Below are 57,671 nucleotides of genomic sequence, written 5' to 3' on the forward strand. Positions count from 1 at the left end.
AGCGAGTATGTGAATGATTTTTGATTTTTTCAGAATGGATTGCGTAACCAAAGTTCTCTGTAAATATTGTACGATCATGCTTCTGTACACAAATACTCCCGGAAAATTGCACTTCCTGTTGCTTTTTTGTTAGACTATTCCATTTCGTTTGTTTATCCAATTTTAATTCCTCCTGAATGTGTATTTCATGAATTCATTTAATGAGGCACATTCAATTAACTTCTTCAATTTTGATAAAGAATCATTTTACTCTCCTCCTTCTCTTTTGAGCATAGCATGTTTCAATTTGTTAATACGATGATATATATTAATTTTATATAAAAATAGACAAAAAGAGCAGGAATTCATAGAGCAGATAAGTAGATTCAAACGCTACTCACTCAATACATAATAGAAATGACATTCAGTACCAAGGAGGCAAGTTTGTTGAACAAAAGATAATAGCTTTGTCATGTTTACAAAAATGTATAAGGTTTATAGAGTTTTGTACTAGTAAAAAAACTTTATATTTCTTTTCGTTTTAAGTCTTGTTACTCTGATTATATCTTGCAAAATGATAACAGATGAAACTAACCCCGCTTCTAACCGTATATTAGTAAAATCAGTCAGAAGGAGAATAAAGATGGATATAGATTTACCAATACCAAAACAGAGATTATCTAAGAATAGTATAAAAGCGATGCTAATTAGTGAACTAATTGGGAATGCGATATGGTTGCCAATTCTTGCTATACTTTTTTACGTTGACGCTCGATTTGATTGGTGGGATTGGGTAGGATGGGTTCTATGGATTGTCCTTGGTCTTACTGTTTTATCTATGATTTATTCGTTAACGATTCAACCCTACCTATTATATAAAAACTTCCGTTATGAAGTAGATGAGGAATTCTTGCAGATTAAGCAAGGAGTGTTTATAGAAAAATATGAATTAGTACCAATGACAAAGATTCAATCTGTGGCAACGAATCAAGGACCAGTTCAGAGAAGGTATCAATTATACGGTCTTTCTGTCGAAACGATGAGTTCAACCCATACAATCCCTATGCTATCAAAGGAAATAGCGATGCAACTGAGAAATACGATTGCTTATTATGCAAAAATAAAGGAAGTAGATGAATAATGGATTACAGACGATATTCTCGCTTAACCATTGTTTTTCATATATGGGGTGTTTTGAAGTTTTTCTTTTTTGCTTTTCTTTACTTATTTATTTTTAATCGAGAGGCCGATTGGATTGGTTACGGTAGAATTATTGCCGCCATACTACTTATTCTTTCTATTATTTTTGTTATCTTTAAATGGCTGACTACAACTTATAAGATAGATGAGGTCGCTTTTTACTTACGTGAAGGCTTTTTCACAAAACATAAACGAACCATTCCTTTTAGTAAGGTTCAAAATGTAAATAGACATACGACTTTTCTACATAAGTTAATAGGAAAGACCTCCTTGAAGTTTGAGACAGGTATGTCTGGTGAAGGTGGGACAATAAAATTCGAGGTGCTTTCTAAAGAAGAAGCGGACCATTTGGAAGACTGGATAGAAAAAAGTACACGTAATATCAAAGTGTCCGAAGGTGAAGAGGAAAAGGTAGAAGAATATATAGAAGATAGAAAACTGCATTTTGCTGCCAGCAAGAAGGATATTATAAAAGCTTCAATGACGTCATTAAGCTTTTTGCTTTTAATTCCTGCTTTAGGCTCACTGTTTTTTATGATCAATGATTTTATTAATGTCGAGAAAGAAGCGGAAGGTGCCATTCACTTTATATTAAGTGCCTGGTGGTTAACGGCACTTGTTGTTATTTTTCTTATTGTGGCTTCAACCATATTTGGCATGATAAAAACATATATAAAATATGGTAATTATCGAATTTATTCAGATGTTGATAGGATTTATATCTCTAGAGGCGTACTAGATGAAGTCAGCTTTTCTATTTCAAAGGAAAAGGTCCAAGCTGTCGAAATAACGCAAACGTTAATGAAAAGAATTTTACGTATTGCAGAAGTGAAACTAACGAGTGCTGGTCAGACAGGAGGAGGAGGCGGGGATTCCTCAATGGAGACAAGCTCTTTGTTCCCTTTTTTACCGCAGAAGGATGCCTTTCGTCTAATATATGAAATATTACCAGACTATGAAGTAGAAGAAGAGATGCACAAGCTTCCGAAAAATGCTCTTTTTGCCAGGTTGTTGAAACCTAGTTGGCTCTGGATCATTGCAACGGCATTATTATATTATTTCCAACCAAATGTGTTAAATATGAATATTCCATGGTGGTTGTTTTCATTGCTTGTACTTATTTTAGTTGTTTTACTAAGGTTCCTAGATTACTATAATAGCCGCTATGTGTTGAATGAGCGTTTTATTCAATTAAAGACTGGGAGCTTAGCGACGACGTTATTTCTAACTAGACGTGATAAAGTGATTGAAATTGAAATGAATAGGGGACCCCTCGAGAAAATACTAGGCATTGCTAAGATTACGACTATCAATCGAGCGCAACCTGTGCGACACACTCACATGTATGGTGTACCCGAATCCTTCCGTTTAGCGTTTTATCAATGGTATAAGAAGAGAGGATCAGAAATTGAATTAAAACAATAGATAGGGTGAATGTAAAATGAAAGCCGTAGTGATAGAGTCGTATGGTTCCTCAGACGTATTACAAGTAATGGATATAGACATACCACGGCCTTCTGCTCATGAAGTGCTCATAAAAGTGGATAAAACAAGTGTGAACTACGCTGATATTAAAAATCGCCAAGGGTTGAAGAAGAAAATAGAAGGTCCCACGATTCTTGGCCTTGAAGCGGCAGGAACGATTGCTGAGGTAGGTTCTGAAGTCAAAAAATTTAAAGTGGGGCAAAGAGTAGTAGCTTTTCCTGAAAAAGGATCTTATGCGCAATATACTGTGGCAAACGAAGCACTTACATTTGCCATCCCAAACGAGATTGATTTTACTACTGCAGCAGCAAGCCCTATTGTTTCCTTTTTATCCTACCAATTATTGAAGGACATCGCACGGATGCAATTAGGAGAGACTGTACTCATTCATGCAGCAGCTGGTGGTGTAGGCTCTACAGCCATCCAAATGGCAAAGGTATTTGGTGCGAAAACTGTAATTGGCACTGTTAGTAGGGAAGAGAAGTTTTCCACTGTGTTGGCAGCAGGAGCTGATTTGGCCATCACGTATGAGGATTTTTCTTCAAAAGTAAATGAATACACCGATGGAGATGGGGTTAATCTTATCTTAGATTCTGTTTCTGGCTCTGTATTTGAGGAAAGCTTTGCATGTTTAGCTCTATATGGAAAGATTGTGCATTTTGGCAATACGAGTAATCAAACGGGTAGGATCCCAACAACTGCTCTCCATAGCAGTTGTCGTTCAGTCCTTGGCTTTAGTTTTGGTACGACAAGAAAGAAAAGGCCAGATACAATCAAGCCCGTTGCCGATGAAGTATTTAAGTTATTGGTAAACGGGGATGTCCAAGTGAAAGTAGGGACAGAATACTCCTTGTATGAAGTGAAAAAAGCACATGAGATGATAGAGAATAGAGAGAATACTGGGAAAATCGTTTTAACAGTATCCTAGAAGAGGAGTGTTTTAGTTGATGGATTTCAAAGAGGTAATGAATGAATTAGAAGCATTAGGAAAAGAGCGAACGAAAAAAATTTATCTCTCAAACGGTGCACATGAGCCACTTTTTGGTGTTGCAACTGGAGCGATGAAACCGTTTGTGAAAAAAATAAAGATTGATCAATCATTAGCTGAGGAGTTATATGCAACAGGAAATTATGATGCGATGTACTTTGCGGGCATTATTGCCGACCCAAAAGCAATGACAAAGGAAGATTTTAATCGTTGGATAGACGATGCGTATTTTTATATGCTATCAGACTATGTTGTAGCGGTTACTTTAGCTGAATCACCGATTGCCCAGGAAGTTGCCGATGAATGGATTGCCAGCGGGGATGAGCTGAGAATGTCTGCTGGTTGGAGTTGTTATTGTTGGTTATTAGGTAATCGGAAAGACGACGAATTTGACAAGAGCAAATTATCGGATAGGCTAGATCAGGTGAAGGAGAACATTTATGACGCACCTTTAAGAACAAAGGTATCAATGAATAACTTCTTATATACCGTTGCGATCTCCTATATTCCTCTAAGTGAAAAAGCAGCTGAAGTGGCAGAGGAAATCGGAGCCATCGAAATCAAAAGAGAGAGAAAGAAGAATGGCGTCCTTCATGCGTATGAAAATATTCAAAAAGACTTAGATAAAGGTCGTTTAGGTTTTAAGCGGAAATATGTGAGATGTTAGAAGTAAAATGAAGTTAGGATCAATTCTATTGATCCTGGCTTTTTTGTTAGTTTTCTAATCATTAACACGCTTACATATATCTTTGCGAATATATCAAGCCATAAATCAGAAGAGAAGTGTTCAAATTTAGGATTTACGGACACTCCATGCATTTTTATAATTTAACATAAATTTCTAATTTCATTAAAATATATGCAATCCCCGTATTGTCTACAATGAATGGACATCCCATATGACTAAGAAAAGATAATTATCACCTCTTTAAGTTCTTCCTGTAACATTGCAATAACCAACCTTTTTTTACTCTTAGTTTCCCTTACATTTCATAATATTCCCCTTCTGCAGAATTTCTTTTGTTCGTATTAAAATCTGTTTGAGAACATAACCTTAACGATTTTTATCATAGTTTTGCTTACACGTTTATAAACTGATGAAAAGGGCTTGCCTATAAAAATAAGCGTATAGGGGGAAACAATTTGAAGCGAAGTGTTTGGAGGAAGATTGTCCTGTTAGTCGTTGTTGCCATCGCTCTAGCTGGTTGTTCGGGAGGCGGTTCTGAGATTGGTGGAGCAGTCATTGAGAAAGGAAATGATCGAGTATTAACCGTTGCAGTTGGAACGGATATGGTGACATTTGATATTCATGACCATAATAATACGTCGACGGAAGCGATTCATGTGAATATGTTTAATTATTTGTTTAAAAAAGATAAGGATGGCAATATTCATCCAGAGCTTGCCACCGGCTATGAGAAAATCGATGACTTGACCTATCAGGTAAAACTACAGGAAGGTGTTACTTTTCATAACGGTGATCCTCTCACAGCGGAGGATGTGAAATTTACGTTAGAAAGAGTAGCAAAAGATGACACTTTGCAGGAGTACCCCAATTATAAGCAGATAAAAGAAATTCAAGTGATTGATGAGCTCTCTTTCAATATTGTGACACAATCACCAGAGCCTTCCTTATTCCACCGTTTATCCAGACTTGGTTCAGGTATCTTGCCTAAGAACTATATTGAAGAGAATGGTTGGGAGCATTTTCTATCTAATCCTGTTGGTACAGGACCATTTCAATTCAAAGAATGGAAACGTGATAATCGCATCGTTTTCACACCATATGAGAATTATTTCGCAGGAAAAGTAGAAGAATGGGATGAGCTTGTTTTCCGAGTTATTCCAGAAAACTCAACAAGAGTGTCAGAGCTTTTAACAGGTGGGGTTGATATGGCTGTTAATATTCCTCCGTCTGATTGGGAACGAGTGAATAGTAATGAGGGGACATCTATTGTACAAGAAAGGTCAAACCGAGTCGTAATGCTAATTTTGCGGGCGACAGAAGGGCTTCCAACTGCTGATGTCCGTGTACGTCAGGCTCTAGACTTTGCTATTAATAACAAAGCGATTACCGATAATGTCTTGCAAGGTGGAGGTATTCCAACAAGAACAAGAGTAGGTCCAGGTAATTTTGGGCATCATCCTGACCTTTATGATACTTACAATTATGATATTGAAAAAGCAAAAGCATTACTAGCTGAGGCAGGTTATCCAGATGGCTTTGAGATGACTTTGCATTCACCGAAAGGGCGCTATTTACAAGATGCAGAAGTGGCAGAAATGATAGCGGGTATGCTTGCGGAAATTAATGTGAAAGTAAATATCGAGTTCATGGAATGGAGTAATTTTGTAGAAATGCGTACGGCTAACGAGAATAAGGATGCTTATTTAATCGGTCTAGGTAATTCCATGTTTGACGGTGCTTACTCGGTCGATTGGTATCGTGCTGAACGTTTTGAAGGGCATACAGATTATAAGAATGATCGAATAGAAGAATTGCTCGCAACCTCTGCCGTCAATATGAATGAGGAAGAACGAGCCAAGCAAATACAAGAAATTGAAGCGATTGCCGCTGAAGAAGTGCCACATATTATGCTTCATGAGGAAAAAATCAATATCGGTGTAAATGATGCGATTGATTTTGTTCCTACCCCAGATGAAATGATTTATGCACCAACTATTAAAAGGAAAGCAAGTGAATAAATAAAGCTGATATTCGTGGGTGAATGGATGGTTCCATCCATTTCCCCATCTCTATTACTTTTCGCTATAGGGGGACAATAGTGGGCAAATATATTATGAGACGATTACTTCAAATTATACCGGTGCTGTTTATCATTTCTTTTATCGTGTTTTGCCTTGTTTATGTGGCAGGCGATCCTGTTGCATTAATGTTACCTGAAGATGCGAGTCAAGAGGATATATTACAACTTCGCGAATCACTAGGGCTAAATGAGCCTTTTTATATTCAATATTTCAACTATATGGTCGGACTTGCCCAACTTGATTTTGGTGAATCATTTCGTTATAACACGAGTGCCTTACCTATTGTGTTGGAGCGCTTACCGGCGACAATTGAATTAGCTGTAGCAGCTATGATTGTGGCCATAATGATAGCTATCCCTCTTGGTATTTGGTCGGCGACGAAGAAGAATTCTGCTATCGACGTCGTAGCGACAGGGGGAGCGGTAATCTGGAAGGCGATGCCGAATTTTTGGTTAGGGATTATGCTCATTTTGATTTTCTCCGTCATGTTAGGATGGTTCCCGGTTTCAGGGCGGGGTACATGGAGTCATCTGATCTTACCGGCAATTACGCTTGGCACAGGGATTGCTGCTGAGATGACCCGGTTTATTCGCTCAAGTATGTTAGAAATTATGAACCAAGACTATGTTCGTACGGCAAGAAGTAAAGGGTTAAAAGAGTTTTTTGTTATCCATAAACATGCTTTTCGTAATGCCCTTATTCCAGTTGTTACGATTACCGCGCTACAAACCTCAACCGTTGTTGGCGGCACATTAATAACCGAGAGCGTATTTTCATGGCCAGGGTTAGGACAACTACTCATTCAAGCAGTGAATACAAGGGATATGGCAATCGTACAGGCTAGTGTGTTTATTATTGCATTTATTGTTATTGCTATGAACCTACTAGCAGATATTCTTTATAAATTATTGGATCCCCGCATTACATTTCGCTAAGGAGGAGTGGTTGTTTTGGAATCAAAGGAAAACCAATTGTCAGATGTCTTAGTGAAAAGTAAGCAGGGTCACCTCAAGCGGTGGCTCAGGTTATTATTAAAAAGTAAGACGGGTACTATTGGCTTACTAATCGTATTACTCATTATTTTTATAGCGATATTTGCGAAGTTATTAGCACCCCACGATCCGAACCAGATTAATGCGGCAATGATGTTGAAACCCCCGGTTTGGGTAGAAGGTGGGGTTACTGACTATATTTTAGGAACAGACAATCTTGGTAGAGATATTTTAAGCAGAATAATTTATGGCTCACAAATTTCTTTAGTTGTTGGGGTTGCCTCTGTCATCTTGGCAGGTATTATTGGTATTTTTATCGGTCTAGTTTCAGGTTTTTATGGTGGTTTCCTAGATAATATTTTAATGAGAATAGTTGATTCCTTTTTAGCGATACCAACCATCCTCTTTGCGCTTGTCATCTTGACTGTTTTTGGCCCAAGTGCGTTTACGTTGATTGTTGTATTAGGTGTAACGAATTGGGTGCAGTACGCTCGTTTAATACGAGGAGAGGTACTGTCTTTAAAAGAAAGAGAGTTTGTCAGGGCTGCAAGGTCTATGGGAGTGAGGGATCATAAGATTATCCTAAAACATTTATTGCCAAATGTAATATCCCCGTTCATTGTCATTTCTACATTAAGCGTGGCAACCACGATTATATTAGAAGCTTCTTTAAGTTTTCTAGGTTTAGGAATTCAACCACCGACCATTTCTTGGGGGGGCATTTTAAGTGATGGTAGAGATTATGTAGCAACCAGTTGGTGGTTGGCGGCATTTCCTGGTTTAGCGATAACAATCACCGTCCTAGGGATGATTTTCTTAGGTGATTGGCTAAGAGATGTGTTAGACCCGAGAGAAAAGAAAGTGTAGGAGGAGGGAATTGCGTTGGACCGAGAGAGCTTGTTAGAAGTGCGTGACTTGAAGACTTATTTTTATACGGAAGATGGTGTGATTCCTTCTGTTGACGGTGTGTCATTTACGATAAAGAAAGGCGAGACTGTCGCTGTTGTAGGAGAGTCAGGCAGTGGTAAAAGTGTAACATCTTTATCTATTATGGGGTTGCTAGATGCTGCTGGAAAAATTGAAAGTGGCACCATCAAATTTGAAGGTAATGATGTAACAAAACTATCAAAAAAAGATCGAAGGAAATTGCGCGGAAATGAGATGGCGATGATATTTCAAGAACCACTCACCTCTCTTAATCCTTTATTTACAGTAGGTAATCAAATTTCTGAAGCAATTAAAATCCATCAAAAAGTAGATAAAAAAGAGGCGAAAAAGAGAAGTATCGAGATTTTAAAAAAAGTAGGCATAGCTCGTGCGGAGAAGATATATCATTCTTATCCTCATCTATTAAGTGGAGGCATGCGTCAACGTGTAATGATTGCGATTGCCTTATCATGTAACCCGAAACTATTAATTGCAGATGAACCGACAACCGCACTCGATGTAACTATCCAAGCGCAAATACTCCAATTAATGAAAGAGCTGATAAAAGACAAGCAAACTTCTATTCTATTTATTACACATGATTTAGGCGTGGTAGCTGAGATGGCTGATCAGGTGATTGTCATGTATGCTGGTCAAGTTGTTGAATATACGGATGTGTTTACACTGTTTAAAGAAGCTGCTCATCCTTATACGAAGAGTTTATTAGCTAGTACGCCTAAAATCCACGAACAAACAGAAAAACTGCAAGTCATCGAAGGAACTGTACCCAATCCGAATGCTATGCCAAGTGGATGTCGCTTTCATACACGTTGCCCATATGTAATGGAAAAATGTATGAACAATGAGCCCGTACTTACCAACATCCATAACCGTCATCAAGTGAAGTGCTGGTTATATGAAGAGGAGGGGTGACAAAGACATGACAGTTATTTTAAGTGTAAGGGGTTTAAAGAAATATTTTGATGTGACTGAAGGGTGGTGGAAGAAGGAGAAACAATACTTAAAAGCAGTTGACCACATATCCTTCGATGTGAACGATGGGGAAACATTAGGGATTGTTGGGGAGTCTGGTTGTGGGAAATCGACAACAGGTAATTTAATTATGCAGATGTTAGAAAAAACAGAAGGAGAAATAATATTTCAAGGAGTAGACCTTTCCACTCTATCCAAACAAGAGCTAAGAAAGAAACGGGCGGAAATGCAGATGATTTTCCAGGACCCTTTTTCCTCGTTAAACCCTCGGATGAAAATATTTGATATTATTGCAGAACCGTTATTGACCCATCTTAATTTAAGTAGTGAAAGATTGAAGGAAGAAGTTTTGTCGTTGATGGATCAGGTAGGTCTTGATCGTTCATATATTCACCGCTACCCCCATGAATTTAGTGGTGGTCAGAGACAAAGAATCGGCATTGCTCGGGCCATTGCATTAAAACCTAAGCTCATTATTTGTGATGAGCCTGTATCTGCATTAGACGTTTCCATTCAATCACAAATCCTTAATTTAATGTCTAAATTACAGAAAGAGTTACGATTAACCTTTATCTTTATTGCACATGGCCTACCAGCAGTTAAATATATTAGTGATAAAATTGCGGTCATGTATCTTGGGAAAATTGTTGAACTAACGACAAAAGAAAAACTCTTTTCAAAACCCCTTCATCCGTATACAGAGGGACTTTTATCAGCAGTTCCCCTTCCTGACCCGATGTTAAGGAATAAAAAAGAAGGTGTTATTTTGGAGGGTGATATTCCAAGCCCAACCAATATTCCTTCTGGCTGTCGTTTTCATCCACGATGTCCACATGCACAAGAAAAATGTAAGAAAGAGGAACCAACATTTATTGCCCATGAGGAAGAGCACTATGTTGCCTGCCATTTTCCATTAAAAGAGGGTGTTGGTGTGTTGGAAAAATAGATAAAGGAGATGTATAAAAGGTGGAGGGATATATACAACAGCGAAAAACAGAAATGCTGCAATTAATTGAAAAACTTGTCAATATTGATAGTGGTTCATATGTAAAGAAAGGGATAGATGAAATCGGGAGAATTCTACAGAAAAAATACGAAGAAATTGGATTTGTTGTAGAGGTGAAAACAGAAGCAAAATACGGCAACCACCTTGTTATTCGACATGAGCATAGTCTGCACCCCAAAATTATACTGGTAGCCCATATGGATACGGTTTTTCCTGAAGGTACGGTGAAGAAGCGCCCGTTTCAAATGAAAGGAAGCAGAGCTTATGGACCTGGTGTCGTTGATATGAAGTCGAGTTTAGTTGAGCTTTTATATGCTATGAAAGCATTAGTACACTGTGGGTCAAATGCCTGTGAGAACGTGCAAATTATCTTAAATGGTGATGAGGAAATTGGTTCACCGTCATCGCGTGAATTAATAGAGGAACAATCGATGGGAAAAGAATATGCACTTATTATGGAGCCGGCAAGAAAAGATGGTTCACTTGTGACAGCAAGAAGAGGCGGGGGAAGATATAAGCTCATTATTAAAGGCAAAGCCGCCCATTCAGGTATTGAGCCAGAAAAGGGAAGGAGTGCGATTGAAGAACTAGCTTATAAAATCATCCAGCTGCATAATTTAACAAATCATGAACAGGGCATTAGTGTTAACGTAGGCATCATTTCTGGTGGTTCTTCTGTTAATACCATTTCTGATAATGCCGTCGCTCATATTGATATTCGCATCACTGAGAAAGAACAAGCACAAGAATTAGAAAAGAAGATTAAAAGAATATGTGCCAATACAGAAGTGAGAGGAACGGAAATTCAATTAGAAGGGGCAATTAGCAGACCACCAATGGAATACAACGAGCAAACAGAAAAGCTATTACACATTATTCAAGAAGTAGGCGAAGAAATTGGTCTTCATGTCCATAATACTGCAACGGGTGGGGGTGGCGATGCCTCTTTCACTTCAGCAACGGGTGTGCCTACAGTTGATGGTCTAGGTCCAGTTGGTGGGAATGCTCATAGTAAAGAGGAGTATATTGAAATTGACACATTAACAGAAAGAACCATTCTTCTTGCAAAGACAATTGAGCGTTTGTCCCGATGATTTTTTTGGAAGCTACCACTCGTTTGGTAGCTTTCATTATGGAGTTGTGAGGTCATATCCTAAAGGTCATTCAGAAGTATAAGTTGTAAATTTTTTGTATCAATTATTACAGGAAAGTAATTTTCTTCTCTATATGTATACATTTTTACTCGAAGGGACCTTAAAATTTGTAGGTGATGGCCTTTCTATACTAAACTACTCTAAAGCGAACATCATAAAGTTATGTTGTTCCTTCAAATGAGGTGATTAGAATGGAATTTAATCAGCTAGCGAGCAGTGTAGTAATTGAAATGGTAGAGGGACGCCCCTCTTTAAGATCATATAGTGACCAGCTAGAACTGATTGGTGTTGGAAGAAGCGCTTTTGTTTTCAAAATTACGAAGCAAGCGATTGCTATAAAAGTATACTTCCCACAAATGGAAGATATCGCAAAGGTGGAAGCGGCAAATTATCAACGAATTCAAGGTAATCCCTATTATCCACATCTTTATGATTATGGTGATTCTTATATTGTCATCGACTATATAGAAGGCTTTACGCTCTTCCAATGCTTAGAGAAAGGTATTCATATAAAAACAGAACATATAGAGTCTGTCCAATTAGCCTTACGTTCAGCTACAGAAGCAGGCCTGAAGCCGTCAGATATACATTTGCGCAACATTATGATTGATCGAAACGGTAATATAAAACTGATTGATATTGCTCGTTTTAATTCGAAAAACATCGATAAACAATGGACAGACTTACAGAATGCGTACTACCGATATTACGCCAACAAATGGTTCCCGAAGAAAATCCCTACAGTCATCTTGAATTTCATAGCCGACATATATAAAAAGAGATTCCTTCCAATGTCTGTGAGAAAAGTAATCTTTCAGGATAAAAATGGGATACATGTATAATAGAATGATAAAATCAAACATGAACTACTCTTGTATAAAAAGGAGTGTTCATGTTTTTTTGTTGTTTTAGACAGTGAGATTGATTTTGGAGTCATAGGGCGCGACTAAAGTCTGTTAGAGTTTGAAAATTAAAAATAGGCGTACAAGGTACGATAACAATAGTAGTTTATCTATAGTTGTAGAAGGAGTATGTAAAAATGAAATGGTGGATGAAATTAGTAGGGTGGGTCGTTTTTGTCATTTATATACTGTTGTTAACGAAATTCATTCTTTTTAAATATCCATATAGTTACTCTAGTATTTTAAATAATTTCATAGGGAATAATCCTTACTTTTCGTGGTACAATCATAATTTTATTCCATTTAAAACCATCACAGAGTATCTTAAATTATCAAATGAAATTTCTTTATCTATTTTTGGGAATTTGATTGGTTTTCTCCCCTTTGGATTTCTAATGCCATTATTATTCCAACGCTTTTACCGTTTGAAGAAGGTAACTACAGCAACGTTTACTCTTAGTCTTTTTTATGAATTATGCCAACTCTTTTTCAGTATGGGGAATTTTGATGTAGATGATTTACTGTTAAATACTTTTGGTGGCATTATTGGCTATTGGATATTCATGCTTAGCTATTTCATATTCCAAAAACATAGGACGGTAAGGAATAAACATTTATTGTTTTTCAATAAATAATGAGGTAAGATAGGCATAATTAGAATTAGTGAGGTGTGTTTATGAGACAAGGGAAAGTGCTCTTTTTAAAAGTGGTGATTGTGATTCTTGGCTTGATTGTGTTAGGGATCTGCATCGGCTTGCCTTTTTTAGCAAAAGAAACAGCAGAGCTGAATCCAGCATATGCTTATTTAAAATATCCCGTATTATTTGGAATGTACCTAACTGCAATCCCGTTCTATTTTACTTTGTATCAAGGATCTAAGCTGTTAAGATATATTAGTGTTAATGAAAGTTTTTCTGAGCATTCCGTAGCTGCGCTAAGAGCTATTAAATATTCCTGTGCTAGTATTAGTGTAATCTATCTAATTGGTATGATATTTTTATTTACGCAAGATGCCCTTCATCCAGGAGTGGCTTTGATGGGATTTGCTATTATATTTGTAACAACGATTCTTTCGATTTTTTCCGCAGTCCTTCAAGAACTTTTATATAATGTATTAAAAATAAAGTCAGAAAATGATTTGACCATCTGAGGTGAGAATGTGGCCATTATCGTCAATATCGATGTAATGTTAGCAAAAAGAAAAATGAGTGTAACAGAATTATCAGAACGAGTAGGCATCACGATGGCGAATTTGTCCATTCTAAAAAATAGTAAAGCAAAAGCAGTCAGGTTCTCCACGTTAGAAGCAATTTGTAAAGCATTAGATTGCCAGCCTGGTGATATACTTGAATATCAAGAAGATAAACAGACCGATTCTGCTACATAACTCAACTATCACAAGCGACTTTTCTCAAGGAAAGTCGTTTTTTTAAAATAAGAAAATGTAAAGTTACCTTGACGTTAAGTTAGCTTTACTATAAAATGGCTATAATTAGGAGTGGTACATATGGAGAATCGTTTAATGCACTATAGAAAAGAGTTTGGTTATTCCCAAGATCGTTTAGCTTCCACTTTAGGCGTTTCAAGGCAAACAATTATTTCAATTGAAAAAGGAAAATATAACCCCTCCTTACCACTCGCCTTTGAAATTGCTCATTTATTTCAAGCAAAGATAGAAGATATTTTTATATATGAAAAGCCTTTGAAAGGAGAGGAGTAAAATGGAAGGTTCAAGAAGAATATTTATTGTTATTGGATCTTTTCATCTCATCATTTCGCTATTTTTACTGACTGTATCGATTTTAGCGACAGAACTGACCATGACTTTCTTGATGCCCCTTGCGATCGCAATTATGTGCTATTGTTTAGGTTATTTATATCCAGAATGGAAGCAAAAGGATGAACGAATGCGTTTAATCCGGACAAAGGGGTTATCAGCTTCTTTTATCGCTCTTTTGCTATACTATTTTGTTTTTAGCGGATTATTGCAATTCAGTGTCATCAGTATAACAGCCATACAATTGTTAAACTTGCTAGGTGCCCTAATGATTATCACCGTTTTTCTAAGCTTTGTTATTTTTGCAAAAATCTATTAATCAATGAAAGTGGTGAAACGATGAATGTCTTTTTCCCGTTTCTCGTCTTTATGATTGCCTTCCTCTCAATCGCATTTTTAATTAGAAAAGATAAAAACGAGCAAAAGAAATTAACGAAGAGGGGCTGGGTGAAATTCGGTTTATTATTAGCTGTCGTTTTTGTTCTTGTTGCTTCCTTTGTTCTTAAGTGACTCACAAACCTCATTTGCGAAGCGCTCAGTTTCTTTTCTCACCTTGAGAGACTCGCAAACCTCATTTGCGAAGCGGTCAGTTCCTTTTCTCTTACTGAGAGACTCGCAAACTTCATTTGCGAAGCGCTCATTCTCTTTTCTCATCTTAAGTGACTCACAAACTTCATTTGCGAAGCGGTCATTCTCTTTTCTCACCTTGAGAGACTCGCAAACCTCATTTGCGAAGCGCTCATTCTCTTTTCTCACCTTGAGAGACTCGCAAACCTCATTTGCGAAGCGCTCATTCTCTTTTCACCTACTGAGAGACTCACAAACTTCATTTGCGAAGCGCTCATTCTCTTTTCTCACCTTGAGAGACTCGCAAACCTCATTTGCGAAGCGGTCAGTTCCTTTTCTCAACTTGTTTCGAACTAAAGAAGTGTGACTGTCTTCTAAATGCTCAATGAAAACCTTAAATGGATGAAATAGATCAATTAGATAATTAGCATCGATAAAAGATTTTTAGAAATCGGAGCCACAATCATTTTCATAGTGTACTATTATATTATTATTCGATATCAACTGGAGGTAAGAATGAAAAAACAGCGATTGTATGGTATCCGCAGTTCAGTGAATACGAATTAAGTGTGGTACAATCTGTGTTAATGCAAGGAAATAAACAGATTATTACTGTGGGAGTGAGCGAGGAACCGGTTCGAGGTGAAGCTGGATTAGTCTGTGTTCTGGATATATCTATTGTTTTAGAGGAAGAGCGGTTACTACAATTGATTAAAACAAGCTTTTTAAACATGACTATAAAATTGGGAGCATTTCAAGTTCTCCTCATTTATTGGCATCGGCAGGTGGGCTGAAGCGGAAAAATTATATAGTCGGTTTACCGCTTGAATATCTAGAAAATTCTGATGTGTTTAATGAAACGAAATTTATCGCAAACGGATTAATACAGGATGGGTCGTTATTAACGCCAAAGGCTCAAGTTTCAACACATGCGGTTTACTTTTCGGTTCTATGTTAGGTCTAACCTTTAATGAAAGGTGGTATGGTAATGGAAGGTTTTCCTGAATTAGAAACAAGTCGTTTAAAATTATTAGAAGTAAAAGAAGTATATGCTTGGGAATATTATGCGGTTTTATCGAATGAAAAAGTGACGAGATATTATGGTATGGATACTTTTACGGATTATAACCAAGCAGTAAATATGATTAAACTCATGCAGGAGACTTTTCAGAAGCAGCGGGGAATCAGATGGGCAATCGTACTGAAAGATTCTGAGAAACTAATTGGTACAGTTGGCCTTAACTTATTGAATAGAGGTCAGTCTAGAGCAGAAATCGGTTATGAGCTCCATCCAGATTTTTGGAGAAAAGGGATAGCAAGTGAGACTCTAGAAAAGGTATTACAATACACATTTGAAACATTACAATTAAATCGTGTTGGTGCAATTACTTTTCCTCAAAATAAAGCTTCGATTGAATTGCTTAATCGTTTCAGATTTCAGCAAGAAGGCATACTGAGACAATATCTCTATCAGAATGGAGAGTCACATGATGCTTGTATTTTTTCCTTATTAAAAAATGAATGGATGACAAGATAATATGAAACTACAAATGTTGACCCACCAAGACATTGATGGCATCATTCGACTATCACAATCTGTTGGCTGGGATTATGATCAAGCTGAAGTAACGACTATTTTAAATTCAAGTAAGGTTTTTGGACATAAAAATGAGGCTAGTGAGGTAGTGTCGTCTGCAGCAATTATTCCATACGGGCAGAAGGCTGCTTCGATTGGTATGGTGATTGTTCATGAGGAGTACCGAGGAAAGGGGTTAGCAAGGGCCTTAATGAAGGAATGTATTGGCCAAGTAGATGAGCAAACAATCATTCAATTAATCGCAACTGCCAATGGGCGGCCGGTGTATGAAAAAATCGGTTTCCACATGGCAGGGGCAGTAAAGAAATTGATTGCGCCAATTCATTTTTTAAACAATCATAAGCTTATATCCTCGCCACAAGTGGTGCCATTTCAGCAAAAGGATTTTCAAGAAGTGATTGCCCTAGATGAGAAAGCCTTTGGTGCTAATCGAACACAGTTCCTCTCGGAGAGAATTAGACAAAGTAAAGATTGCCTAATCCTTAAAAGTAAGGAAGGAAAGATAACCGGGTACGGTCTTTCAATTTTTGGTCCAGTTTATACGATTCTTGGCCCAATCATTGCACCAGATACCCACTCAGCATTTCAAATCATCAGTCAGCTTAAGAAAAGAGAAGGAAATGGCGTAAGGATAGATATTTTATCACAACAAAACGAGCTGCAGGAATTGCTAGTAGCAGCCGGTTTTGAGTTGATTAATGAGCCACCAATGATGATGTTACATTCAAATAAGATACCAACAAGAACGGATCAACTATTTGCCATTGCCTCGCAGGCTTTTGGATAAATAATTTAGGTTATTCTTTCTTTTCCTTTTCCTTCAATAACGCAATCATTTCTTCATGCAATTCATTAGATTTAGCTAATTTACGTTCTATAGAAAATAAAGTAGCCATGACAAAGATAAATCCTATTACGGCAATGAACATATGGATTACTCCTTTTTTACACCTATTTTATAATGGGACAAGTTTAGATATATAGTGAAAAAGGTAGGATTTGTAAGGAGTTATTGCTTTTTAATCCCAGCAGCATAGAATGGCCCATTCAGGGTAATGGTGGATAATATATGAGCTATTTCTTCAGGTGTTTCATTCTTATCCCCAAGTAACCATTGTTGCAGGACACCAATATGTGCTGAAGCGATATAAGATATTAAGTATTCCCTTGGAACAAGTAGTTGATCTTCTTTAATCAGTGGCCCATTGGGGTCATCGAATAGCTTTTTGAACATAAATTTTTTTACCTTTGTTTGGAAAGAAAGATCACCTTTTGGTCCTAAAATGGCTTTCAGAAAGTCTTTATGGTGTTCAATGTATTGGAAAATACCTATGATTAGTGAAAACGAACCACCAGGGTATTGATTGACTTGTTCATATACTTTAGGGATGTTTTTCTGAGCAATCTCAGATAATCCAAGCATAATTTCTTCCTGACATTTATTCATCAAATCGTATTTATCCTCATAATGTGCATAAAAGGTTCCTCTATTGATTCCGGCTCTTGTTGTAATATCTTTCACTGTTACTGCTTCAAAACCCTTTTCTTCAATTAATTCCGCGATTGCTTTTCGAATAGCTTGTCTTGTGCGTGTTACCCGTAAATCTTGATTCTTGTTTGTCAAAAAAATCCCTCCATAAGCGACAGATTATAAGAATATGTTCCATAAAGAACAGATTCTCTCTTTTTGATTATTGAATGGCCAACCTCTTGATATTTATAATTATAACCAACAACGTGTTGTTTAATATTATATCTTAAAAAGGAAGGCGACCATATGAAAATTTTTAAAGATAAATTAACATTGGCTACACCCATTCTCGCATTTGTTATAATGTTTATCTTTTCACTGACGTTATTTCCAACAGTTAATCCCACACCTGAAAACTTACCTGTTGCGATAGTCAATGAGGATGAAGGGATGGAAGTAAATAATCAAGGATCTATCAATATAGGGGAGACGATGGTTGAAAACATCAGGGAAGCGGGTAGTAGTACAGATGATGATGAAGCTGCAGTGAAGTGGGTCGAGGTTAAGAACAAGGAAAAAGTAGTAGAAGATCTCGATAACCAAGAATATTATGCTGCTCTTGTCATACCAAAAGATTTCAGTGAAAAACAAGCTTCATTAAAAACAAATCATCCAGCAAATCCTGAAATCGATATCATCATTAATCAAGGGATGAATGCCGCTGCCTCCTCTATGGCTAATCAAATGCTTAATCAAATGGTTGATCAATTAAATCAGCAGTTACGTGCGCAAATTTTTGCGGAGTTAAAAACGGCAGATACAGCTGTTTCTGTTTCACAAGCAGAGGTGTTAGCTGAACCGATTGAAGTGAATCATCAGAACGTGAATGCGGTTGGAGAAAACAGCGCAAATGGTAATGCACCAGTCTCTTTATTCCAGCCACTTTGGATTGCAGTCATGGCAATTGCAGCAATATTGTTTATTGCTGTGAACAAAATGACCGTACATTCACGTAAAGAAAACATTACTATAAAAGTGGGCCAAATTGTAATTGGTCTGTTTGCTTCTTTAATCATTGGATTTGGTCTGCCATGGTTAGCGGAAGACCTAGTTGGAATGAACATTCCATCATTTATGGACACGGCGTTATTTTTATCAGCTACATCCTTCTGTTTCTTTTTAATGATCTTAGCTGTTTTATCTTTGTTAGGCATTAAGGGTATTGCTATTTTCGCGCTTCTATTATTCTTTGGCGCCCCATTATTATCTATGGCTCCTGAGATGATGTCTTCATTCCATCAAACTTGGATCTATTCTTGGTTACCAATGAGATTTCTAGTAGAAGGATTGAGGGAGTTATTCTATTTTGGGCAATCGTTCTCATGGGATTTGATTTCCGTCCAGTTTTGGATTGGTTTAGTCAGTATAATAGTGATTTTCTTAACAGCACTAAAGTTGAAGCCCATAAAATAGTGAGATGAGGGAGTACTTGTGAATAATCAAGTGTTAATTGTAGGCGCAGGTCCGACCGGGTTAGCTTTAGCATTAGGCCTTACTAAACAAAACATTCCATGTAAAATTATCGATAAGAATAAGGGCCCTGGTGAGGAATCGAGAGCAATGGTCGTTCAGGCAAGGATTCTTGAATTTAACTAATAAACCATCGATTGAAGTACTTCCAATACGACTTATACAAATCATGAGTTTTTGGAAGAGTTATCCTATCTTAAAATGAGTAACTTAATAGCTTAGGCGGAGGTCACTTACCCTATGTTCTTTCCAGAATATGAGGGAGGTGACCGAAATGGACCTTCTATTGGATTTACTAGTGATTCTTGCTAAAGAAATTATACTCAATATGTTGCTTTCTTTTTAGTAAGATTCCTACTAAAGTATCCAAAAAAAAACGCCGGTAAAAAGACTCGCCAGTCTCGGGTGGCTTTAGATGTAAGATTTAACTAGTTAACTTCGCGCCTAGGCGGGAAATTATTAGACAGGATGTTCTCGCATCCTGTCTTTCATATTATAGGTCCATAATAGCACAATTCTCTGTAAAATAAACTAATCAGTTATTCACATCATTGCTATCTACAACTGTTTACGAATAATTGTTCATCTATGTTATTAACAGTTCTTGTATATTAAACCTCTAACTGATAAAGTGAAAAGATAATCTCAATAAGGTGGAGGAAATACATGATAAATCGAGGTAGTCATATACCGCTGTATATCCAAGTAGCGAAAGATATAGAAAATAAGATAAAAACAGGTGAGTATAAGCCAGGTGATAAAATTAATACAGTTAATGAATTGGTGAAAATATATAAAGTGAGTCGTGTCACGATTGTACAAGCTTTGGATAATCTGGTTGAAAATAATATTATTATTTCAAGACAAGGGAAAGGGTCCTATGTAAAAATACATAAGCATACGGAGGACCTAAATAAATTAAGAAGTTTTCAAGAGATTAACGAACTTGAAAAAGAAGATGTAGCACAGCAAATCCTTTCATTTAAAATCATTGAAAGACCATTATACCTAGAATCAATTTTCATTCAAGATGCTAAACTATTAGAAATTAAAAGATTACATACAAAAGAAAATATACCATTAGCATATATTGAAATATACCTACCTGAAAGTATTGGACTTAAATTATCTATCGGAGAAGTTCAGAATAAGTCACTTTACAATGTATTAGCTACTCATTCCATTGAAATAATAAAAGCGATCCAAAAAATTGAGGCAAAGCCCGCAGAATCAAATATAGCAGAGGTATTACAAATAAAAAAAGAATCTCCTGTGTTAACCGTAGAGAGAACATCACATGATATCAAAAACCAAAATATTATGTTTAGTCGTTTTTATTATAGACATGATGCATATAGCTTCATCGCTCATATGAATAGATAAAAACTCTTCTTTTGAAGAGTTTTTTTGTTATGAAACCTCACATAATGATTGACAATTTAGAAATTATTAATTATATTTTCTATAACATCTAATAACACTTAATAATTATTAATAACAATTAGATGTATTGTATAAAACAGGAGGAAGCCAAATGTATGATCGTCTCGACCAAATAGTTAACATTGATTATAACAAAAGAAGTATTCACCACTTATATGATGCATCCAGGGCTCTAGTTAAAATACCTTTAACTGAGAAAGCTGCTGAAATAATTCAGGAGTTACCGGAAAATCGTTTTGTTTTTTTTTCAACTGGATCCGTTACTAGATCTTGGGTTACACCTACTATCGGTGAAACAGATGGACCACCTGGGACTGCAATACTTGCAAGAGTAATTAGGGAATATAGAGGAGCAATTCCTATAATCTTAACTGAAGAATCTCTAGTAAAAGCAACAATTCCTATTCTAAAGGCTGCGGGGCTTGCTGTTGTAACACCAGAACAAGCACTAGCTGCTCAACAATATCACGAAAAAGGATATACATCTGTAGCTTGCATCTTACCATTTCCAACAGAGGATCATGAAGCGGATGAAGTATCCTCACAATTAATTAACCAATTTAATCCTGCTGCTGTAATTTCTATAGAAAAAGCTGGGAAAGGTGAGAAAGGAACTTATCATAATATGAGAGGACATGACTATTCATCGGGTAGAGCACGTATTGATTATCTAATAAATAAGGCCATGGATAACAATATTCCAACTATTGCGATTGGCGATGGTGGAAATGAAATTGGAATGGGAAATGTTTTAGAAGCAGTCGAAGAATTCGTACCACATGGTAAAACAATCGCTTCTGTCACAAAGGTTGATTTATTACTAACAGCATCAGTATCAAACTGGGGATGTTATGCCGTATGTGCAGCCTTAGCATTAAAGAATAAAAATTTAAATTATCTACATAATGAAGCGGATGAGAGAAGAATGCTTGATGCAGCAATATTATCTGGACATGTTGATGGAGCGACAGGAAAAGCAGAAGCAACAGTTGATGGTTTTCCATTATCAACTAACATTGCAATAATTGAAATGTTAAATTCAGTTGTAAAGAAAGAGGTATAGGGGGATAACAATGACTAATAATGTTAAAGGTATTAGTTTAGATGTTTTTGGGAATGTAATTGATCAAGAAGTTGGCTACGCAAGGGGCAAAATACTACAAGACTCATTTTCAGAAAAAACAAAACAACAGCATGCTGTCCGTTGCATTAAAGAATATATCGAAACATATGGCGAAGATAAATTGTATATTTTTACAGGAAATATACGAGATAATCAATTAGAAACAGGTGATTTAGGAATTAGATCTGAAGAGTGGGTTGGCCCATCATTATTTCAACACGAGCTAAAAAAAGCAGTGTTAAACCATTTCGGGTTAGAAGGTAATCATCACGAGGAATATGATATAGCCATTTTTAATCGAACAAGTGCAGCAATTATAAGTTCTATTTTAGCATTCTCCAAGCCCGATACAACAGTAATATCTTTTGCGGCTGGAAAGAAAGCACACCCATCGGTAAGTAGAGGGGTAAAGTTGGCAAAAGCAAACCTTTTTGAAATTGATAATTCAGAAGAATTAAACCAAATAGATTTACCAAAAGGTACAGTTTGTGTAGTTACAGGAGTTACAAGTGAATTATTAATACTGGATAGAGAAGAAATTATAAATGGAATCAAAATTGCCAAAGAAAAAGGATTTATTGTTGTTGTTGACGATGCTTATGGAGCCAGAATAAGACCAATATTATTAGGACATCCACACGCACTAAACATGGGAGCAGATATTGTTATAAGCAACAATGACAAAGCTGCATTACACGGTCCAAGAGCTGGAGTTATGGGAGGAAAAAAAGACCTTGTGATAAAAGCCTCTGCTAAAGCCAGTGAATTTGGATTAGAAGCTAGGGCTCCTATTGCTTTAGCTGTATTAAGATCAATTAGCAATTTTAGAGAGCAAGACTTAATTGGCGAGAAGAATGTTGGGGACCTTCTGTTTGAAAAATTATCTCAAGAACTAGGCACAGACAAAGTTAGAAAGACTTTATTGGGGCCAGAGATTTCTGCTGAGAATGTGACAAAATATATCTTGGAAAGAAAAAATATTCAATCTATTAATCTTGTACCTGCTGAAATCAGCACTGCCATTGGATTTATTCTACTAGAGAAGTATGGAATTATAACTACCAATACATGTGGGATGCCAGGTGCGCGTGTATCACTACGATTGAAAACTAGTGAAGATACCGTAATTAGATTTGGAGGTATAGATCTACTAGTCCAAGCTGTATTAAATTCTATCAACACAGTGGCTGATTATGTTAAGGACGAACAGAAGATTAAGAGATTAATTCTAGGACAGTGAGGAGATATTATAATGAAAAACATTGGATTTATCGGGTTAGGTAACATGGGATTACCAATGGCTATTAATTTACTAAAGGGTGGAAACAATCTTTATGTATTTGATATGAATCAAGATGCAATTAAGAAAATCGAGGCATTGGGAGGTAATGGATGTAATAATCCATTAGATATCGGGACTAATAGTGATATTGTTTTTCTATCATTACCAAATGCGAAAATTATTGAATCCGTTGTTCTTGGAAACGATGGATTAATTAACAGACTAAGGCCTGGTAGCACAATTATTGATATGAGCAGTTCTGAACCATCAAGCACAAAAAAGCTATATAACGTCTTAAAAGAATCTGGCATAAATCTTTTAGATGCCCCTGTTAGTGGAGGACCTGAAGGAGCTGCACAAGGAGTCCTCAGCATTATGGTCGGTGGCGACGAACAGATAATGGAAAAAAATCTACCGCTATTAAATTTATTGGGTAAGAAAGTATTCTATGTTGGAGACGCTGGAACAGGGCATGCCATTAAATCAATAAATAATCTATTATATGGTGCTATTTTTGTTGCTTCATGCGAAGCAATGGCTTTAGGTGTAAAATCTGGCATTCAAGCTGAAAAATTACTTGATGTAATTAGTTCTAGTGCTGGGAGGAATTTTGCAATTGATGTCAAGTTTCCTAGTAATGTCATGTCTCGCAACTTTAATCCAGGTTTCTCAACAGATTTATTAAAAAAAGACATGGAAATTGCACTTACATTAGGTAGAGAAGAAGGCGTACCTCTTTCAATCGCTCAATTAGCGAGCCAATTTATTACAGTTGCTCAACAAAAGGGATATGGGCCACAAGATCACACAGCATTAATCCAGTTTTATGAAGAATTAATAAGTACTAAAGTCCAATCAAGTGAAGGAGTGCAGAATTAATGAAAAAATATCAGAATTATATAAATGGAGAATGGATAGATGCAAAATCTGGTAAGACATTTACAAGTATCAATCCAGCTAATAATGATGACATAATAGCTGAGTTTGCTTATTCAGATGAAAGTGATATAAATGAAGCTGTAGATGCAGCTTTTGAGAAAAGATTGATGTGGAAAAACACACCAGCGCCACTTAGAGCAGATGTGTTTTATAAGGTAACAGCTAAATTAGAAGAAAGAAAAGAAACATTTAAGGATGTAATTGTTCGTGAAACTGGAAAAACAAACGTTGAGGCTATGGGAGAAGTCATGCGAGCAATTAACGTTATCCGCTTTATGGCAGGGGAAGCAACGAGACTAGCAGGAGAGACGCTTCCATCGCAACAAGAAGGAGTAATTGGCTATACAAAAAGAGTACCCCATGGAGTAGTAGGTATTATTACACCTTGGAACTTCCCATTAGGTTTAGCTGCTTCGAAAACTACACCTGCATTGGTTTCTGGGAACACAGTTGTATTTAAACCAGCTTCTACAACACCACTTATTAGCGTAATGTATGTACAACTTTTAGAAGAATGCGGATTACCTAAAGGAGTTTTAAATTTTATAACTGGTCCTGGTAAACCAGCTGGGGATGTATTAGGTAAACACGAAAAAGTGAAGGCTGTTTCATTTACTGGTTCAACTAATGTCGGGACATCTTTAGGAAAAGTAGTTACGGCTCGAGGTGCAAAAATGCAAGCTGAAATGGGTGGTAAAAACCCATTTGTTATACTTCCAGATGCAGATTTAGACCTAGCAGTTGAACATATTATCCTTAGTGGTTTTGGTGAGTGTGGACAACGTTGCACTGCAACCAGTAGAGTCATTCTTCACAAAGACATCGCTGCTGAAGTAACGTCCAAACTTGTAGAAGCAACAAGTAAGATAACTGTTGGTAACCCTGCCGATTCCAATGTGAATATGGGCGCTTTTATTGATGAAAATCAAGTGAAAAACTTTGAATACTATGTTGAAGCAGGGAAAAAAGAAGGTGCCGAACTTTTAATAGGAGGTAATAGAATCTTATCTAAAGGGAGGGACAAAGGTTATTTTGTTGAACCAACTATCTTCACGAACGTCTCATCAGATATGAAAATTGCACAAGAGGAAATCTTTGGTCCATTACTAGCAATTATCGAAGTAGATAGTTTTGAAGAAGCACTAAAAGTGTCAAACGATATAGACTATGGTCTCTCTTCTTCTATCTATACAAATGATATGAATAAAGCTTTTAATTACTTAGAAAACGTTGAATCAGGTGTATCACATGTGAATATGCCAAGTATATATAGTGAACCTCACTTCCCATTTGGTGGAATGAAGTGTACAACTATCGGACCAAGAGAACAGGGAAAAGCAGGAGTTCAATTCTATTCTGAAACAAGAACATTATACCTTAAACCATAATAAGTAAAAAGGAGCTGCGCTAGGGGACTTCTCTTTTTAGCAGCAGCTTCTTTTTTATATAATCTAAAGATTTCATTTGGAGGAAAATCACCATGGAAGTACTTATTATACTACTAGCACTTGGTTTACTAATGTACGGAGCATATAAGGGTATTTCCGTTATCATTTTAGCGCCTTTATGTGCAATGTTAGCTGTAATATTAGTGGCCCCTTATAATACCTTACCTTTCTTTTCCGAAATATTTATGTCGAGAATGGGAGATTTTATTAAGCAATACTTCCCAATTTTCATTCTAGGAGCTATTTTCGGTAAGTTAATTGAATTATCTGGGATTTCGCAAATAATTTCCAAATCAATTGTTAGATTAATTGGTGAAAAACGCTCTATTTTAGCAATTGTTTTACTTTGTGTAATTCTTGTATATAGTGGTGTAAGTTCATTTGTTGTTGTCTTTGCTGTATACCCATTTGCGGTTGCTTTATTTAAAGCAAGTGAGATTCCAAAAAGGTTAATACCTGCAACTGTCGTACTAGGAGCCTTTGGTTTTGCTGTTAACTCACTACCTGGCTCTCCACAAATACAAAATGTAATCCCAACATCTTTTTTTGGTACGGACATATATGCAGCTCCTATCCTTGGGATATTAAATTCTTTAGGGATTTTAACTTTAGGTGTCATATATTTACAGAGTCGTGCAAATAAAGCAAAAAAATCCGGAGAAGGTTTCTTCTCAAAACTTAATGAAGAACAAATCAGTGAAACACATGAAATTATTTCAAAAATGCAAAAAGAGAAGGACCAAAAAGATAAATTATACCGAATCTTTATTGCATTTATACCTCTACTATTAGTAGCAATCTCAAATAAACTTTTTACTACATATTTACCTACTTGGTATCCAAATGGATTTGATTTTGCATCAATAGGGTTAAATGCATATGGTCAATTAAATATTTATGATGTTGTTGGAACATGGTCTGTTATCTTAGCATTAGCCATTGGTATATTCGCCACAATACTTTTTAACCCTAAAGGAATTTTAAGTGAATTAAAAACTGGTATTAACCAAAGCATCAGGGGATCACTATTAGCTGTTACTAATACAGCTGCTGAATTCGGTTTTGGTGGAGTTATTGCTGCCCTACCAGGTTTTACAATAGTCACAGCAGGAATTGCACAAGTGTTTTCTAATCCTTTAATTAATTCAGCTGTAACAACTACTACACTTGCAGGTATGACAGGCTCAGCTGCAGGAGGGTTAGGAATTACATTAGGTGCACTTTCTGATACTTACATTGCAATGGCAAATCAGGCGAATATACCAATGGAGGTAATGCACCGTATTATCTCTATGTCTTCAGGTGCCTTGGACACACTTCCACATAACGGAGGAGTCATAACAATCCTAGCCATAACAGGATTAACTCATAAACAATCTTATAAAGACATTTTTGGTATCACATTAATTATGACTACTGTTTGCTTTATTATTATTGTCATTTATTTAATTACAGGTTGGGTTTAATAGTTTATAAGTTAATAATGTATTTGGGTAAAAGTTGGTGTCATGTAAAAGGTTCATAAGATGAAATCTATGACTTTGAAAAGAAGGAGAATATAAATTGAAGGACAAAAAACTAGATATGTATGGTGGTGCTTTAGGAGGTAGTTTTCCTTTAATCCTCTTTATTACAGGAATGATAGTCGTTACATTTGCAGGTACGGGGGGGACTAAAGCTTATTGGGCTGTTGGTTGGATTTCCCTAGTTTTAGGAATGTTCTTAGCGAAGGATAAATCTGACTATTGCGAATCGATTATCCGAGGGATAGGAACGCATAATGGTGCTATCTTAATAACACTATGGCTCTTTGCAGGCGTTTTTGGTCAGATAATGATCGCTGGAGGATTGGTTGAAGGGCTACTTTGGGTCGGGATGGAAGCGCATTTACAAGGCAGATTTTTTGCAGTGATAGCTCTAATTTGTGCAATGTTATTTTCTCTTGTAACAGGTTCAGCAACTGGTACACTGATTGCAATGACACCATCTTTATATCCTGCGGGGGTATTTTTAGGTGCTGACCCTATCATGCTAGCTGTAGCCATATTAGCTGGAGCAGGATTCGGCGATAATGTTTCTCCTCATTCAGATACAACAATTGCTTCTGCGACGACACAGGATGCAAAAATTAAAACGGTAGTAAAAGCCAGAATGCCTATGGTTATCTTGGCTTCATCAATTACTATACTAATAGTTTTTATTTTTGGTGGTGGAGGACAAGTCACTCAAAATGAAGTAACAGCTACAGCGAATCCATCTGGATTAGTGATGCTACTTAGTTTTATATCTTTATTGATAGCTGTTTTTTTAGATAGACATATGATTGAAGCTTTTATTTGGGGAATCTTAACTGCCATACTACTAGGGATATTAAACGGTGGATTTACACTCAGCGAACTCTTCTTTATACCATCAGAGAGCGGTATGACCTCAGGAGTCATTGAAGATGGGATTGGAAGTGTAGTTAATTTAATTATCTTTGTATTAATTATTCTCTCTGTTACTCAAATATTTATGGAAGCAGGGGCAATTGAAAAGATTCTAAATTACGTAACTGATAAATTTGCTAAAAGCGCTCGTACGGCTGAACTTGCTATTATTTTTGTTACTGCATTGATTTCTACTCCAATTTCAAATAACACTGCAGCAGCACTTTTAGTTGGTCCAGGATTTGTTAAAAAAATTGGTGAAAGGTTTAATCTTACACCATCCAGAAAAGCCATCATGATGGATTGTTCAGTTACAAGCTTTTATTTTACAATTCCTTGGCATAGTTCAATTATTACATGGTATGGACTGCTAGTTGTCGCTTCAGAACAGTTTAATATTCCGTTACCTGGCATATTCACTTCATTTTTGAACCCTTATGCATGGACGTTATTCATTGTGATCATCATTGCAGCAATTACTGGCTGGAGAAGAACATATATTGACCCAAGTGATCAACAAAAGAAAGTTTCATAAGGAGACAAATGATGTACGATCAAATAGAACAATTAATCAATATAGATTTTAATAAAAGAGGAGTAAACCACCTCTATAAAGAGGCAAGAAGAATGACTGGAGAACCACTTATATTAAATGCAGCTAAAGCTATCAAAAATATAGAAGAAAATCAATTTATCTTTTTATCTACAGGAGCTCTAGCTCGAGGATGGGTATCAAAATCAATAGGTGAAACAGATGGTCCTTTAGGAACCGTAGCATTAGCAATATCCTTATGGAAAAATAAAAAAACAATACCTATTATTTTAATTGAGGCATCGTTAGTTCATACAATAAAACCTCTTTTCGAAACAGAAGGTTTTAAAATATTGTCTAAGAAAGAAATGATTTATATTAATTCAATTAAGGAATACAACGAAATACCGATAGCATGTATTATTCCTATCTCAGAAAAAGTAACTGAAGCTGAAAAAATGGGAAATGATCTTCTTAATTTATTTAATCCATCTATGGTTATCTGTATTGAAAGAACAGGCCCAAATAATAAAGGTGTTTTTCATAACATGAAGGGATTTGACTACTCAGAAGGGTATGCACGTATCGACATTATTGTAAAACTAGCAAAAAAACAAAACATTCCTACCTTAGGTATTGGTGATGGTGGGAATGAAATAGGGATGAAAATGGTTGAAAATGCAGTTCAAAAACACATCCCTTATGGTGATAAATGTCAATGCGGATGTGAATCTAGTATTGTTCCTGCAGTAGAAACAGATATGCTGATAACTAGTGCAGTTTCTAACTGGGGTTGTTATGGACTATGTGCAGCTCTCGCATTATTAGAAACAGATCTTGATTTAGTTCACACTAAAGATTGTGAATTAAATTTGATAAAAACGGCTATAAATTGCAATAACATTGACGGGGTAACTGGAAAACTCGACATGAGTGTAGATGGCTTAGATCTTAAATGTAATCTATCAATCATTACGATGTTATTTAATCTTGTTAATAAAGATTTATTAAGGAGATAGAAACAATGTGGGTTTTAACTGTATATTTAAATTATATATAATTTTCCCTCATAGAAGGTTGACATATATAAAACGAAAAAAGAAACACTATACACTGTTACTAACAGAAGTTATATAACAGAACCTAAATGAGTATTTTTAAGTAATTGAAAAGGGCCTTCATAAAACTGAAAGCTCTTTTTTAAAGAGATAATATTAATCACTTTCAATCTTTCTTTTATCCAACAGTTCAGCTGTCAATCTTTGTTTTTCTCTACTGGTATTGAGATAGTAAGGATACATTTTATTGAGTATGGCCAAGCTGATTCTTAATAATTGGAGTGTCACCACCAGTTTGCTCAGCTAAGTTAGTAGCATAAGTATGTCTTAATTTATGTGGTCCCATACGTTATTAAAAGATTTAATATATTTATATTTTATCTGCTCTGTTGTAGGGGAGGAGTCTTCCCATTATAATGCTTCACAAATAGATACTCATTTACTTTATTACCTGCTTTATACTTCGCACTTCTTACATAAAGGTATTCATTTATACCCTTTAAAGAAGAGGGGGTAACAGAAGCAGTGTCATTTCTACAATTGTAAAACTGTCTATCTATATGAATTTAATATTAGTGGTAATGCGCAGGGAAAATTTATATGGCATATAATTAATGGAATAAAAGTATAGTTCAACTCCCTGAATAGCTTTTAAATTTATTTATCTCTATTTCTAAATGAAGGAAAAGTGATTAACCTGTAAACGCCTTAAATAAATTATAAATCCTTCTCTATTAACCTCTTTTTCTCCATTTACTAAAACTTCATAAACACAACAACGACCTTTAAAAATAAGACCTGAGTTTTATAACCATTCCGTATATAAATTTTTTTTAATTTACTGCTCTTTCATCATCAGTTTCTATATTGAGTATGATTTGATTCTCAGTGTATCTTTCCTTAATTTCGAAAATATTTGGCTACCATATCCTTTTTATTGTAATTTAGTTTCTATTGCTAAATAATGATAATATGTTAGATTTTTGTGAGTTATTAAGTAAGTAAAACCTACAAAGGTATCTCAACATATATAACAAAAAAATCTACATTATTTAGCTTAGTCTTAAGAAATAACAAACTTATTGGAAGTCATTCTACTTCTGTAAATCATTCATAAATGAAATCAGATATTTTTTCTTAGTCTTCCGAGTTTCTTTTCAATGGTTTTAATCTTATGTTCATATTATCAATTCTTCTGTTAAACTTTCATAGTACAGCATTTATAAATCTAATGAATATAATAATTAGCACTTACTTTAAGGATATAAAAATACTGTACATCATACATATGTAACAAATAAACAACATAAATTCATGCTACAACAAATCTAATGAATAATAGATGGTTAACAATATGTTCATCATTCCTAAAGTACGTGACTATACTAAAGGAATGATAACTCTTTTAATAATTACTCAATTAATACTGATTCGTGGCTTATAAACTAAGTCTTTATTTGTTAATAACAATGGATAACTTATAATTTGCATACTTATTCAACTCTGTTAGAAACTGTTCTAATGCTTCATTATTTGGAAATCTGCACTCCAATAGATAACAGCCATCACCGCTAATTTTATAATTATTGATAATATAGTGATTCTTAGTTTGGATAAATGATAGATATGAATAATGGTGTGTACCTTCTATATAGATATTGATAAATGTATATATAAAACAGCCTAATTTTGTTTGGTTAACTTTAATGCTATACCCCTCAATAATACCGTTGTCTTCTAATTTCTCTACTCGTGCTGTAGCTGCTGGCCCTGTTAAGTGAACCCTCTCTCCCAATTCTTTCATTGTAATCCGGCTATTCCTACTTAATTCTTCTATGATTCTTTTATCAGTTTGGTCCATAACCCTTAACTCCTTTCAAAAATAAAGCAAAAGAGTTAAAATACTTTATTTTGTCTGTGTAATTGGATACTGCTCATATTATACACTTAACCCAGGAAATACAAATATAAAAGAAAGTGAGTTGTAATTATGAAAATTACGCAAATTAGAAATGCGACAATTATAGTTGAATATGCAAATAAAAAAATATTAATAGATCCAATGTTAGCAGAAAAAGGTACCTATCCACCGTTTTCGGATACAGTAAGACAACATCTGTATAATCCTTTGGTTAGTTTACCAATTTCTATTGATGATATTCTAGATGGCATAGATGCAGTAATTCTTACTCATCTACATCTAGATCACTTTGATGATATGGCAAAAGAAGTGTTACCTAAAGATATTAAGATGTTTGTTCAAAATGAAGCAGATTCTAAAGAAATAAAAGCAAGTGGATTTAATAATGTTGAAATACTACATCAAGATACTGTTTTTGAAGGTATCCATTTAGTAAAAACAAAAGGGGAACATGGTCGAGGTGAAAAAGCAGTAAAAGCATTGGGTGAAGTTTGTGGAATTGTATTTAGACACCCAAGCGAAAAAGTACTATATGTAGCTGGGGATACAGTTTGGTATGAAGCAATAGAAGGCGTGATTCATACTCATCGACCTGAAATCATTGTGTTAAATGGGGGAGATAATCAGATATTTGAACTCGGCTCACTCATCATGGGAAAAGAAGATATCTTTAATGTACACAAAGCAAGCCCATTTGCTAAAATTATTGCTGTTCATATGGAAGCTATTAATCATTGGACTCTGTCGAGGGAAGAATTAAGAAACTATAGTAAAGAACATGGTTTCTCAAACAATATTTTAATCCCAGAAGACGGTGAATCTTATACACTGTAATTTAGATATATATATTTAAGTCTTTATTTTATCATTAAAAATATTATGAAGAAGAAGAAGCGCATTATGTTAGCTATCGGTAATGTGAGCTTCTTCTTCTATTTGTTATAATGTTTTATTAAGTAAATAAAACCCTAATTATTTTATAGAATACGCTTCTGTCGTTCATGTGAGTCAACAAAGTTTAGACATATTAGGCAGTATAGAATGCCTCTATCCTGCCATCTTGGTAATAATCGATTCAGCCACTGATGATATATTAACCGCTTTCGAGTTCCATATATAGATTCCTTTTCATTTACATATCATCGAGCAATCGTTATTTGTTGTTCCACTGTTATTTATCACATAATATAAAAAACCCGTAAGAACTAGACTATTGTCTAACTGCTACGGGGAGTTCAAAATTAGGATGTCCTTCTATATTATTCATTACTTATAGGTGACTTTCTTTGAGTCCTGGTTTCATTTCTTCCATATAAGAAATAATAAAGTAGTATGGATGTAAAGACTATTAAACATAATGTTACATATAAACCACTATAGCCAGTAGCGGGTATAATCAATCCAAGAACAGTAGGACCTAAGCCATTCCCTAAATCCATGAATATAAAGAAAGTAGCTGTTGCTAAACCAACTCGATGAGGCTCAACCAAACTTATTGCTAATGCCTGAGATATAGATGATACATTACCAAATCCTAGAGCAATTAAAGCTCCTGCCATTAATAATGTTATACTATTTGTTGCTAAACTTAATAGTAGCAGTCCTACTCCATATAAAATTATAGCAGGATATATGATAATGTTGGCTCCTTTTCTATCCATTAATCGTCCCGTGAATGGTCGAGATAGTAAAACAAACAGAGTATAGACCATAAAGAAAAAGCTTGCTGTTTGCACTAACCCTATTTCAAGTGCATATAAATTTATAAATGAAACTATTCCGGAGAAACAAAAACTCATTATGAAAATAATAATTGCAATTGGTATAGCTTTCGGCTCAATATAGCTAGAAATACTGTGTCCTTTTTCTCTTTTTATTTCCATTGGATTTTGAGGGAAATTCATAACGAGTGCGATTACTAAACTAATAATACCTAGTAATAGGCTAAAAGCAAAGATAGCATTAAAGCTTGCATTTTGACTCAAAAACAACCCGAAAAATGGACCAGTCCCAGTAGCTAGTGCTGTACTAACTGCAAAATAACTAATTCCTTCTGCTCTTCTTGATTTAGGGAGAGTAAGCGCTACAACTGTCCCTACAACTGTAGTTGCAATTCCCACTGTAATCCCGTTAAGTAAACGGTTTAACATAAGAAAATAAATACCAAAATCTACAAAATATAATAATGTAGTGATAACGAAAAAAAACAATCCAAAAACTAGTATTTTTTTTGAATGTATAAGACGTCCTGTGAATAATCTTCCTATTAAAGAGCCAATAATAAAAATCCCGGCGGTAATACCAGCCTGACTGGTAGATGCATTGAAGTTATCTATTGCATACATAGTGATTGTAGCATTCAATAAAAAGAAAATTAATGTAATAAAGAAATTTATTAATGAGAGGATAATAAACCCTTTCGTCCATAAATTCGTCTTTGTCTGATTCATATTTTTCCTCCTATCTTAATTTTAGTCATAGAGAGAACCTTAGTGACCAAAAATGCAGATGGCTAACTCAATTCAGCGTAATTAATATTTTCATGTTCTAAAATTTGTTAATCATATATCAATTAGCCGATTAAATATTTGTACAAGACACATGATATCACTTCTTCATGAGCAAAATCCTTTCAAAAATATAGTGTTTTGTACACTTCACTAACATTTTGAAAGAGTTTATTTACTAGGGAATTATTTTTTATGAAAAAAGGTATTTGTAAATAGAAACTTTTTAAAAACTGACTAAATGAACATCCAATAAGTTTAAAAATGTACTGCACTAATCTCATAAATAGCATTAAAATCTATTCAAATCAGTGATTACCTGTTTTCTGAAAACATGACAATTGTGAAATTGTTCACTTGAACTAGCCTGCCTATAGTCTCTTAAAAGAAAAAGCATTAATCCGTCTTGGATTAATGCCCATTAGTTTAAGAGTCCCAAATTATTAATCTAGCTTCTAGAAGGTGAGGGGCTATAGTGATTTTATTAAATCATTGTTAGACCCCTTTTCCAGCAACAAATTCAAAAGTGCTGACCACTTCGATATTTACAATAATTGGCTTCGCTCGCTTAATTAGGTTTTGAAAAAATTCTAGTGTAAGTAACTCTTCATGGGCCTCTTTACTCGACCACACTTCATATACATAAACGATATTTTCCTCTTTTTTTGCCGTATTGATAAGATAAATTTGACAAGGCTGATGGCGTTCCATTTCTTCAGATGCTTGTAATAGAAGATCAACTAATACATCACCTTGGTTATCTTTCGTCATAAATTTCGTAAATTGACTATACTGGTTCATGTATATCCCTCCTAATCGTCTCATACTTCATATAGTTCTGCCTTCATAAAACAAAACCCTTGAAAAGATTGGAAATATATTTGTGTTGATCTTTGGCAATTCCCTGAGGTTTATGTAGGTAAAAAAGAATAGGAGCAAATGGGGTATTCTTTCAGAAAATGAAACAGATCAAGTGTAAAAAGAGGAACTTGAATCCTTGATTATGATAAAAAGTTTCAGTATCAGGTTTATCCACTAATCAAAAAACTTTATAGGATAATCCACTATTGAAATGCACCGCTACTTTAAGCAAATTCCGCCTAGATTACTTCAATAAGATTACCTTCTCTAATTAATTTTAACAATATTTTGAATATTACCCAAAATATTATAATGATAAAATTCCCAAATGAGAATAGACTGAGAATATTTTTCTAAAACAAAGTCAATAAAACTCTATATTTAAAAGGTTTATTGAATATTATTCCATTTAAATGATATTGATAATCTTTCTCAACTATGATAATCTACTTATTGAAAAATGATATTAATATATTTTATATAAAAGAGAGGGGAAATAGGGAGGATGTTTAAGAAAGTATTAGGTCTTATTAGTCTTGCTGTACTAATGATTATCGCTGGATGCAGCTCTAGTGAGTCATCATCTGAAGGAAAGGCTAGTAGCGAGGATAAAAATAATGTAGAAGTAGAGGAATTGAAAATCGGGGTCCCAAGTGATGTAGGTCCCTTGAATATTTATACAGGAAACATGGATTGGTTAACAGATCTTGTGTACGATAAATTATTTTCTCCATCCCCTTATGTAGATGAGCCACAACCATGGTTAGCAGAATCAGCAGAGCAGTTAGATGATACAACTTGGCGTGTCAGAATTCGTTCTGGTATTAAGTGGCATGATGGAGAAGACTTTACGGCTGAAGATGTGAAGTTTACATATGAGTACTACCGTGATGGACCACCAAACCGTCACACGCACCATGTAAGTGAAGTGCCAAAGGTTGATACTATTGAGATTTTAGATGATGGGGAAACATTAGAATTCAAATGCGCTTATGCTTGTCCTTCAATGGCAACCATCACATTTGCCGATTTACCAATCTTACCAAAACATATTTGGGAAAATGTTGAGAATCCACGCAAACATACGGATTTAGCTATTGGAACAGGCCCTTTCAAATTAACGGCATATGAACCAGATCAATACTATCAATTTGAGGCAAATACTGATTATTTTATGGGTGCACCGACTGTGAACAAGTTGAGTATGCCAATCATTAAAGATTCAACAGCGATGTTCAATGCTTTGACATCTGGTGAGATTGATACAACGACAAGAACTGTACCAGCTGAATTACAAGAAACTTTACAAAAAACAGACTCTATGAAGTTGGCAAGTACATCGCCGCTATCAATCGTACAATTTGGATTGAATTATGAGATGGAACCATTTAACTCAGAGGAGTTCCGTCAAGCAATCTCTCTTGGCATTGATCGTGAGAGTATTGTCAGTACAGTTCTTTTAGGACAAGGAAGAGCGGGTGAAAAAGGGTATCCGCATCCAGATTCACCATGGACAAATCCTGAATTATCAACACCATTCAATGTAGAAGAAGCTAACAACATGCTAGATGAACTTGGATATGAAGATAGCAATAATGATGGCTATCGTGAAACACCAGAAGGAGAAAACTTAAAACTTGATATTAGTGTTTCTTCTGCAGAGCCATTATATATCCGTACAGCAGAAATGTTACAAACTCAAATGAAAGAAATCGGCATTCAGTTCGAAGTGAAAACAATGGATCCAACAACTTATACAGCGGCTGTATCTGAAGATGACTTTGATTCTTATGTAAGTTTAATTGGTCCTCATGGTGTAGCTGACCCGGATCAGTTCATTATGTCTCATCGATCTTCTTATCTTTGGACAAAAGATCTACCTTATCCAGAAATGGATGAGTTAGTATCGAACTGGATGAACGCGACTACAATCGAAGATCGTAAAGCAATCTCTTTTGATATGCAAACACTATATAATGAGCAACCAACTGCGATTGCCCTTTATTATCCAGAAGAAATCTATGCGTATAACGCCGATGTATATGATCAATATGTTGAGTCTTTAGGCTTTGGTATTATAAATAAATTCAGCTTTTTACCTGAAGAAGCACGTAAAGTTTCCTCCACTACACCAGTGCAATTAGTAGAGTAAGGAAGTTAGATAAAAATGAAGCATTTGGCGAAGGTGAAAAACAAAATAGGTCAATATATATTAGTGATATTTGTTACTTTAACGATAAATTTTGCTTTGCCACGTCTCGCTCCGGGTGACCCGTTATTATATTTCTTTGGTGAAACAACAATCAATGAATTAACAGCAGAACAAAAACAAGAGGCCCTACATTCATTGGGCCTCGGTGGGTCTTTATGGGAGCAATATTGGACGTACTTAAAAGGCGTTTTCACTTTAGATTTTGGCACTTCAATAAAATATGGTGTCGCGGTAACAGAAGTGTTAACAGAACGTATTCCATGGACATTATTGTTAGTAGGGACGGCTTTAATTCTTAGTCTTGTAATTGGTGTAAGTGCGGGAGCATATTCGGCATGGAACCGAGGGAAGAAACGTGATTTAACCATATTAACCGGCATGCTGACATTGGAATCTATTCCTGGATTTTGGATCGGGATGATGTTTCTATCGATATTCGCTGTCCAGCTTGGTTGGTTTCCTACTTTCGGAGCGGTTTCAATGGTACAGGATGGTACCACTTGGGGTTATATCAAGGATGTCGTCAGCCATGCCATATTACCAGTGATTACGATTACGTTAGCTACAGTCGGCTCTAATTATTTACTCACTCGCTCCAGTATGTTGGAATCATTAGGACAAGATTATATGACCGTGGCTGAAGCGAAGGGAATTAAGAAACGAGCACTCGTATTCAAGCATGCATTAAGAAATGCTTTGTTACCAATTTACACCCATTTCACATTAAGTGTGGGAACACTACTTGGTGGAGCGGTTGTCATTGAAACGGTCTATTCATACCCTGGGATTGGCCGCTTGTTGTATGAAAGCGTAACGGCTAGAGACTTCCCTATGCTACAAGGTGTCTTTTTACTTGTGACAATGGGTGTCATATTGGCCAATTTAATTGCCGATTTAACGTATCCATTATTTGATCCGCGTGTGCGGAATAGGGAAGGAAGAGAAGGGAGAGGAGATCACTCATGCGTAAAACAACAAAGTGGATTGGCTTAACGGGTTTAGTTTTATTCTCAGCCATGTTGGTATTTGCCCTTTTTGGACCTATGCTTATTCCTTACGATGCCTATAAAGCATCTGGACCTCCCTTTCAATCTCCTAATCTTGAACATCTATTAGGTACAAATGATATGGGGCAAGATATATTGGCGGAGTTGGCCGTAGGTGCTAGGACTTCGCTCTTTATTGGTATTGCCTCTGCTATTCTAGCAGTTTTTATCGGTGGTTTAATAGGTGTGTTAGCTGGATATATAGGCGGTAGATTTGAAACAGTAGTATTACGAATAATAGATATCGTTCTTACCTTACCTTTCCTGCCGTTAATGATTGTTGTAGCAGTTTATATGGGAGCTGGGATTTTTACTTTAGTGTTTGTTATTACATTAGTTATGTGGGCAGGTAAAGCGAGACAAATTCGCGCACAAACCCTTTCTATCAAACATACTGGCCCTGTTTTAGCAGCAAAAACAATGGGCGCAAGCCACTTTTATATATTTTATAAACATATTTTACCTGGCGTGTTACCAATTTTCATCCCTCAGTTCGTAACAGGAGTGAATGCAGCTATTTTAATGGAATCGTCTTTAAGCTTTTTAGGAATGGGTGATCCGTTAACAAAGAGTTGGGGAAGTATTTTATTTTATGCGAATAGCCGAAGTGCTTTTTTAACAGAAGCTTGGGTGTGGTGGATTATTCCTCCAGGCGTATGTATCGTGATTGTTGTTTTAGCCTTTTCATTGATGGGCTACTACTTAGAAGAAAGATTCAATCCACGTTTAGGCGATTATTCTGTAAGAGAAAAAAGGAAGAAACAACCTGTCAAAACAAAAGAACATCAATCTTCAAAAGGTATTCTGCTGTCTGTTGAGAGTCTTACAGTTGCATATCCAAAATCAGGTGATTATCGCTCTGTTGTTGATGATGTTAGTTTCGTAGTTAAAAATGGTGAAGTGCTAGGTATTGTTGGTGAGTCAGGAAGTGGCAAGTCAACCATTGCTACAGCGATTATTCAACAATTAAAGAGACCGGCGAAAGAGTCAGGTGAGATTTACTTTGAAGGTAACCTCATACAGCATTTTGATGATGAAGGGCTTAGACAAATACGAGGGAAGGAGATTGGCTATATTGCACAAGCGGCCATGAATGCACTAAATCCGGTTATTCGTATTGATAAGCAGTTGCAAGAAGCCGTCAGAGCCCATTATCAATTAAGTAACAAAGAAATGGATGTGCGTGTTATTGAAGTGTTACAACAGGTTGGTTTGGATGAGAAATGGCGCTTAGCCTATCCGCATGAATTATCAGGTGGAATGAAGCAGAGAGTAATCATCGCGATGGCTTTAATTAATAAGCCCAAACTCGTTATTGCAGATGAACCAACAACAGGACTTGATGTCATTGTCCAGGTAGAGATTGTGCAATTATTACGCAAACTACAAAAAGAGTTAGGTATTTCAATGATTTATATCTCCCATGACCTTCCTTCCGTTTTGAGCGTGACGGATCGACTTATGATTATGAAGGAAGGGCGAAAGGTAGAAGAGGGACCATCTGTTGAGTTGTCTAAGTTATCCACGAACCCTTATACAAGAGTGTTAATCGATAGTATACCAACGCTATATCTGAAGAAAGAAACAGTGGAGGTGAGCCGATGAGTGCGGATTTATTACGCATTAATTCTTTAAAGAAATCATTCTATCGTTCATCTTCCTTGCAAACAAAGGTATTATCCAATGTCTCTTTTTCCATGAAGGAAGGGGAAATTGTCGGTTTAATTGGTGCAAGTGGGGCAGGCAAGAGCACGATTGGTCGTATAATAAGTGGCTTAGAAACAGCAGATAGTGGAAAAATCCTTTTTGCTGGTGATGACCTAACTAAAATGAAGACGAAAGTACGTCGTCAATTAGCGAAAGATATTCAAATGGTCTTTCAAGATCCATATGAGGCATTGTCGAGTCGAATGAAGATTCATGAGATTGTTGGAGAGTCCCTACATATTTTACAAATTGAAAAGGGCAATCTTGAGCAAAGAACCCAATTAGTTAAAGAGGCCCTTCGTAGTGTGAATCTCGACCCGGACTATTATATGAATCGTTATCCACATGAATTATCCGGTGGAGAAAGACAAAGAGTGGGGTTAGCAAGAGCATTTGTGTGTAAACCGAAACTGATATTAGCTGACGAGCCGACCTCTATGCTAGATACATCTTTACGCCTGGATTTAATTAGGTTAATGAAAAGGATGAATCAACAAGAAGGTACATCCTATTTATTTATTACACATGATATTGCGTTAACACGTGACTTTTGCGATCGATTGATTGTTCTAAAAAATGGAGAAATCGTTGAAACTGGAGAAACGTTAGATGTCATTATGAATCCAGTACATCCTTATACGAAAACTTTAATAGAAGCCTTATTAATACTAGAAAATCATGGAGGTTAAAAAATGACTATTCAATTTATCTCATTAAACGCTGGTGGTGTTTTTGCCCAAACTCGTTTAGAAAATCAAGATTCAACTGGCTTTACACATGTAGATATTTACCAGTTGCCATATACAGACTTCACTCCTTATGCATGTTTAGTTATTGGGGGTATGTGTGATCAGGACTTTTTATTAGAGCATAAGGACATAATTTCATCATTTTTAGATGAGGGGAAAATTGTCATATTCTCAGGCAATCTAGTCACTGATTGGTTACCAGGCGGTCGCCCGTTTGTGCCGAAGGAGATTAAGAGTTTTCAAGATTATGCAGTCAAAATTGAATCAGCTCACCCAATTTTTGAAGGAGTACTAGAGGATGATATGACTTTTAATAAAGGAGTTGCTGGATTTTTTGCTCGCGGTCATCATCCGTTACCAGAAGGGGCAGAGGTGCTTCTTACATTGGATGGAAAAGAACCGATTACATATATCGATCGACAAAGTACAAACGGGACGATTCTTGTTCATGTAGGCTTTGATTTATTCGGCTATATGGGAAGTAATGATCTAGAGAAAACTACGTCACGCATTTCTCCGCAATTAAGAAAATGGGTAGAAGAGGAATATAGTAAAACAATTCAGGGGGTACAATCATGAGAAAGATTGCTGTTGTTTACGGAGGAAGTTCGCAGCACCACCGCACATACAAAACGTCTGAGTTCGCTAAACATTTCCATCAATTAATCCCTATTAGAGAATTAGCAGAGGCATCGTTTGAAGAAATCGATGTTTTGCTCATTCCATCACAAACGCATTTAGGACTCTTAAAGGAAAATGTCGAGAAAATTCATGCCTATGCAGATAATGGTGGGATTGTTGTGACGTTTGGTCCGCAAGGCTTTGATTGGTTACCTAAACATGATTGGGAATTCCGAATTACGAATTTTTGGTGGTGGTTAGAGAAAGATGCGAAAAGCGGTCTTGTATTAGCAGGAGAAAACCATGATCTATTCAAAAATTATTTAACATTATCTGATGCAACATGGCATCAACACGGTGTGTACTGGCCACCCGAAGGCAGTGAAGTATTAGTAGCGACAGAAGATGGTGGAGCGGTATTTTATATTGATAAAGTAAGTTCGAAAGGAACATGGATTAATACGACGCTCGATCCTGATTATCATTACGGTTCTTATTTTATGCCGGCAACAGAACGTTTTTTAAGGGGATTTCTTCCTTGGCTTGAGGAAGGTAAGATTTAATCGTGATTGTATTAAATCGTGTATCAAAGAGTTATGGAGACAGAAAGGTTTTACAGGATGTCCAATTTCAGCTTCAATCGAATGAGTTCGCATTTTTAAAAGGGAAATCTGGATCTGGAAAAAGTACGTTAATTAAATTCCTTTACAGAGAAATAGAGAGAGATAGTGGAGACATTCTGATTGATGGGCAAGAGATTGGACAAATGAAGAAATATGAATTAAGGAGAAAAATGGGTGTGGTTTTCCAATCCTTTGAATTATTAGAGCGAAAGACAGTGTTAGAAAATGTCATGCTCGCAGGAAAGATTTTAGGAAAACCACAAAAGGAGATAGAAAACGAAGCGGTTCGTCTTCTAACAAGAGTAGGACTGGCAGACCATCTCCACCATTTTCCGAAGCAATTATCAGGAGGGCAGCAACAACGCACAGCTGTTGTTCGTGCCTTATTGAATAAACCAAAGCTCATTCTAGCTGATGAACCAACTGGTAATCTTGACAGAGAAACTTCTCTCGAAATATTAACCTTGTTAAAAGAGCTACATGAAGAAGAAGGTGTATCGATGTTGGTCATCACTCACTCTGAACAACTGATTCAACAAATGAATGAGAAGTCATGGGTGATTGAGGGAGGTAAGGTTTATGAGCTTTGAATCACTCCGCTATATATGGGACGATGTCCAATCTGGACTGAAGCGCAATAAAGGTGCATCGCTTGCATCTATTATTCTTATCTTTGTAGCTGTCACTTTAATCGGTTGTCTGCTTTTAATGAGGCTTGCTCTTGAAGATACTATCACTTATGTGGAGTCGCAAATCTCAATGAAGGTGTACGTGGAGAAAGGGTATGATACCGAACAACTATCTTCTGTGCTTGTAGAGAATGATTTTATTCAATCTGTCGAAGTAGAAACAGGCGATGAAGTGTTAGCTGGTCTCTCACATTTTTTTATGAATAGAGAGCATTTGTTGGATTCCTTTACCAATGGGGCGATGAATGATGCTATTAAAGTCCATGTGACAGATGCAAGTCTAATAGAGGAAGTGGCTCGGTCTTTAGATGGTATGCAGGGCATTGCAGAGGTCATCTATCCACAAGAGATGGCTCAGACACTGTACGAGTGGATTAAGAAAGTTGAAACATATGGTAGTATCATTGCTATCATACTTTTAATCATTGCTTGTATGGTTGCCTACATTGCCTTTCATCTAGCATTATATCAAAGAGAAAAAGAAATTCGTGTAAAGCTATTAGTAGGAGCGAATCCTGCTCATGTTAGATTACAATTCTTAATTGAAGGGTTTTTATTAGGGTTAGTGGGTGGTATCTTGAGCCTTTTCTCTACCTTTGCTCTATTTGAACTTGTCTTACATCCAATTGAACAAGCAGTGCCTTTTTTAATACAGTTAGATAGCTCTAATCGGATCATCGTCTTTAGTTTGCAATGTATTGTAAGTATAGTGATTGGCATTGGGGCAAGTTTTCTTGCAACAAGAAAGTTGATTCGTGATGTTTAAAAAAGTCATACTCACTATTATGCTTGTTATGGGACTCGCACTTCCTGTTTATGCTCACTTGACAGGCGCTTTTGCTGACTTTCTTGCCATTGTCTATGATGAATCAACGATTGATAAGCTAAAGGATGAGATGAAGGCAACAGAGAAGGAAATTGCAGCACTAGAGCCACAGGTAGAATCACTAGAAACAGCATTTAAGCAAGATCAAGGACTAGCCGTTGATCAGCTGCAATTTTATAGTGATGTTGGTCTAGATACATGGCTAGCTATGACTGAAAATGGTGAAGATATAGTTGATATCCAAGGGAATTATTGGCTGATAGAGCAGCAGATTGATGCGTATTTAGAGGAATTAAATACACTCTATCTGTCGTTTAAGCAACTAGAGGCAGCAAAGAATGCGTTAGAAGGACATCAAGAGTTGTTAGGGATGATTGAGAAAAATATCCAAGCTAGAGCGACCTATTTAGCGGAAAATGAAGAGTTAGGATTAGAACAGATCGCTAACTATTTAGATATTGATTGGACGGCTGAAATAGAGGATCATATTATTGCCGGTATTGAGCGCGATAATAAGCGAATTAATGAGGAGTTGACTCATTGGGTAGTGGCTCAACCTGATGGTACGTATCGATTGTCAGGAGAATGGTTAAATACTGAAAGTGACTTATCCTATTATTTTCGGGCGGATCATGTGTATATGGTTTACGAGCGTCCAGAGGGACATGTTATTTTAATCGGGCAAGTCTTACAGAATAAGGATGGACAATCCGCAAGCTTGATATTAGAAGAAGGCTTTTATAATGGATTTTTCTTACCGAAAGAGTTATTAGAAGAATTGATTCCATTTACCTTATCCTATGAAACTTTAAAAAACTTAGATGGCGTGGAGCAACCATATCTTACACAAAAAGATGGTTATCTACAATTACAAACCAAATAAGGAGAGAAAAGAGATGTGGAAGAAAATCGTCAGTATATGTGCGGTGTTATTTATACTGATAACGTCACAAGCTCATGCACATGTGATGAATGCTGATAATGCTTATAATGATTTAAATTATACAGAGGCAAAAGGTGAGATATTGTTTATTACCGCTTTAGGGATGACGAATAGCCAAGATGAAACTGCCACTTTCAGACCAAATGACAGTTTGACGATGGAAGAATTGGCTGAGTTTGTCGCAGCATATTACCACCTTGAAGGAGAAAATACGGCCCAACAAGTAGTGGAAAAAGGATGGATCTCTTCACTCAAGGGGAACGCGACATTTGCTGATGTAAATGAAGCTTTTTTTGCAGGTGAACTGGCAATTGAAAATGGTTCTGAGAGCTTAACAAGAGAAGCATTTGCTATGTTTATTAGTGAACACGGAAGTTCCCTAATAGAGGAGGCTGGCTTTACTGAAGGGCCAGTTGGTCAAGTTGAAGCTGTCGAACAAAAAGAGATAAGTGTTGATGGGAAAGATACTCACCAATATCATATTCAAATAGGTGATGAAACAATCATACTTGCTGCTCACCCATATGTAGATGCACCATCTGTTGATCCTACTGTTTGGGAAGGAATGTATGTGACAACTTCATTACTAATGGAAGACCCTCATGATAACGGTGAAGAGGTGGCACAGTTCTTATCTATATCTGAAGAGCAGCCTGTACAAGAACAAGTAGTTGAGGAAGAAACATCTTCTATTGATGAAGAGAGTAAGAAAGAAACAGCTGAAGTGGAAGAAGAGAAAGGTAATCATTATGCCAATTGGTTGTTTATCGGCTTAGTTGTTGTTGTCGTTCTTATCGTGGTCGGTTTGTATATGAAAAAAAGGAAATAGTTAGAGAGGGATTATAACCGTAACAAGAAACTGATTAAACGTTTCTGTTACGGTTTTTTATTTGTTTAGAGGTGGTGACAAATTAGTGATATTTGAAGAATTTAAAAGATATTAAGTCGTTCTTATCATTTGTTCACACAAGTTAAAGAGTTGGGTATTTAAGATATACGCATTATTCAAACTGAAGAAAGAGATTGAAAGCCGAGTAGAAGAAAGTTGTTGCATGTCACTCAGAAGAAAAAATTCAAACGAGAGGGAGGCAAAAGGGGAGAGCGAGTCACTCGGGTGGGCAAACCGAAACGAGAGCGAAGCAAAAGGAGAGAGCAAGTCACTCAGATGAGCAAACCAAAATGAGAGGGAAGCAAAAGGCGATAGCGAGTCACTCAAATGAGCAAACCCAAACGAGAGCGCAGCAAAAGGGGAGAGCGAGTCACTCAGATGAGCAAACCGAAATGAGAGCGCAGCAAAAGGGGAGAGCGAGTCACTCAGATGAGCAAACCAAAACGAGAGCGCAGCAAAAGGAGAGAGCGAGTCACTCAGAAGAGCAAACCAAAATGAGAGGGAAGCAAAAGGCGATAGCGAGTCACTCAGAAGAGCAACCCGAAATGAGAGGGAAGCAAAAGGCGATAGCGAGTCACTCAAATGAGCAAACCCAAACGAGAGCGAAGCAAAAGGGGAGAGCGAGTCACTCAGAAGAGCAACCCGAAACGAGAGCGAAGCAAAAGGCAATAGCGAGTCACTCAAATGAGCAAACCCAAACGAGAGCGCAGCAAAAGGAGAGAGCGAGTCACTCAGAAGAGCAAACCGAAATGAGAGCGCAGCAAAAGGAGAGAGCGAGTCACTCAGAAGAGCAAACCGAAACAAGAGGGGAGCAAAAGGAGAGAGCGAGTCACTCAAATGAGCAAACCCAAACGAGAGCGCAGCAAAAGGGGAGAGCGAGTCACTCAGAAGAGCAAACCAAAATGAGAGGGAAGCAAAAGGGGAGAGCGAGTCACTCAAATGAGCAACCCGAAACGAGAGTGCAGCAAACGGCAATAGCGGGTCACTCAGATGAGTAAACCAAAATGAGAGCGAAGCAAAAGGCAATAGCGAGTCACTCAAATGAGCAACCCGAAATGAGAGCGCAGCAAAAGGGGAGAGCGAGTCACTCAGATGAGCAAACCAAAATGAGAGCGAAGCAAAAGGCAATAGCGAGTCACTCAAATGAGCAACCCGAAATGAGAGCGAAGCAAAAGGGGAGAGCGAGTCACTCAGATGAGCAAACCAAAATGAGAGCGAAGCAAAAGGAGATAGCAAGTCATACACAGATCCGAAAACAGAAAAGAAAGCGTTGCAAATGTAGTTTGCGCGTGACCCTGGTTCAAAAAATCATTCCCTTCAGCCACACAAGTAATTTAGCTTATTGTTGCAATTAGTCTTCTGTTTAGGCCTCTCCTCTGCAATGTAACTCCAGTTTTTTTGTGATTGAACAATTAAAGCCACCAAAAAACATGTATCTTCCAACTGAATATTAATTTAAGTTTATAGGAATAAGCTAGCCAATTAAACAAATAATACCAATATCTTATGGAAGATAGAGAGGGTGGATAAATGAAGTTTTCTCGCCTTCAACTTGCTTTTGTCATTATTTTATTTATAGGCATATCTAATCATGTGCTCATTTTACCCCATTTGTTGGGTTTGGCTAAACGAGATGCCTGGTTAAGCGTTTTAATCGCCTACGGTATTATGTTTGTTTGGATATTTTTATATAAGATCATCTTATCTAAAAATCAAGCTGGCGAACATACCTTCCTTTGGATGAAAAAAAGAGTTGGGACATTTCTTTCCTATAGTATTATGAGTTTGTTTCTCTTGTATTTTAGTGTTGCTGGTATTGTTTCATTTTTTGATTTGATCCAATCAGTGCATATTTTTTTCCTACCATTTACACCTATATGGATTGTCGCCCTACCCTTTATTTTGTTATGTGTGTGGGCAGCCAGTTCAGGCATCAAAACGATCATCTATACTTCGACCATTCTCTTGCCTATTGTATGGGGATTAGGTATGTTTGTCGCGATAGCCACCTTAGAGGAAAAAGATTATTCCTATCTTTTGCCGTTATTTGCTGATAAAGACGCTTCTGTTATTGAAGGTGTAATCATCGTGCTAGGTGGGAGTGTGGATTTACTTATCTTCTTTATCATTCATCACTATTTTGAAAAGAAGATACCATATTGGTATTTAATGTTGTTATTAACTGTTTTAACGATGCTTATTATGGGACCAACCATTGGTTCATTAACATCATTTGGTCCAAGTATGGCTGCTAATATGCGGTTTCCTGCATTTGAACAATGGAGACTTGTATCAATTGGGGATTTAATATCCCATGTGGATGCTTTAGCTGTGTTTCAATTATTAAGTGGTGTAACCATCAGAGTCTCACTTTGTTTATTTCTTATTCCGGAAATAATCCATATTCAAAAAAAGTGGTGGAAGGTTATTCTCATAACTTTAACAGCTCTTATCTTATATGGCATCGTTTCCTTACAGACGAGCGATATTCTTGTTTTTCATATCATTAAACATTATTTTTACAAGGTTGCCCTATGTTTTGGGGTGGTTATGACCATTATTCTATTGTTCGTCAGCTATCTTCCTAGCCGAAAGGGTGAAAAAGAGTATGACCGTGGAAAGTCAATATAAACAATTAGATAAACTTTTAGATACCGGAAAGCTAAACAGTCGGCATTTAGAGGAATTATTTAATCAGACATCAGATATCCATTTGGTTACACAACAAAATGTCCTCACCTTATACGCTGATGGAATGATTAGTAGAGAACAATATAACCGTTATGTACATGCGATTGTGACTTATTTCAATGAAGGATACCGCTCGAAAGAAATGGCATCACAATGGCCAACATTTTTAAAAATTCATCAAACAAAGGATATGGTGAGTCATTTACTAGGTGGTTATGTCATCTTCTATGTAAACGGAGGCAGGAATTATTTTGCAATCGATATCGCTCAAATTCCACATCGCTCACCTGAAGATTCACAAACGGAAGTTGCCTTAAAAGGTGCAAGGGACGGATTTACGGAAGAATTACATACAAATATGGCTCTGATTAGAAAAAGAATTAAAACAGAAAAGTTAAAGAGTGAAGTCTTTCAAATTGGAAGTGAAACAGAAACAAAAACAGTGCTTGTCTATTTAGAGGGCAAGGCTAAGCAAAATGTGATTGATGAAGCGAGAAAAAGATTAGAAAAAGTTGATGTAGAAAGCCTTATTAGTGCGGGGCAACTTGAACAATGGATATCAGATAAGACATTTTCTCTCTTTCCTCTTTTAGATTATATAACGAGGCCGGATTTTGCAGCGCAATGTTTACTTAGAGGTCGATTTGTTATCATTGTTGAAGGGTCACCTACGGTATTAATAGGGCCGATGAACCTATTAGGAATAATCAAATCTCCTGAAGATGTTCACTTTCCTTATTATATTGTTGCCTTTCAAAGATTGCTTCGAGTCGTTTGTTTATTTATTGCTATATTCGTGCCGTCTTTCTTCCTTGCTATCTCAAATATTAATATTGACCAACTACCTTATCCTTTAATTGCAACCATCGTCATTTCGCGCCATGGATTACCCTTCTCCTTACCATTAGAATCATTTCTCATTCTCCTTCTTTTTGAATTACTAAAAGAAGCGGGAGTTCGGATGCCGACTGCCTTAGGGCAAACGATTTCTATTGTAGGGGGTATAATTATTGGAGATGCGGCAATTAGAGCAGGGCTTGCTTCTCCAACATTGCTTGTTGTTTTCGCTGTGGCGGCAGTCGCCACTTTTACATTAGTAAATCAATCGCTTACTGGTACTGTAACGATCCTCCGATTATATACGATGCTTTTCTCTACTTTTTTAGGCGTTTATGGATTTGCCTTAAGCTTCATCAGTATTGTTGTTTACTTAACAAGACTTGAATCGTTTAAAGTGTCTTATTTAGAGCCGATAACATCTCTGAATTTTGGTGAGTTTTTGTCCGCTTTCATGGTCAATCCTTTTCGCAGAAGAAAGAATGAAAACTGGATTGCAAGTATAAGGAGAAAGAGCAAATGAAAAAGCTCTTCCTTTCGTTATTATGTCTCCTTCTCCTAGTGACATGTGCATCCTGTAAGTCTGACATGAAAGAAATACAGAATTTGAATTTTGCAACTGCCTTAGGTGTAGACTTTAAAGATGGGAAATACCAATTATATATACAACTTGTTGGACTTGATTCTGTCGCAAAAACCGAGGGTGAAACAAGCTATGCTCAAACATATATTTCTATATCTTCTGGAGAAACATTATTAGATGCGTATTTTGAATTATATAAATCTGAACAGGAAGTTATTATATTTTCGCATATTTCAACAATAGTTGTCAGTGAAGCGATTTTAAATCAGGGTCTTGACCATGTGTTGGACGAGTTGACGAGATATTATGAATATAGGCAAACGCCTTGGATATTTGCTACCCAAGATCCAATTGATAAGGTGTTGTCCACACTAGGTTTATTTAAACAGTCTTCTCTAGAAACCTTATTACATCATCCGGATCGATCAAGTAAACAAAGTACAATGGTAAGACCGATCAAGCTTTATCAATTCTTTAGAGAAATATTTGAACCTGGGAAAACGACTTATTTACCTGGTATCACAATCACAGAGAGCCAATGGAGGAGTAACGAAAAGAAAGAGCCTAAATTGACTTATAGTGGCGCCTTTTTTATTAAAGATATTAAATATATAGGTTATTTTAATTTAGATACAATTAAAGGCATAAGGTGGGTATCCAAGGGTACAGAAAGGTCTTCATTGAAAGTGCCTGATGGCGGAAATCAGGAAACGATTATTGTTATTGATAATATCAAGACGAAGAAGAAACTTGTAGATAGTAAAGAGGGCAAATATCAATTTGAAGTACAACTAGAAGTAAAAGCGAGTCTTGGGAATAAGGTAAATGACCAGACATATAACCAGTTACTTAGAGAAACAAAAGAAAACTTGTCAAAGGAAATTAAAGATCTATTCCAATTAGGGGTAGAGGAAGGTATAGACTTTCTTGACCTGGGTCATATTCTCTATCGTAATGACTTTAAAAGCTGGGAAAAGGACAAGGAAAATTACTTAGATAAAAGTGAGGTAGAAGTAAGAGCAGATGTAACGATTCAACATGCAAGTGCATTTAAAAACAAACGGTTTGAAGAACTGAAAGAAAGAGGGAAGACAGACTAAGAACCTGGTTGAAACTTAAGTAGATTGGCTCCCTTATAAGTAGACAGAGATTATAAAGATGCTACTTATAAGGGAGTTTTATCAATATCTATTCGTACATGTTTAGTGTACGAATTTGTAGTTGTCGCCCATCCTTTTTTTCAATGGACATTTTATTGATATACTTTACTGTCAATCAATTGCAATTGGTGTTGCTGAATAATCTGCGCCAATTGGTCGCTATAGATTTTTTCGCCTTGTTCATTTTCAATTGTACTGTATCCAGCGTCTTGTAATGCTACTGCTTGCTCCATATAAGTTGTGCCATTGAATAGCCCATTTTTTTTGTAGCGATCGTGAGTGGCTAAGAACTCTCCGTGATCTTTTACGGAATCCTCCATTTGATCATATACCCTAAAAGCATCCTCAATTGTTTCATCATAGTACTCTTTCGTTTCTAGGTTTACTGATTCTCCGTCCCAATTATGGCTCTTGATGCCAAAGTAGTTATTATATTCGGATGAGAGGGTCGATCTACCCCAATCGGATTCAAGTATGGCTTGAGCAATCGTAATTGATGGAAGGATACGATAGGTTTCATAGTTTTCTATTGCAATTGCTTCAATATCATTGATAAAGTTTCGTTGCATTTTTTTTAGGTTATTATTGTCTGCTGCTTCAATTTGATCTGTTAATTGATTATAGTAATTTTTCACTTCTTCTTTTTCTTCTTGGCTGTACTCATTTTCGGTTAATACTCTATCAATCTCTTTTATTTTAAAATCATCATTTTCTTCGGTAATAAATTGATTTGTTAGTTGTTTTATTTCCTCATTACTTATTTTTTCAATGCCATACTTCACTTCTGCCATAGCTGAAACATAGCGCCAATCAACTTGAGCCTTCCCACGACTCGTTTCATCAACAACTGCTTGAACTTGTCCTGTTTGGTCAATAGAGATACTTTTTTCTTTATTCATAGCGATAAAGTAGATGCCCACTATAAACAAAACGAGTGTAAATAAAATCCACTTGCTCTTTTTCATTCGAATGTCCCCTTATTCCATATTACTTTCTACTAATATAACTTGAATCATGTTCATTCTTCCAGTGACACCTCTTTATAAGAGTAATAAACTAAATTTTCTGCCATTACAGATAAACATGAAAGGATATCCTAGTCTGCCGATAAAAATAACAGGACAAAAGATGTGGTTATTTATTTTTGATAGGTCATTAATCACGCATTTTAGATAAAAAGGGGAATATTTATGGGCAAGTTATTCGATCGAAAGGGGAAGGAAAACTCATTCCTAAACCGCTTAACATCCACTATTCAATTTCAAATATTGCTGCCGTTCTTAGCGCTAATTATCATTGCAGTCATGACGGTTAGTTATGTTAGTTACCATTTTAGTATTAAAAATACGACAGCGATCCTCAACCAAAAAGTAGAAGAACAATTAACGAGTTTAAATGATACTTTTGAGATGTTCTTTACTCAGAAACATCAAATCATGACTCGAATGACGATGAATGAGGACATCATTCCCTCAGAAGGTGACAATGGAGAGGTATTAGCCTATTTCCGCGAAACACAAGAAACAACGGACTCTGTCATAAACCTTTATTCAGCTAGTGAGAGTACGGGTGAAGTAGTGATTTATCCTGAAGCTGATTTAGGAAATGATTTCCTTGCAAAGCAAAGAGATTGGTATAAGGAGGCAGTTGCTGCAAAAGGTGATCCCGTTTGGACAGCACCATATAAAGATGGTAGTACAGGGGAAACGATTATAACGATTTCTGAAGCCGTTTACCAAAATGATCAATTAGTAGGTGTTGTTGGGGCTGATGTACTTGTTGACACATTGATTGAGATGGTCAATAAAATGGACGTAGGTGACACAGGATATGGCATGATTGTCGATCCTTTTGGTAAATATGTTGCTCATCCTGATTCAGCACTTATTGGACAAGCCGCTTCATTAGATTTGTCCACAGACTCTAATGAACAATCACTTGGAAGTATTGAGTTAGAGGAGGAAATTGTTCATTATATTGAGAATCCTACAACCGGATGGACCATAGGCGGTATAGTCAAAACGAGGGATTTAGAAAAACAAGGGGAAGCAATCGTGTTACCTAATTTAATTACTATTGGTGTGGTTTTATTGTTAGCAATTGTTACTTCGTACTTCATTACCCGAGCTTTAACAAAGCCGATGCATGATGTAGTAGGCAGAATGAAAAGTATGGCAGATGGAGATTTTACTCATGAACCACTTCCTATTAAACATAAAAATGAGATTGGTCACCTTGTAATAGCAACGAATGAGATGAATCAACAAATAAAAACGCTTCTCGTTGATGTTCAAGATGTATCTCACACAGTAACAGCCAAAAGTGAGGAATTGAAATTAATTTCTGAAGAAGTAAAAGCAGGTACTTCACAGATTGCTACAACAATGGAGGAGCTTGCGTATGGTTCAGAAGCACAAGCGAAAAGTGCGAGTGACATTTCTTCCTTTATGAATGATTTTGTTGTAAAGATTGATGAGACCAATGCGAATGGTGAATGGATTCAAGAAAAGACAAAAGATGTTTTTGTTATGACGGAAAAAGGCACGTTAAATATGCAACAATCAACGAAACAAATGGAGACAATTCATGACATTGTCAGCCAAACAACAGCAAAAATGAAAACATTGGATCAGCAAACACAAGATATCACAAAGTTGGTTGCTGTGATAAAAGAAGTAGCTGAGCAAACGAATTTACTTGCATTAAATGCTGCTATTGAAGCAGCGAGAGCGGGAGAACATGGTCGTGGGTTTGCCGTTGTTGCAGAAGAAGTTCGTAAACTAGCAGAACAGGTGGCAGCATCTGTCCAAGATATCACATCTATTGTCATGACCATCCAATCTGATTCAAAAGAAGTCGTTGTTTCCTTGCAGACGGGATATACAGAGGTTGAAAAAGGAAAAGAGCAAATGGATGAAACCAATCAAACATTTGATGATATCCGCCTATCACTGCAAGAAATGGGAGAAAGTATTGCTCAAATTGCAGAAAATCTTAACGATATTACAGCAAATAGTCAAGAAATGAACGGTACAATTGAAGAAATCGCCTCTGTGACAGAAGAATCAGCAGCGGGCATTGAAGAAACATCTGCATCGGCAGAAGAAGTAAGCGGTTCGATGGAAAATGTGACTGAAAGTGCACAACACTTAAATAACTTAGCGACAAAGGTTCAATCATTAATTGGTCGCTTTAAACTTTAACATAGAAGAAGAAATCCTGTGAAAGCAGGATTTTTTTCTTTTTTAACGAATGTTAGGGGTTGGTATATAGTGAAGTATTTTAAGGTTTATTAATAAAAATTTGTAAAAGGATGATATGAATGATTTTGATCGAGGAGGCTAAAAAAGTACTGAATATTATCGAAGTAACACTAATGTTGATATAGTATAAATTTCTGAATCTGTTTCCCGTGTAGGGAAGACGAGTATTCCGATATTGAAATCAACGTCTTATGGAATAAAGATCATATGGATGATGAACGACTTTACCCAATAAAGAAAGAGGGGGTAAAGTTCTCGACTTTTTCCCATTTGAAGATGAAGAATGGTCCGAATCGTATATAGTCTCTAACGTAAAATATGAAATAAGCAATTTTCGCACGATAACTTTTCAGCGGATCATCGATGACCTTCTAATCAAGCAAGAAGCAGATATTGAAAAACAAGTATTACTTGCAAGCCTAAAAGTGGTATTCCACTCATTGGTAAAGACATATTTAAAGCTTCAAGAAGACAAATTGATAGATATCCAACAGCACTCACAATAAATTTGATTAAAGAGTATAAAGAAGTAACAAATAGCTGGCATAGTAGATATGGATTACTAGCGCGAAATGATTGGTATATGTTACAACAAGTTCTTTTTTCAGTTGAAAAGAATATTTTAATATTATTATTTGTATTGAATAAAGAGTTTATTCAACACCCTGGTTTTGTATGGTTAAGGAAATCGGTCAACGCATTGAAAGTTAAACCATCAAATTTTCTCGAGAGGTTAGAGAAAATTTATATAGGGCAATTAACTATGAAAGATTTACAAGAACTTGAAAAAATATTAGTAGAAACATATAGATTAGTAGAAAGAGCGTATCCCGAGATAGATTTAAATGAAGCGAAACAAAAAAGTATGTTAACTCGCCCTACAAACAATAAACAGTCATTATAACTAAATAAATGGATGAATGGAGGAAAGTTCAATGGATTACGATGTGATTGTGGTTGGCGCAGGATTAGCTGGTTTGGTGGCAACGGCAGAAATAGCGGATGGTGGGAAGCGGGTATTACTTTTAGACCAAGAGCCAGAAGCATCCTTAGGTGGCCAAGCATGGTGGTCATTTGGTGGACTGTTTTTAGTCAATTCCCCTGAACAGCGTCGAATGGGAATCCAGGATTCTAAGGAGTTAGCATGGCAGGATTGGCAGGGGACAGCTGGCTTTGATCGGATAGAAGATGAGGACTATTGGGGATTGCAATGGGCTAAAGCTTATGTTGAATTTGCAGCAGGAGAAAAGCGGGCATGGTTACACAAGATGGGGGTTCGTTTTTTTCCAGTAGTCGGTTGGGCAGAGAGGGGGGGACAGTTAGCTGATGGCCCTGGTAACTCTGTACCACGCTTTCATATTGTCTGGGGAACAGGTCCAGGAATCGTTGAGCCATTTGAACGCCGAGTACGGGAACATATGAAAAAAGGCTTGGTCCAATATCAACCGCGTCACCGTGTGGAGCAATTAATAACAGACGGTAGTATGATTGTTGGATTAAGTGGCTCCGTATTAAAGGCTAGCCAAGCGAAACGTGGGGAAGGAAGTAATAGAGAAGTAGTGGGTCGCTTTAAATATGATACAAAACTAGTCTTAGTCGCTAGCGGAGGAATCGGTGCGAACATGGAGCTGATTCGTAAAAATTGGCCAAGTAGACTTGGAGAGCCACCTCAACAGATGATTTCTGGAGTTCCGGCACATGTGGATGGAAGGATGCTTTCGGTTACAGAGGCAGCAGGCGGAAGGATTGTGAACCGTGACCGCATGTGGCATTACACAGAGGGAATTAAGAATTGGCAGCCTGTATGGGAGAACCATGGGATTCGTATTCTTCCTGGACCATCTTCTATTTGGCTTGATGCAAATGGAAAACGTTTTCAAGCGCCTAACTATCCAGGTTTTGATACACTTAGTACACTAGAGGCAATTAAAAAAACAGGCTATGACTATTCTTGGTTTATTCTTTCTCATAAAATAATTGAAAAAGAGTTTGCCTTATCTGGCTCCGAACAAAATCCAGATTTAACGGGTAAAAGCATTAGTAAAGTGATTGGCAGAGCATTAAAACGTGTACCAACGCCTGTAAAAGCATTTATGGATAAAGGGGAAGATTTTGTTATTGCTAGTCAACTAGGTGATCTTGTCACTGCAATGAATAAACTTTCTGGCAATGATTTGCTGCGTGTGGATGAAATTGAGAGACAAATTCAAGCAAGAGACCGTGAGATTGATCATGCTTTTACAAAAGATTTGCAAGTGACAGCTATTAGAGGAGCAAGAAACTATCTGGGGGATAAATTAATACGAGTGGCTAAGCCTCATAAAATTCTTGATCCAAAAAACGGCCCGCTTATTGCCGTTCGTTTAAATCTCTTAAGTAGAAAAACACTAGGTGGTTTGCAAACCGATTTATCAGCAAGGGTGTTAAATGAAAAGGGATCCCCTGTTCACGGCTTATATGCAGCAGGAGAAGTAGCCGGCTTTGGCGGAGGTGGAGTGCATGGCTATCGCTCATTAGAAGGAACGTTTGTTGGTGGCTGTCTTTTTACAGGAAAAGTGGCAGGCCAAGCAATCGTGGCAGCATTAGATAATGAAACGATATGAGGAGCTTATACGATGACATATAGACTGACAAGACTTGCTAATGATGACGCAAAAGAACTGTTCAAATTTGAAAAAGTGAATAAACAATTTTTTGAGAAAAGTGTTCCACCTAGACCTGTAAGTTATGAGATATATGAGCAGTTCCTACAAGTCTTAATAGAATTATTAGGGGAGCAAGCTGAAAATAAATCATTATTCTATCTTATTAGAAATGAAACAGATGAAATTGTCGGTAGAATAAATATTGTAGATATAGACTGGCGAGAGAAAAAGGGTTATCTTGGCTATCGCATAGGTGAGACATACACTGGGAAAGGGATAGCGAGTCATGCATTGCAAATTCTTCTACAGCAAAATAAGAAAATCAATCAATTCTTGGCCAAAACAACGAAAGATAATATTTCTTCTCAAAAAGTATTAGAGAGAAATAACTTTGTCATGCAAGGAGAAGAGGGAAATTTTATTTACTATCAGTGGGATCGGTAGTTGGATACAAGTTACTAGGTGAGAGGAGATTACGGCATTTATGTTTGAAAAAATAGGAAGGGGTGAGGGAGTTGTATAAAGAGAAACCAATGCTCTCATATAAATGATAACCTATCGACCCCAATTTTAATAAGGAAGAACAAAAAGATTTGGTTCTCCGGGGATTTATACCATATATTCAACTGCTTTTCTTGTGGATTTTGTGTGTCAACATGACATACCCCTATTTCCCCACACATCATTCTAATTTGCTTATTATCTTTCGAAGAAGCACATCTTTCAACTCTAGTATGTAGTCTTCAAAGAAGTCCAATTAACAAAATATTAATAATATTGTAACTTCAATTGATGTTAATTATGATATACCATAAATAAGTAGATACATAATTATTTCAAAGTGATTATTGCTTGCTAAAACTCATAGAAAGTCCTATCTAAGATTGGTATTAGCAGCTCTTATTAGAGTGTTGATATAGACAACCATTATAATGAGGAGGAATTCTATGTTGAAAAAGTCGTTGCTGTTCTCTTTGTCTCTTGTTTTATCATTGCTTGTTTTTCAGTATGATTTCTTACCTGCTTCTGCTTTGCCTCCAGATTTGCCATCCAAATCTACTACCCAAGCACAACTTAATTCGTTAAATGTACAAAATGAGGGATCCATGAGTGGCTATAGTCGAGAAAAATTCCCTCACTGGATTAGTCAAGGGGATGGTTGTGATACAAGACAAGTAATCCTTAAGCGTGATGCCGACAATTATAGTGGTAATTGTCCAGTGACTTCAGGTAAATGGTATAGCTATTATGATGGCATCACTTTCAATGACCCCTCACAATTAGATATTGACCATGTCGTTCCACTC

56 protein-coding genes and 1 pseudogene (2 of these 57 running past the window's edge) are annotated in these 57,671 nt (G+C 36.4%); 50 read left to right on the forward strand and 7 right to left on the reverse strand.

Features of this window, described 5'->3' with window-relative positions:
• Positions 1-160: the beginning of a serine hydrolase domain-containing protein gene (locus MHI57_RS19650; protein ID WP_340977944.1), read on the reverse strand. The gene continues 866 nt to the left of window position 1, outside the view; only the first 160 of its 1,026 coding nucleotides appear in the window; its start codon is at positions 158-160; its stop codon lies beyond the left edge, outside the window.
• A 462-nt stretch (positions 161-622) separates the two neighbouring features.
• Between MHI57_RS19650 and MHI57_RS19655 the strand changes: the two genes are divergently transcribed.
• The 19 genes from MHI57_RS19655 (at position 623) to MHI57_RS19745 (ending at position 17,123) form a co-directional block, all read left to right on the forward strand.
• Complete coding sequence (locus tag MHI57_RS19655) at positions 623-1,120, forward strand: PH domain-containing protein (RefSeq protein WP_307314982.1); 498 nt, start codon at positions 623-625, stop codon at positions 1,118-1,120.
• Positions 1,120-2,604 (forward strand): PH domain-containing protein, encoded by a 1,485-nt coding sequence (locus tag MHI57_RS19660; RefSeq protein WP_322910120.1) that lies wholly within the window; start codon positions 1,120-1,122, stop codon positions 2,602-2,604. The genes MHI57_RS19655 and MHI57_RS19660 overlap by 1 nt, the downstream gene beginning before the upstream one ends.
• Before the next feature lie 16 nt (positions 2,605-2,620).
• Positions 2,621-3,592, forward strand: coding sequence for a quinone oxidoreductase family protein (locus MHI57_RS19665; protein WP_322910119.1), 972 nt, complete (start codon positions 2,621-2,623; stop codon positions 3,590-3,592).
• Positions 3,593-3,611: 19 nt separating this feature from the next.
• Positions 3,612-4,319 (forward strand): DNA alkylation repair protein, encoded by a 708-nt coding sequence (locus tag MHI57_RS19670; protein ID WP_322910220.1) that lies wholly within the window; start codon positions 3,612-3,614, stop codon positions 4,317-4,319.
• A 476-nt stretch (positions 4,320-4,795) separates the two neighbouring features.
• Positions 4,796-6,358, forward strand: a complete 1,563-nt coding sequence (locus MHI57_RS19675) for an ABC transporter substrate-binding protein (RefSeq protein ID WP_340977948.1) — start codon at positions 4,796-4,798, stop codon at positions 6,356-6,358.
• Positions 6,359-6,438: 80 nt separating this feature from the next.
• Positions 6,439-7,356: an ABC transporter permease gene (locus MHI57_RS19680; RefSeq protein WP_095370522.1), complete on the forward strand. Its 918-nt coding sequence runs from the start codon at positions 6,439-6,441 to the stop codon at positions 7,354-7,356.
• A gap of 15 nt (positions 7,357-7,371) precedes the next feature.
• Positions 7,372-8,280, forward strand: a complete 909-nt coding sequence (locus MHI57_RS19685) for an ABC transporter permease (RefSeq protein WP_340977951.1) — start codon at positions 7,372-7,374, stop codon at positions 8,278-8,280.
• A gap of 15 nt (positions 8,281-8,295) precedes the next feature.
• Positions 8,296-9,273, forward strand: a complete 978-nt coding sequence (locus tag MHI57_RS19690) for an ABC transporter ATP-binding protein (RefSeq protein ID WP_340977953.1) — start codon at positions 8,296-8,298, stop codon at positions 9,271-9,273.
• Positions 9,274-9,280: 7 nt separating this feature from the next.
• Positions 9,281-10,279: an ABC transporter ATP-binding protein gene (locus MHI57_RS19695; protein WP_340977955.1), complete on the forward strand. Its 999-nt coding sequence runs from the start codon at positions 9,281-9,283 to the stop codon at positions 10,277-10,279.
• Between the two features lie 20 nt (positions 10,280-10,299).
• Entirely contained in the window at positions 10,300-11,433 is a 1,134-nt protein-coding gene (locus MHI57_RS19700) for a M20 family metallopeptidase (protein WP_095370518.1), read from the forward strand.
• Between the two features lie 251 nt (positions 11,434-11,684).
• The gene (locus MHI57_RS19705; RefSeq protein ID WP_328198427.1) at positions 11,685-12,335 is read left to right on the forward strand and encodes a protein kinase family protein; all 651 of its coding nucleotides are present in this window, start codon (positions 11,685-11,687) and stop codon (positions 12,333-12,335) included.
• Positions 12,336-12,532: 197 nt separating this feature from the next.
• Positions 12,533-13,030 carry a VanZ family protein gene (locus tag MHI57_RS19710; RefSeq protein WP_340977957.1) on the forward strand — a complete coding sequence of 166 codons (498 nt, stop codon included), beginning with the start codon at positions 12,533-12,535 and terminating at the stop codon, positions 13,028-13,030.
• A 41-nt stretch (positions 13,031-13,071) separates the two neighbouring features.
• Positions 13,072-13,545, forward strand: a complete 474-nt coding sequence (locus MHI57_RS19715) for a DUF2975 domain-containing protein (RefSeq protein ID WP_095370516.1) — start codon at positions 13,072-13,074, stop codon at positions 13,543-13,545.
• 9 nt (positions 13,546-13,554) lie between these two features.
• The gene (locus MHI57_RS19720; protein ID WP_095370515.1) at positions 13,555-13,782 is read left to right on the forward strand and encodes a helix-turn-helix domain-containing protein; all 228 of its coding nucleotides are present in this window, start codon (positions 13,555-13,557) and stop codon (positions 13,780-13,782) included.
• A 120-nt stretch (positions 13,783-13,902) separates the two neighbouring features.
• On the forward strand, positions 13,903-14,115 hold the full coding sequence (locus tag MHI57_RS19725) for a helix-turn-helix transcriptional regulator (RefSeq protein WP_095370514.1): 213 nt from the start codon (positions 13,903-13,905) through the stop codon (positions 14,113-14,115).
• A gap of 1 nt (position 14,116) precedes the next feature.
• The gene (locus MHI57_RS19730; protein ID WP_307314954.1) at positions 14,117-14,491 is read left to right on the forward strand and encodes a permease; all 375 of its coding nucleotides are present in this window, start codon (positions 14,117-14,119) and stop codon (positions 14,489-14,491) included.
• 20 nt (positions 14,492-14,511) lie between these two features.
• Positions 14,512-14,682 carry a DUF3976 domain-containing protein gene (locus MHI57_RS19735; protein WP_322910113.1) on the forward strand — a complete coding sequence of 57 codons (171 nt, stop codon included), beginning with the start codon at positions 14,512-14,514 and terminating at the stop codon, positions 14,680-14,682.
• A 1,045-nt stretch (positions 14,683-15,727) separates the two neighbouring features.
• Positions 15,728-16,276, forward strand: coding sequence for a GNAT family N-acetyltransferase (locus MHI57_RS19740; protein ID WP_340977961.1), 549 nt, complete (start codon positions 15,728-15,730; stop codon positions 16,274-16,276).
• Position 16,277: 1 nt separating this feature from the next.
• On the forward strand, positions 16,278-17,123 hold the full coding sequence (locus MHI57_RS19745) for a GNAT family N-acetyltransferase (RefSeq protein WP_340977963.1): 846 nt from the start codon (positions 16,278-16,280) through the stop codon (positions 17,121-17,123).
• A gap of 10 nt (positions 17,124-17,133) precedes the next feature.
• Here the strand turns inward: MHI57_RS19745 and MHI57_RS19750 are convergent, their stop codons facing one another.
• Positions 17,134-17,265 (reverse strand): hypothetical protein, encoded by a 132-nt coding sequence (locus tag MHI57_RS19750; protein WP_267892255.1) that lies wholly within the window; start codon positions 17,263-17,265, stop codon positions 17,134-17,136.
• A gap of 80 nt (positions 17,266-17,345) precedes the next feature.
• Positions 17,346-17,960: a TetR/AcrR family transcriptional regulator gene (locus MHI57_RS19755; RefSeq protein WP_095370507.1), complete on the reverse strand. Its 615-nt coding sequence runs from the start codon at positions 17,958-17,960 to the stop codon at positions 17,346-17,348.
• Between the two features lie 159 nt (positions 17,961-18,119).
• On the opposite strand from MHI57_RS19755, the gene MHI57_RS19760 reads away from it, so the two are divergent.
• The 10 genes and pseudogenes from MHI57_RS19760 to MHI57_RS19805 all read left to right on the forward strand — a co-directional run bounded on the left by MHI57_RS19760 (position 18,120) and on the right by MHI57_RS19805 (position 29,552).
• On the forward strand, positions 18,120-19,280 hold the full coding sequence (locus tag MHI57_RS19760) for a YhgE/Pip domain-containing protein (protein WP_340978667.1): 1,161 nt from the start codon (positions 18,120-18,122) through the stop codon (positions 19,278-19,280).
• 18 nt (positions 19,281-19,298) lie between these two features.
• Positions 19,299-19,457, forward strand: a pseudogene (locus tag MHI57_RS19765) (FAD-dependent oxidoreductase); the annotation flags it as partial.
• 546 nt (positions 19,458-20,003) lie between these two features.
• On the forward strand, positions 20,004-20,720 hold the full coding sequence (locus MHI57_RS19770) for a GntR family transcriptional regulator (protein ID WP_340977966.1): 717 nt from the start codon (positions 20,004-20,006) through the stop codon (positions 20,718-20,720).
• A gap of 151 nt (positions 20,721-20,871) precedes the next feature.
• On the forward strand, positions 20,872-21,843 hold the full coding sequence (locus tag MHI57_RS19775) for a DUF4392 domain-containing protein (protein WP_340977968.1): 972 nt from the start codon (positions 20,872-20,874) through the stop codon (positions 21,841-21,843).
• Positions 21,844-21,853: 10 nt separating this feature from the next.
• A complete protein-coding gene (locus MHI57_RS19780) occupies positions 21,854-23,143 on the forward strand; it encodes a hypothetical protein (RefSeq protein WP_340977969.1) in 1,290 nt (429 codons plus the stop codon).
• 12 nt (positions 23,144-23,155) lie between these two features.
• Positions 23,156-24,064, forward strand: coding sequence for an NAD(P)-dependent oxidoreductase (locus MHI57_RS19785; RefSeq protein WP_340977971.1), 909 nt, complete (start codon positions 23,156-23,158; stop codon positions 24,062-24,064).
• Positions 24,064-25,512, forward strand: coding sequence for an aldehyde dehydrogenase family protein (locus MHI57_RS19790; RefSeq protein WP_340977972.1), 1,449 nt, complete (start codon positions 24,064-24,066; stop codon positions 25,510-25,512). Before MHI57_RS19785 ends, MHI57_RS19790 begins: the two co-directional genes overlap by 1 nt.
• A gap of 92 nt (positions 25,513-25,604) precedes the next feature.
• Entirely contained in the window at positions 25,605-27,038 is a 1,434-nt protein-coding gene (locus MHI57_RS19795; RefSeq protein ID WP_340977973.1) for a GntP family permease, read from the forward strand.
• A 97-nt stretch (positions 27,039-27,135) separates the two neighbouring features.
• Positions 27,136-28,536: a Na+/H+ antiporter NhaC family protein gene (locus MHI57_RS19800; RefSeq protein WP_340977974.1), complete on the forward strand. Its 1,401-nt coding sequence runs from the start codon at positions 27,136-27,138 to the stop codon at positions 28,534-28,536.
• Between the two features lie 11 nt (positions 28,537-28,547).
• Complete coding sequence (locus MHI57_RS19805) at positions 28,548-29,552, forward strand: glutamate cyclase domain-containing protein (protein WP_340977976.1); 1,005 nt, start codon at positions 28,548-28,550, stop codon at positions 29,550-29,552.
• A 1,492-nt stretch (positions 29,553-31,044) separates the two neighbouring features.
• Here the strand turns inward: MHI57_RS19805 and MHI57_RS19815 are convergent.
• Positions 31,045-31,452: an Lrp/AsnC family transcriptional regulator gene (locus tag MHI57_RS19815; protein WP_340977979.1), complete on the reverse strand. Its 408-nt coding sequence runs from the start codon at positions 31,450-31,452 to the stop codon at positions 31,045-31,047.
• 129 nt (positions 31,453-31,581) lie between these two features.
• On the opposite strand from MHI57_RS19815, the gene MHI57_RS19820 reads away from it, so the two are divergent.
• Positions 31,582-32,346, forward strand: coding sequence for an MBL fold metallo-hydrolase (locus MHI57_RS19820; protein ID WP_340977981.1), 765 nt, complete (start codon positions 31,582-31,584; stop codon positions 32,344-32,346).
• A gap of 425 nt (positions 32,347-32,771) precedes the next feature.
• On the opposite strand, the gene MHI57_RS19825 is transcribed toward MHI57_RS19820, so the two are convergent.
• Together MHI57_RS19825 and MHI57_RS19830 are read right to left on the reverse strand one after the other, a co-directional pair.
• The gene (locus MHI57_RS19825) at positions 32,772-33,962 is read right to left on the reverse strand and encodes an MFS transporter (RefSeq protein ID WP_340977983.1); all 1,191 of its coding nucleotides are present in this window, start codon (positions 33,960-33,962) and stop codon (positions 32,772-32,774) included.
• A 552-nt stretch (positions 33,963-34,514) separates the two neighbouring features.
• Positions 34,515-34,820, reverse strand: a complete 306-nt coding sequence (locus tag MHI57_RS19830; protein ID WP_340977986.1) for a putative quinol monooxygenase — start codon at positions 34,818-34,820, stop codon at positions 34,515-34,517.
• A 565-nt stretch (positions 34,821-35,385) separates the two neighbouring features.
• Here MHI57_RS19830 and MHI57_RS19835 point away from each other — a divergent pair.
• The 15 genes from MHI57_RS19835 (at position 35,386) to MHI57_RS19905 (ending at position 50,396) form a co-directional block, all read left to right on the forward strand.
• The gene (locus MHI57_RS19835) at positions 35,386-37,032 is read left to right on the forward strand and encodes an ABC transporter substrate-binding protein (protein WP_340977988.1); all 1,647 of its coding nucleotides are present in this window, start codon (positions 35,386-35,388) and stop codon (positions 37,030-37,032) included.
• Between the two features lie 15 nt (positions 37,033-37,047).
• Positions 37,048-38,085 (forward strand): ABC transporter permease, encoded by a 1,038-nt coding sequence (locus MHI57_RS19840; protein ID WP_340977990.1) that lies wholly within the window; start codon positions 37,048-37,050, stop codon positions 38,083-38,085.
• Positions 38,055-39,743: a dipeptide/oligopeptide/nickel ABC transporter permease/ATP-binding protein gene (locus tag MHI57_RS19845; RefSeq protein ID WP_340977992.1), complete on the forward strand. Its 1,689-nt coding sequence runs from the start codon at positions 38,055-38,057 to the stop codon at positions 39,741-39,743. The genes MHI57_RS19840 and MHI57_RS19845 overlap by 31 nt, the downstream gene beginning before the upstream one ends.
• Positions 39,740-40,534, forward strand: coding sequence for an ABC transporter ATP-binding protein (locus MHI57_RS19850; protein ID WP_340977994.1), 795 nt, complete (start codon positions 39,740-39,742; stop codon positions 40,532-40,534). The genes MHI57_RS19845 and MHI57_RS19850 overlap by 4 nt, the downstream gene beginning before the upstream one ends.
• Positions 40,535-40,537: 3 nt before the next feature.
• On the forward strand, positions 40,538-41,173 hold the full coding sequence (locus MHI57_RS19855) for a phosphate starvation-inducible protein PhoH (protein WP_095370502.1): 636 nt from the start codon (positions 40,538-40,540) through the stop codon (positions 41,171-41,173).
• Positions 41,170-41,778: a hypothetical protein gene (locus MHI57_RS19860; protein ID WP_095370501.1), complete on the forward strand. Its 609-nt coding sequence runs from the start codon at positions 41,170-41,172 to the stop codon at positions 41,776-41,778. The genes MHI57_RS19855 and MHI57_RS19860 overlap by 4 nt, the downstream gene beginning before the upstream one ends.
• A 2-nt stretch (positions 41,779-41,780) precedes the next feature.
• Positions 41,781-42,428: a cell division ATP-binding protein FtsE gene (locus MHI57_RS19865; protein ID WP_340978000.1), complete on the forward strand. Its 648-nt coding sequence runs from the start codon at positions 41,781-41,783 to the stop codon at positions 42,426-42,428.
• Positions 42,418-43,293, forward strand: coding sequence for a cell division protein FtsX (locus MHI57_RS19870; protein ID WP_340978002.1), 876 nt, complete (start codon positions 42,418-42,420; stop codon positions 43,291-43,293). The genes MHI57_RS19865 and MHI57_RS19870 overlap by 11 nt, the downstream gene beginning before the upstream one ends.
• Positions 43,286-44,236 (forward strand): hypothetical protein, encoded by a 951-nt coding sequence (locus tag MHI57_RS19875; RefSeq protein WP_340978004.1) that lies wholly within the window; start codon positions 43,286-43,288, stop codon positions 44,234-44,236. Before MHI57_RS19870 ends, MHI57_RS19875 begins: the two co-directional genes overlap by 8 nt.
• A 13-nt stretch (positions 44,237-44,249) precedes the next feature.
• A complete protein-coding gene (locus MHI57_RS19880) occupies positions 44,250-45,125 on the forward strand; it encodes a hypothetical protein (RefSeq protein ID WP_340978006.1) in 876 nt (291 codons plus the stop codon).
• Between the two features lie 350 nt (positions 45,126-45,475).
• A complete protein-coding gene (locus MHI57_RS19885) occupies positions 45,476-46,183 on the forward strand; it encodes a hypothetical protein (protein ID WP_340978008.1) in 708 nt (235 codons plus the stop codon).
• A gap of 6 nt (positions 46,184-46,189) precedes the next feature.
• A complete protein-coding gene (locus MHI57_RS19890; protein ID WP_340978010.1) occupies positions 46,190-46,540 on the forward strand; it encodes a hypothetical protein in 351 nt (116 codons plus the stop codon).
• Positions 46,541-46,715: 175 nt separating this feature from the next.
• Entirely contained in the window at positions 46,716-47,816 is a 1,101-nt protein-coding gene (locus tag MHI57_RS19895) for a GerAB/ArcD/ProY family transporter (RefSeq protein WP_322910099.1), read from the forward strand.
• The gene (locus MHI57_RS19900; protein ID WP_095370493.1) at positions 47,794-49,236 is read left to right on the forward strand and encodes a spore germination protein; all 1,443 of its coding nucleotides are present in this window, start codon (positions 47,794-47,796) and stop codon (positions 49,234-49,236) included. The genes MHI57_RS19895 and MHI57_RS19900 overlap by 23 nt, the downstream gene beginning before the upstream one ends.
• Positions 49,233-50,396: a Ger(x)C family spore germination protein gene (locus tag MHI57_RS19905; protein ID WP_340978013.1), complete on the forward strand. Its 1,164-nt coding sequence runs from the start codon at positions 49,233-49,235 to the stop codon at positions 50,394-50,396. Before MHI57_RS19900 ends, MHI57_RS19905 begins: the two co-directional genes overlap by 4 nt.
• Positions 50,397-50,548: 152 nt before the next feature.
• Here MHI57_RS19905 and MHI57_RS19910 read toward each other — a convergent pair whose 3' ends face one another.
• Positions 50,549-51,421: a glycoside hydrolase family 73 protein gene (locus MHI57_RS19910; RefSeq protein ID WP_340978014.1), complete on the reverse strand. Its 873-nt coding sequence runs from the start codon at positions 51,419-51,421 to the stop codon at positions 50,549-50,551.
• Between the two features lie 225 nt (positions 51,422-51,646).
• Between MHI57_RS19910 and MHI57_RS19915 the strand changes: the two genes are divergently transcribed.
• The 5 genes from MHI57_RS19915 to MHI57_RS19935 form a co-directional block, all read left to right on the forward strand.
• A complete protein-coding gene (locus tag MHI57_RS19915; protein ID WP_340978016.1) occupies positions 51,647-53,659 on the forward strand; it encodes a methyl-accepting chemotaxis protein in 2,013 nt (670 codons plus the stop codon).
• Between the two features lie 568 nt (positions 53,660-54,227).
• Complete coding sequence (locus MHI57_RS19920; RefSeq protein ID WP_340978018.1) at positions 54,228-54,623, forward strand: hypothetical protein; 396 nt, start codon at positions 54,228-54,230, stop codon at positions 54,621-54,623.
• 31 nt (positions 54,624-54,654) lie between these two features.
• Positions 54,655-56,322, forward strand: coding sequence for an FAD-binding dehydrogenase (locus MHI57_RS19925; RefSeq protein ID WP_322910095.1), 1,668 nt, complete (start codon positions 54,655-54,657; stop codon positions 56,320-56,322).
• 12 nt (positions 56,323-56,334) lie between these two features.
• Entirely contained in the window at positions 56,335-56,808 is a 474-nt protein-coding gene (locus MHI57_RS19930; protein ID WP_095370487.1) for a GNAT family N-acetyltransferase, read from the forward strand.
• 503 nt (positions 56,809-57,311) lie between these two features.
• On the forward strand, positions 57,312-57,671 hold the 5' portion of the coding sequence (locus MHI57_RS19935; RefSeq protein WP_340978019.1) for an HNH endonuclease family protein. It continues 273 nt past the right edge of the window; 360 of the gene's 633 nt are visible here — the first part of the coding sequence; its start codon is at positions 57,312-57,314; the stop codon falls past the right edge of the window.

It is taken from the genome of Cytobacillus sp. FSL K6-0129 (genome assembly GCF_038007625.1).
GTDB classification, from domain to species: Bacteria; Bacillota; Bacilli; order Bacillales; family Cytobacillaceae; genus Cytobacillus; species Cytobacillus kochii.

Coding starts and splice junctions, on each gene's coding strand:
- MHI57_RS19840 (WP_340977990.1), top strand. CDS start 37,048: ATGAAGCATTTGGCGAAGGTGAAAAACAAAATAGGTCAATATATATTA.
- MHI57_RS19820 (WP_340977981.1), top strand. CDS start 31,582: ATGAAAATTACGCAAATTAGAAATGCGACAATTATAGTTGAATATGCA.
- MHI57_RS19705 (WP_328198427.1), top strand. CDS start 11,685: ATGGAATTTAATCAGCTAGCGAGCAGTGTAGTAATTGAAATGGTAGAG.
- MHI57_RS19845 (WP_340977992.1), top strand. CDS start 38,055: ATGCGTAAAACAACAAAGTGGATTGGCTTAACGGGTTTAGTTTTATTC.
- MHI57_RS19725 (WP_095370514.1), top strand. CDS start 13,903: ATGGAGAATCGTTTAATGCACTATAGAAAAGAGTTTGGTTATTCCCAA.
- MHI57_RS19860 (WP_095370501.1), top strand. CDS start 41,170: ATGAGAAAGATTGCTGTTGTTTACGGAGGAAGTTCGCAGCACCACCGC.
- MHI57_RS19825 (WP_340977983.1), bottom strand. CDS start 33,962: ATGAATCAGACAAAGACGAATTTATGGACGAAAGGGTTTATTATCCTC.
- MHI57_RS19905 (WP_340978013.1), top strand. CDS start 49,233: ATGAAAAAGCTCTTCCTTTCGTTATTATGTCTCCTTCTCCTAGTGACA.
- MHI57_RS19785 (WP_340977971.1), top strand. CDS start 23,156: ATGAAAAACATTGGATTTATCGGGTTAGGTAACATGGGATTACCAATG.
- MHI57_RS19870 (WP_340978002.1), top strand. CDS start 42,418: ATGAGCTTTGAATCACTCCGCTATATATGGGACGATGTCCAATCTGGA.
- MHI57_RS19710 (WP_340977957.1), top strand. CDS start 12,533: ATGAAATGGTGGATGAAATTAGTAGGGTGGGTCGTTTTTGTCATTTAT.
- MHI57_RS19715 (WP_095370516.1), top strand. CDS start 13,072: ATGAGACAAGGGAAAGTGCTCTTTTTAAAAGTGGTGATTGTGATTCTT.
- MHI57_RS19815 (WP_340977979.1), bottom strand. CDS start 31,452: ATGGACCAAACTGATAAAAGAATCATAGAAGAATTAAGTAGGAATAGC.
- MHI57_RS19875 (WP_340978004.1), top strand. CDS start 43,286: ATGTTTAAAAAAGTCATACTCACTATTATGCTTGTTATGGGACTCGCA.
- MHI57_RS19665 (WP_322910119.1), top strand. CDS start 2,621: ATGAAAGCCGTAGTGATAGAGTCGTATGGTTCCTCAGACGTATTACAA.
- MHI57_RS19670 (WP_322910220.1), top strand. CDS start 3,612: ATGGATTTCAAAGAGGTAATGAATGAATTAGAAGCATTAGGAAAAGAG.
- MHI57_RS19850 (WP_340977994.1), top strand. CDS start 39,740: ATGAGTGCGGATTTATTACGCATTAATTCTTTAAAGAAATCATTCTAT.
- MHI57_RS19830 (WP_340977986.1), bottom strand. CDS start 34,820: ATGAACCAGTATAGTCAATTTACGAAATTTATGACGAAAGATAACCAA.
- MHI57_RS19900 (WP_095370493.1), top strand. CDS start 47,794: ATGACCGTGGAAAGTCAATATAAACAATTAGATAAACTTTTAGATACC.
- MHI57_RS19885 (WP_340978008.1), top strand. CDS start 45,476: ATGAGAGGGAAGCAAAAGGCGATAGCGAGTCACTCAAATGAGCAAACC.
- MHI57_RS19805 (WP_340977976.1), top strand. CDS start 28,548: ATGTACGATCAAATAGAACAATTAATCAATATAGATTTTAATAAAAGA.
- MHI57_RS19780 (WP_340977969.1), top strand. CDS start 21,854: ATGACTAATAATGTTAAAGGTATTAGTTTAGATGTTTTTGGGAATGTA.
- MHI57_RS19910 (WP_340978014.1), bottom strand. CDS start 51,421: ATGAAAAAGAGCAAGTGGATTTTATTTACACTCGTTTTGTTTATAGTG.
- MHI57_RS19695 (WP_340977955.1), top strand. CDS start 9,281: ATGACAGTTATTTTAAGTGTAAGGGGTTTAAAGAAATATTTTGATGTG.
- MHI57_RS19740 (WP_340977961.1), top strand. CDS start 15,728: ATGGAAGGTTTTCCTGAATTAGAAACAAGTCGTTTAAAATTATTAGAA.
- MHI57_RS19730 (WP_307314954.1), top strand. CDS start 14,117: ATGGAAGGTTCAAGAAGAATATTTATTGTTATTGGATCTTTTCATCTC.
- MHI57_RS19660 (WP_322910120.1), top strand. CDS start 1,120: ATGGATTACAGACGATATTCTCGCTTAACCATTGTTTTTCATATATGG.
- MHI57_RS19880 (WP_340978006.1), top strand. CDS start 44,250: ATGTGGAAGAAAATCGTCAGTATATGTGCGGTGTTATTTATACTGATA.
- MHI57_RS19750 (WP_267892255.1), bottom strand. CDS start 17,265: ATGTTCATTGCCGTAATAGGATTTATCTTTGTCATGGCTACTTTATTT.
- MHI57_RS19930 (WP_095370487.1), top strand. CDS start 56,335: ATGACATATAGACTGACAAGACTTGCTAATGATGACGCAAAAGAACTG.
- MHI57_RS19775 (WP_340977968.1), top strand. CDS start 20,872: ATGTATGATCGTCTCGACCAAATAGTTAACATTGATTATAACAAAAGA.
- MHI57_RS19655 (WP_307314982.1), top strand. CDS start 623: ATGGATATAGATTTACCAATACCAAAACAGAGATTATCTAAGAATAGT.
- MHI57_RS19790 (WP_340977972.1), top strand. CDS start 24,064: ATGAAAAAATATCAGAATTATATAAATGGAGAATGGATAGATGCAAAA.
- MHI57_RS19895 (WP_322910099.1), top strand. CDS start 46,716: ATGAAGTTTTCTCGCCTTCAACTTGCTTTTGTCATTATTTTATTTATA.
- MHI57_RS19890 (WP_340978010.1), top strand. CDS start 46,190: ATGAGAGCGAAGCAAAAGGCAATAGCGAGTCACTCAAATGAGCAACCC.
- MHI57_RS19915 (WP_340978016.1), top strand. CDS start 51,647: ATGGGCAAGTTATTCGATCGAAAGGGGAAGGAAAACTCATTCCTAAAC.
- MHI57_RS19735 (WP_322910113.1), top strand. CDS start 14,512: ATGAATGTCTTTTTCCCGTTTCTCGTCTTTATGATTGCCTTCCTCTCA.
- MHI57_RS19925 (WP_322910095.1), top strand. CDS start 54,655: ATGGATTACGATGTGATTGTGGTTGGCGCAGGATTAGCTGGTTTGGTG.
- MHI57_RS19835 (WP_340977988.1), top strand. CDS start 35,386: ATGTTTAAGAAAGTATTAGGTCTTATTAGTCTTGCTGTACTAATGATT.
- MHI57_RS19855 (WP_095370502.1), top strand. CDS start 40,538: ATGACTATTCAATTTATCTCATTAAACGCTGGTGGTGTTTTTGCCCAA.
- MHI57_RS19795 (WP_340977973.1), top strand. CDS start 25,605: ATGGAAGTACTTATTATACTACTAGCACTTGGTTTACTAATGTACGGA.
- MHI57_RS19770 (WP_340977966.1), top strand. CDS start 20,004: ATGATAAATCGAGGTAGTCATATACCGCTGTATATCCAAGTAGCGAAA.
- MHI57_RS19745 (WP_340977963.1), top strand. CDS start 16,278: ATGAAACTACAAATGTTGACCCACCAAGACATTGATGGCATCATTCGA.